Origin of the sequence: Bacillus sp. MYb209 (assembly GCF_002975175.1) — a bacterium.
In the GTDB taxonomy this organism is placed as follows: Bacteria; Bacillota; Bacilli; order Bacillales; family Bacillaceae_G; genus Bacillus_A.
This window is the reverse complement of record NZ_PCNZ01000009.1, coordinates 1-57671: the sequence shown is the minus strand read 5'-3', so window position 1 is coordinate 57671 and position 57671 is coordinate 1. Positions and strand designations below refer to the sequence as shown.

52 protein-coding genes and 3 pseudogenes (1 of these 55 running past the window's edge) are annotated in these 57671 nt (G+C 35.9%); 39 read left to right on the top strand and 16 right to left on the bottom strand.

The window, feature by feature from the left end; genetic code table 11:
* Both CQZ94_RS15870 and CQZ94_RS15865 read left to right on the top strand, forming a co-directional pair.
* A protein-coding gene (locus CQZ94_RS15870; protein ID WP_105586134.1) for a FecCD family ABC transporter permease crosses the window boundary here: on the top strand, positions 1-50 show its final stretch. Its footprint begins 1009 nt before the window's first position; 50 of the gene's 1059 nt are visible here — the last part of the coding sequence; its start codon lies off the left edge, out of view; the stop codon is at positions 48-50.
* 12 nt (positions 51-62) lie between these two features.
* Positions 63-884, top strand: coding sequence for an ABC transporter ATP-binding protein (locus CQZ94_RS15865; protein WP_105586133.1), 822 nt, complete (start codon positions 63-65; stop codon positions 882-884).
* Between the two features lie 32 nt (positions 885-916).
* Here the strand turns inward: CQZ94_RS15865 and CQZ94_RS15860 are convergent, their stop codons facing one another.
* Positions 917-1648 carry a class I SAM-dependent methyltransferase gene (locus CQZ94_RS15860; RefSeq protein ID WP_105586132.1) on the bottom strand — a complete coding sequence of 244 codons (732 nt, stop codon included), beginning with the start codon at positions 1646-1648 and terminating at the stop codon, positions 917-919.
* A gap of 214 nt (positions 1649-1862) precedes the next feature.
* Between CQZ94_RS15860 and CQZ94_RS15855 the strand changes: the two genes are divergently transcribed.
* The 4 genes from CQZ94_RS15855 to CQZ94_RS15840 all read left to right on the top strand — a co-directional run bounded on the left by CQZ94_RS15855 (position 1863) and on the right by CQZ94_RS15840 (position 5127).
* Positions 1863-3053: a glycine C-acetyltransferase gene (locus CQZ94_RS15855; RefSeq protein ID WP_078180279.1), complete on the top strand. Its 1191-nt coding sequence runs from the start codon at positions 1863-1865 to the stop codon at positions 3051-3053.
* Positions 3054-3097: 44 nt separating this feature from the next.
* Positions 3098-4063, top strand: a complete 966-nt coding sequence (locus CQZ94_RS15850) for an L-threonine 3-dehydrogenase (protein ID WP_105586131.1) — start codon at positions 3098-3100, stop codon at positions 4061-4063.
* 112 nt (positions 4064-4175) lie between these two features.
* Positions 4176-4718: an orotate phosphoribosyltransferase gene (gene pyrE, locus CQZ94_RS15845; protein WP_142395848.1), complete on the top strand. Its 543-nt coding sequence runs from the start codon at positions 4176-4178 to the stop codon at positions 4716-4718.
* Positions 4705-5127 carry an NUDIX hydrolase gene (locus CQZ94_RS15840; protein WP_105586129.1) on the top strand — a complete coding sequence of 141 codons (423 nt, stop codon included), beginning with the start codon at positions 4705-4707 and terminating at the stop codon, positions 5125-5127. Before pyrE ends, CQZ94_RS15840 begins: the two co-directional genes overlap by 14 nt.
* Before the next feature lie 40 nt (positions 5128-5167).
* Here the strand turns inward: CQZ94_RS15840 and CQZ94_RS15835 are convergent, their stop codons facing one another.
* From CQZ94_RS15835 to CQZ94_RS15825, 3 genes are all read right to left on the bottom strand, one after another.
* The gene (locus CQZ94_RS15835; protein WP_105586128.1) at positions 5168-7051 is read right to left on the bottom strand and encodes a vWA domain-containing protein; all 1884 of its coding nucleotides are present in this window, start codon (positions 7049-7051) and stop codon (positions 5168-5170) included.
* A gap of 3 nt (positions 7052-7054) precedes the next feature.
* The gene (locus CQZ94_RS15830) at positions 7055-7948 is read right to left on the bottom strand and encodes an ATP-binding protein (protein ID WP_105586127.1); all 894 of its coding nucleotides are present in this window, start codon (positions 7946-7948) and stop codon (positions 7055-7057) included.
* 127 nt (positions 7949-8075) lie between these two features.
* A complete protein-coding gene (locus CQZ94_RS15825) occupies positions 8076-9605 on the bottom strand; it encodes a cardiolipin synthase (protein WP_105586126.1) in 1530 nt (509 codons plus the stop codon).
* 183 nt (positions 9606-9788) lie between these two features.
* Between CQZ94_RS15825 and CQZ94_RS15820 the strand changes: the two genes are divergently transcribed.
* From CQZ94_RS15820 to CQZ94_RS15810, 3 genes and pseudogenes are all read left to right on the top strand, one after another.
* Positions 9789-10019 (top strand): hypothetical protein, encoded by a 231-nt coding sequence (locus CQZ94_RS15820; RefSeq protein ID WP_105586125.1) that lies wholly within the window; start codon positions 9789-9791, stop codon positions 10017-10019.
* Between the two features lie 39 nt (positions 10020-10058).
* Positions 10059-10382 (top strand): hypothetical protein, encoded by a 324-nt coding sequence (locus CQZ94_RS15815; protein WP_105586124.1) that lies wholly within the window; start codon positions 10059-10061, stop codon positions 10380-10382.
* A gap of 499 nt (positions 10383-10881) precedes the next feature.
* Positions 10882-12584, top strand: a pseudogene (locus CQZ94_RS15810) (putative bifunctional diguanylate cyclase/phosphodiesterase).
* 35 nt (positions 12585-12619) lie between these two features.
* Here the strand turns inward: CQZ94_RS15810 and CQZ94_RS15805 are convergent.
* Positions 12620-14014, bottom strand: coding sequence for an amino acid permease (locus CQZ94_RS15805; RefSeq protein WP_105586123.1), 1395 nt, complete (start codon positions 14012-14014; stop codon positions 12620-12622).
* A gap of 438 nt (positions 14015-14452) precedes the next feature.
* Here CQZ94_RS15805 and treR point away from each other — a divergent pair, with 438 nt between their 5' ends.
* From treR to treC, 3 genes and pseudogenes are all read left to right on the top strand, one after another.
* Positions 14453-15163, top strand: a complete 711-nt coding sequence (gene treR, locus CQZ94_RS15800) for a trehalose operon repressor (protein WP_105586122.1) — start codon at positions 14453-14455, stop codon at positions 15161-15163.
* A 141-nt stretch (positions 15164-15304) separates the two neighbouring features.
* Positions 15305-16726 carry a PTS system trehalose-specific EIIBC component gene (gene treP / locus CQZ94_RS15795; protein WP_105586121.1) on the top strand — a complete coding sequence of 474 codons (1422 nt, stop codon included), beginning with the start codon at positions 15305-15307 and terminating at the stop codon, positions 16724-16726.
* A gap of 19 nt (positions 16727-16745) precedes the next feature.
* Positions 16746-18401, top strand: a pseudogene (gene treC / locus CQZ94_RS15790) (alpha,alpha-phosphotrehalase); the annotation flags it as partial.
* Positions 18402-18500: 99 nt separating this feature from the next.
* On the opposite strand, the pseudogene CQZ94_RS15785 reads toward treC, so the two are convergent.
* Positions 18501-18935, bottom strand: a pseudogene (locus tag CQZ94_RS15785) (spore germination protein); the annotation flags it as partial.
* Positions 18936-19086: 151 nt separating this feature from the next.
* Between CQZ94_RS15785 and CQZ94_RS15780 the strand changes: the two are divergent.
* The 10 genes from CQZ94_RS15780 (at position 19087) to CQZ94_RS15730 (ending at position 28006) form a co-directional block, all read left to right on the top strand.
* On the top strand, positions 19087-19773 hold the full coding sequence (locus CQZ94_RS15780; protein WP_105586197.1) for a CPBP family intramembrane glutamic endopeptidase: 687 nt from the start codon (positions 19087-19089) through the stop codon (positions 19771-19773).
* 23 nt (positions 19774-19796) lie between these two features.
* Positions 19797-20768 (top strand): phosphotransferase enzyme family protein, encoded by a 972-nt coding sequence (locus tag CQZ94_RS15775; RefSeq protein WP_105586120.1) that lies wholly within the window; start codon positions 19797-19799, stop codon positions 20766-20768.
* 159 nt (positions 20769-20927) lie between these two features.
* The gene (locus tag CQZ94_RS15770) at positions 20928-22388 is read left to right on the top strand and encodes an alanine/glycine:cation symporter family protein (RefSeq protein WP_105586119.1); all 1461 of its coding nucleotides are present in this window, start codon (positions 20928-20930) and stop codon (positions 22386-22388) included.
* Between the two features lie 60 nt (positions 22389-22448).
* Complete coding sequence (locus tag CQZ94_RS15760) at positions 22449-23252, top strand: amino acid ABC transporter ATP-binding protein (RefSeq protein WP_105586118.1); 804 nt, start codon at positions 22449-22451, stop codon at positions 23250-23252.
* 12 nt (positions 23253-23264) lie between these two features.
* Positions 23265-24095: a glutamine ABC transporter substrate-binding protein GlnH gene (gene glnH, locus CQZ94_RS15755; protein ID WP_105586117.1), complete on the top strand. Its 831-nt coding sequence runs from the start codon at positions 23265-23267 to the stop codon at positions 24093-24095.
* A gap of 129 nt (positions 24096-24224) precedes the next feature.
* Positions 24225-24881: an amino acid ABC transporter permease gene (locus tag CQZ94_RS15750; RefSeq protein WP_105586116.1), complete on the top strand. Its 657-nt coding sequence runs from the start codon at positions 24225-24227 to the stop codon at positions 24879-24881.
* A complete protein-coding gene (locus CQZ94_RS15745; protein ID WP_105586115.1) occupies positions 24882-25526 on the top strand; it encodes an amino acid ABC transporter permease in 645 nt (214 codons plus the stop codon).
* 203 nt (positions 25527-25729) lie between these two features.
* Entirely contained in the window at positions 25730-27148 is a 1419-nt protein-coding gene (locus tag CQZ94_RS15740; protein WP_105586114.1) for an amino acid permease, read from the top strand.
* A complete protein-coding gene (locus CQZ94_RS15735; RefSeq protein ID WP_105586113.1) occupies positions 27132-27509 on the top strand; it encodes an OsmC family protein in 378 nt (125 codons plus the stop codon). The genes CQZ94_RS15740 and CQZ94_RS15735 overlap by 17 nt, the downstream gene beginning before the upstream one ends.
* A gap of 62 nt (positions 27510-27571) precedes the next feature.
* On the top strand, positions 27572-28006 hold the full coding sequence (locus CQZ94_RS15730) for an HIT family protein (protein ID WP_105586112.1): 435 nt from the start codon (positions 27572-27574) through the stop codon (positions 28004-28006).
* A 21-nt stretch (positions 28007-28027) separates the two neighbouring features.
* Here the strand turns inward: CQZ94_RS15730 and CQZ94_RS15725 are convergent, their stop codons facing one another.
* Complete coding sequence (locus tag CQZ94_RS15725) at positions 28028-28969, bottom strand: helix-turn-helix transcriptional regulator (protein WP_105586111.1); 942 nt, start codon at positions 28967-28969, stop codon at positions 28028-28030.
* A 108-nt stretch (positions 28970-29077) separates the two neighbouring features.
* On the opposite strand from CQZ94_RS15725, the gene CQZ94_RS15720 reads away from it, so the two are divergent.
* Positions 29078-29602, top strand: a complete 525-nt coding sequence (locus CQZ94_RS15720) for a dihydrofolate reductase family protein (protein ID WP_105586110.1) — start codon at positions 29078-29080, stop codon at positions 29600-29602.
* Between the two features lie 39 nt (positions 29603-29641).
* On the opposite strand, the gene CQZ94_RS15715 is transcribed toward CQZ94_RS15720, so the two are convergent.
* Complete coding sequence (locus CQZ94_RS15715) at positions 29642-31012, bottom strand: sensor histidine kinase (RefSeq protein WP_105586109.1); 1371 nt, start codon at positions 31010-31012, stop codon at positions 29642-29644.
* An 11-nt stretch (positions 31013-31023) separates the two neighbouring features.
* Complete coding sequence (locus CQZ94_RS15710) at positions 31024-31752, bottom strand: response regulator transcription factor (RefSeq protein ID WP_105586196.1); 729 nt, start codon at positions 31750-31752, stop codon at positions 31024-31026.
* 124 nt (positions 31753-31876) lie between these two features.
* Between CQZ94_RS15710 and CQZ94_RS15705 the strand changes: the two genes are divergently transcribed.
* The 4 genes from CQZ94_RS15705 (at position 31877) to CQZ94_RS15690 (ending at position 35551) form a co-directional block, all read left to right on the top strand.
* The gene (locus CQZ94_RS15705) at positions 31877-33124 is read left to right on the top strand and encodes a cell wall-binding repeat-containing protein (RefSeq protein ID WP_105586108.1); all 1248 of its coding nucleotides are present in this window, start codon (positions 31877-31879) and stop codon (positions 33122-33124) included.
* A 152-nt stretch (positions 33125-33276) separates the two neighbouring features.
* Positions 33277-34728: a SulP family inorganic anion transporter gene (locus tag CQZ94_RS15700; protein WP_105586107.1), complete on the top strand. Its 1452-nt coding sequence runs from the start codon at positions 33277-33279 to the stop codon at positions 34726-34728.
* Between the two features lie 65 nt (positions 34729-34793).
* Positions 34794-35216, top strand: a complete 423-nt coding sequence (locus CQZ94_RS15695) for a universal stress protein (protein ID WP_002159291.1) — start codon at positions 34794-34796, stop codon at positions 35214-35216.
* A 218-nt stretch (positions 35217-35434) separates the two neighbouring features.
* Positions 35435-35551 carry a DUF4027 family protein gene (locus tag CQZ94_RS15690; RefSeq protein ID WP_002125236.1) on the top strand — a complete coding sequence of 39 codons (117 nt, stop codon included), beginning with the start codon at positions 35435-35437 and terminating at the stop codon, positions 35549-35551.
* A 104-nt stretch (positions 35552-35655) separates the two neighbouring features.
* Here CQZ94_RS15690 and opp4A read toward each other — a convergent pair whose 3' ends face one another.
* From opp4A to glpT, 6 genes are all read right to left on the bottom strand, one after another.
* Complete coding sequence (opp4A, locus tag CQZ94_RS15685; RefSeq protein ID WP_105586106.1) at positions 35656-37437, bottom strand: oligopeptide ABC transporter substrate-binding protein; 1782 nt, start codon at positions 37435-37437, stop codon at positions 35656-35658.
* Positions 37438-37451: 14 nt separating this feature from the next.
* Positions 37452-38357, bottom strand: a complete 906-nt coding sequence (locus CQZ94_RS15680; protein ID WP_105586105.1) for an ABC transporter permease — start codon at positions 38355-38357, stop codon at positions 37452-37454.
* 18 nt (positions 38358-38375) lie between these two features.
* Positions 38376-39344, bottom strand: a complete 969-nt coding sequence (gene opp4B / locus CQZ94_RS15675) for an oligopeptide ABC transporter permease (protein WP_105586104.1) — start codon at positions 39342-39344, stop codon at positions 38376-38378.
* A gap of 14 nt (positions 39345-39358) precedes the next feature.
* On the bottom strand, positions 39359-40285 hold the full coding sequence (locus tag CQZ94_RS15670; RefSeq protein ID WP_105586103.1) for an ABC transporter ATP-binding protein: 927 nt from the start codon (positions 40283-40285) through the stop codon (positions 39359-39361).
* The gene (locus CQZ94_RS15665; RefSeq protein ID WP_105586195.1) at positions 40272-41291 is read right to left on the bottom strand and encodes an ABC transporter ATP-binding protein; all 1020 of its coding nucleotides are present in this window, start codon (positions 41289-41291) and stop codon (positions 40272-40274) included. The genes CQZ94_RS15670 and CQZ94_RS15665 overlap by 14 nt, the downstream gene beginning before the upstream one ends.
* Positions 41292-41565: 274 nt before the next feature.
* Positions 41566-42915, bottom strand: coding sequence for a glycerol-3-phosphate transporter (glpT, locus tag CQZ94_RS15660; RefSeq protein ID WP_105586102.1), 1350 nt, complete (start codon positions 42913-42915; stop codon positions 41566-41568).
* A gap of 271 nt (positions 42916-43186) precedes the next feature.
* Between glpT and CQZ94_RS15655 the strand changes: the two genes are divergently transcribed.
* From CQZ94_RS15655 to inhA2, 10 genes are all read left to right on the top strand, one after another.
* The gene (locus CQZ94_RS15655; RefSeq protein WP_105586101.1) at positions 43187-43645 is read left to right on the top strand and encodes a MarR family winged helix-turn-helix transcriptional regulator; all 459 of its coding nucleotides are present in this window, start codon (positions 43187-43189) and stop codon (positions 43643-43645) included.
* 19 nt (positions 43646-43664) lie between these two features.
* Entirely contained in the window at positions 43665-45278 is a 1614-nt protein-coding gene (locus CQZ94_RS15650) for an MDR family MFS transporter (RefSeq protein WP_105586100.1), read from the top strand.
* Between the two features lie 138 nt (positions 45279-45416).
* The gene (gene rbsR, locus CQZ94_RS15645; protein WP_098498085.1) at positions 45417-46388 is read left to right on the top strand and encodes a ribose operon transcriptional repressor RbsR; all 972 of its coding nucleotides are present in this window, start codon (positions 45417-45419) and stop codon (positions 46386-46388) included.
* A 13-nt stretch (positions 46389-46401) separates the two neighbouring features.
* The gene (gene rbsK / locus CQZ94_RS15640; RefSeq protein ID WP_105586099.1) at positions 46402-47298 is read left to right on the top strand and encodes a ribokinase; all 897 of its coding nucleotides are present in this window, start codon (positions 46402-46404) and stop codon (positions 47296-47298) included.
* Positions 47295-47690 carry a D-ribose pyranase gene (gene rbsD, locus CQZ94_RS15635; protein ID WP_098779609.1) on the top strand — a complete coding sequence of 132 codons (396 nt, stop codon included), beginning with the start codon at positions 47295-47297 and terminating at the stop codon, positions 47688-47690. Before rbsK ends, rbsD begins: the two co-directional genes overlap by 4 nt.
* Positions 47691-47708: 18 nt before the next feature.
* On the top strand, positions 47709-49193 hold the full coding sequence (gene rbsA / locus CQZ94_RS15630) for a ribose ABC transporter ATP-binding protein RbsA (protein ID WP_105586098.1): 1485 nt from the start codon (positions 47709-47711) through the stop codon (positions 49191-49193).
* 3 nt (positions 49194-49196) lie between these two features.
* Positions 49197-50132, top strand: coding sequence for an ABC transporter permease subunit (locus CQZ94_RS15625; RefSeq protein WP_105586097.1), 936 nt, complete (start codon positions 49197-49199; stop codon positions 50130-50132).
* A gap of 14 nt (positions 50133-50146) precedes the next feature.
* A complete protein-coding gene (rbsB, locus tag CQZ94_RS15620) occupies positions 50147-51070 on the top strand; it encodes a ribose ABC transporter substrate-binding protein RbsB (protein WP_105586096.1) in 924 nt (307 codons plus the stop codon).
* 34 nt (positions 51071-51104) lie between these two features.
* The gene (fsa, locus tag CQZ94_RS15615; RefSeq protein WP_105586095.1) at positions 51105-51752 is read left to right on the top strand and encodes a fructose-6-phosphate aldolase; all 648 of its coding nucleotides are present in this window, start codon (positions 51105-51107) and stop codon (positions 51750-51752) included.
* A gap of 300 nt (positions 51753-52052) precedes the next feature.
* Entirely contained in the window at positions 52053-54446 is a 2394-nt protein-coding gene (inhA2, locus tag CQZ94_RS15610) for a M6 family metalloprotease immune inhibitor InhA2 (RefSeq protein ID WP_105586094.1), read from the top strand.
* A 263-nt stretch (positions 54447-54709) separates the two neighbouring features.
* Here the strand turns inward: inhA2 and CQZ94_RS15605 are convergent, their stop codons facing one another.
* A complete protein-coding gene (locus CQZ94_RS15605) occupies positions 54710-55864 on the bottom strand; it encodes an MFS transporter (RefSeq protein WP_105586093.1) in 1155 nt (384 codons plus the stop codon).
* A gap of 225 nt (positions 55865-56089) precedes the next feature.
* On the opposite strand from CQZ94_RS15605, the gene bdhA reads away from it, so the two are divergent.
* Together bdhA and CQZ94_RS15595 are read left to right on the top strand one after the other, a co-directional pair.
* Positions 56090-57142 carry a (R,R)-butanediol dehydrogenase gene (gene bdhA, locus CQZ94_RS15600; RefSeq protein ID WP_105586092.1) on the top strand — a complete coding sequence of 351 codons (1053 nt, stop codon included), beginning with the start codon at positions 56090-56092 and terminating at the stop codon, positions 57140-57142.
* A gap of 119 nt (positions 57143-57261) precedes the next feature.
* Complete coding sequence (locus CQZ94_RS15595; RefSeq protein ID WP_002114144.1) at positions 57262-57606, top strand: potassium channel family protein; 345 nt, start codon at positions 57262-57264, stop codon at positions 57604-57606.
* Positions 57607-57671 lie beyond the last annotated feature (65 nt).

The window sequence follows — 57671 nt, the reverse complement described above, 5'->3', positions numbered from 1 at the left end:
TTGGTGCACCTTATTTTATTTATTTACTTTATAAAAGTCGGAATTCATAAAGGGAGATGAATATGCAAAAAGCATTGGAGACGAAACGCTTGACGCTGTCGTATGGTGAAACAATTATTATTGATGAGTTGAATTTAGAAATTCCAAAAGGGGAAATTACAATCTTTATCGGTTCTAACGGTTGTGGGAAATCAACTTTATTACGTTCACTAGCTAGATTATTAAAGCCAACAACTGGTGACATTTTATTAGATAATCAAGCGATTCAAAGTATGCAAACGAAGCAAATTGCTCGTCAAATGGCAATCTTACCGCAAGGGCCACAAGCGCCAGAAGGACTTACAGTATTGCAACTTGTGAAGCAAGGGCGTTATCCATATCAAACATGGCTCAAGCAATGGTCAGAAAAAGATGAGGAAATGGTACAAAGAGCGCTTGCGGCAACGGGTATGACTGAATTTGCTGAGCGTGATGTTCATGCTCTTTCAGGTGGACAACGTCAACGTGCTTGGATTGCAATGACTCTTGCACAAGATACCGATATTATTTTACTGGATGAGCCAACTACATATTTAGATATGACTCACCAAATTGAAGTGTTAGATTTATTATTCGAATTAAATGAAACAGAGAAAAGAACGATTGTTATGGTATTGCACGATTTGAATTTGGCATGTCGTTATGCAGACAACATTGTAGCTATTCAAGATAAACAAATATATGCGCAAGGTAAACCAGAAGAAGTTGTTGATCAGAAGTTAGTTCGTGATGTATTCCGTATGGAGTGTCAAATAAGCGCTGATCCGTTATTTGGAACACCGCTCTGTATTCCACATGGAAGAGGAAGAAGTGTACGTAAAGAAGCTGTTCAGGCGATGAGATAACAAAAAAAACGATGAGTAATTCATCGTTTTTTTTATTTTTTGCAAGAAAATAGTAGGAAAAGGGGAATACGTAAGCGACGTTCGTATTCTTCTTCACTCTGAAAACAGTTTCTATTTGGTGAAGCTTCTTTTAAGTTTGTAATTGTAAATCCGGCTTGTTGCAATAATGTGAAATATTGTTCAGCTGTACGATGATATTTAATAACTTCTTTATTAAGCCACGGCTCAACTCGTTTCCCCGTTTTGAAATAATCATCGACGAGCCAACTAGTTCTTTTACCACTCGTTTGTAAGCTTTCAAATGAAGAGGTAATAACCGGATGTTGAACACTAAAGGTAAAGGTTCCATTTGTTTTTAAAGTTTGAAACACGTTTTGAAAAATAATATGAAGCTGTTCAATATAATGTAAGGCGAGTCTGGATGTTACTAAATCAAAAGTAGAAGGAGGGTATGTGTAGTCTTTGAGGTTTAAAAAATGAACGGTGCCATTTTTATTTTCTAGTTGTTTTACTGCTTTTTCATACATAAGATGTGAGCCTTCAATGCCAGTGTAAGAGTGGCAGTCATTTTCTAATACTTCCGCACCAAATTTAGCGTCACCACAACCTAAATCGAGAATTTGTTTTCCTTTTACATTACCAATGAGCTGAAAGAATGCTGGTTTTTCAAGTGATTCGTTTGGGCTATCTGTTCTATATCTCCGTTTTATATATTGATTAAAAAAAGGTTCGTTGTTGTACACATCAGATTCTGTAAACTCCATTTTTTTTCAACTCCTTAAATATTTTTTTAATTCTATCAAATATGAAAAGTAAATAATAGATTTCTTTTACTCAATAATATATAATCTAAAACTGTAAGCGTTTTCTTTAAACTATTTTTCTATAACAAATTTCGAAAACGTGTTAAGCTAGTAGAGGGATTATTGGAATTATTGAGATATTAATCCGCTTACATGAACGATGGGAGGCTTCACGATGTCTAGTAAAACACTTGCAAACTTTTTAGAAGAAAATTTAGAGGATTTAAAGTCAAAGGGGCTTTATAACGTAATTGATCCGCTGGAAAGTCCAAATGGACCGATTATTACAATTAGTGGAAAAGAATATATTAACTTATCTTCAAACAACTATCTTGGATTAGCGACTGATAATCGCTTACAAGAAGCAGCAATTGGTGCAATTCATAAGTACGGCGTTGGAGCAGGAGCTGTTCGTACAATTAACGGTACTTTAGATTTGCATATTAAATTAGAAGAAACAATTGCAAAGTTTAAACATACAGAAGCAGCAATTGCTTATCAATCAGGATTTAACTGTAATATGGCAGCGATTTCAGCTGTTATGGATAAAAATGATGCGATTCTTTCAGATGAATTAAACCACGCATCTATTATTGATGGTAGTCGTCTATCAAGAGCGAAAATCATCGTTTATAAGCATTCTGATATGGAAGATTTACGTAAAAAAGCAATCGAGGCAAAAGAATCAGGTCTTTATAATAAATTAATGGTTATTACAGACGGTGTTTTCTCAATGGATGGAGATATTGCAAAATTACCAGAGATTGTTGAAATTGCAGAAGAGCTGGATTTAATGACATATGTAGATGATGCACACGGTTCAGGGGTACTTGGCAAAGGTGCAGGTACTGTAAAACATTTCGGCCTTTCTGATAAAGTTGATTTCCAAATTGGTACATTATCAAAAGCAATTGGGGTAATTGGTGGATATGTAGCTGGGAAACAAAACTTAATCGATTGGTTAAAAGTACGTTCACGTCCATTCTTATTCTCAACAGCTTTAACACCAGCTGATGCAGCTGCTTGTATGAGATCAATTGAAATTCTAATGGAAAGCACAGAGTTACACGATCGTTTATGGGAAAATGGTCGCTATTTAAAACAAGGGTTAAAAGAACTTGGCTTTAACATTGGAGAAAGTGAAACACCAATTACACCTTGTATTATTGGTGATGAAGTATTAACACAAGAGTTTAGTAAACGTCTAAATGAAGAAGGCGTATACGCAAAATCTATCGTATTCCCAACCGTAGCAAAAGGAATGGGACGCGTTCGTAATATGCCTACAGCAGCTCATACGAAAGAAATGTTAGATGAAGCAATTCGTAAGTATGAAAAAGTAGGGAAAGAAATGGGTATCATTTAATTAACGACATCTTGTGAATAGCTTGCAAATGAGGAGTGGGAAAAATGAAAAAAATTCTAGTAACCGGTTCTTTAGGGCAAATTGGTTCTGAACTAGTAATGAAACTTCGTGATGTATACGGTGCATCAAACGTTATTGCCACAGATATTCGTGAAACAGATAGTGAAGTAGTAACGTCTGGTCCATTTGAAACGTTAGATGTAACGGATGGACAAAAATTACATGATATTGCAAAGCGTAATGAAGTAGATACAATTATTCATTTAGCGGCTTTACTTTCAGCAACTGCAGAAAAAAATCCGTTATTTGCTTGGAATTTAAACATGGGCGGACTTGTAAATGCATTAGAAGCAGCACGTGAATTAAACTGTAAGTTTTTCACGCCAAGTTCTATCGGTGCATTTGGTCCATCAACTCCAAAAGATAATACACCACAAGATACAATCCAGCGTCCTACTACGATGTATGGGGTAAACAAAGTAGCAGGAGAATTACTATGTGATTATTATCATCAAAAGTTTGGCGTTGATACGCGCGGCGTACGTTTCCCAGGCTTAATTTCTTACGTAGCTCCTCCAGGAGGCGGAACAACTGACTATGCAGTTGAAATTTATTATGAGGCGATTAAAAAAGGCGCATACACCTCATACATTGCAGAAGGAACATACATGGATATGATGTATATGCCTGATGCTTTACAAGCGATCATCTCATTAATGGAAGCTGATCCAAGTAAACTTGTGCATAGAAATGCGTTTAACATTACAGCAATGAGCTTTGAGCCAGAGCAAATTGCAGCGTCAATTCGTAAACACATTCCGAACTTTACAATGGATTACGCTGTAGATCCAGCTCGTCAAACAATCGCTGATAGCTGGCCAAACTCTATTGATGCAACAGCAGCAATGAAAGAGTGGGGCTTTAAAGCAGAATATGATTTAAACAAAATGACAACTGACATGCTTGCTAAGTTAAAAAAAAAGCTTGCAGCTGAGTTAGTGATGAATTAATAGGAAGAGCCGATTCTTAGGAATTGGCTCTTTTATTTGTATTTTTAAGAATATACAAATAATTACAAGCGTGATAAAATGAATTAATTTGTGCATAAAGGGGAGAGATACAATGGAGAAATGGGAATTAGCAAAGGAAATTTACAATACGTCGCGTTTAACGGGAACATTCAAGCTTCGCTCAGGACAAGTATCAAATCAATACTTGGATAAGTACTTATTCGAATCGAATCCAGTACTATTATTAGAAATCGCCAAACAATTGAAAGAGCTTATTCCTCCTGGAGCAGAAGTGCTAGCAGGTTTGGAGATGGGAGGAATTCCAGTAGCAACAGCATTATCTTTACAAACAGGGATTCCAGTTGTATTTGTAAGAAAAGAAGCGAAGAAATATGGAACATGTAAGTTAGCAGAGGGTGTTGATATTGCTGGGAAAAATGTTTGTGTCGTAGAAGATGTCATTACGACGGGCGGTCAAATATTATTAAGCGCGAAAGATTTAAGAGAATTAGGAGCGAATGTGAACCATGTTCTAGGTGTCATTGAGCGTACAAAAGAAGGCAGAGAAAACTTATTACAAGATGGATTACAATTACATTCTTTATTTACAATGGATGAGTTAATTGAAGGAGAAAAGCAACATGCAAAGAGTTGATGTTGTATATGCACTAATATACGATAGCGAAAAAGATAAAATATTAATGGTACATAATGTAGAGCAAAACGTTTGGTCGCTACCGGGCGGGGCTGTTGAAAAAGAAGAAACATTAGAGCAAGCACTAGTAAGAGAAGTGAAAGAAGAGACAGGATTGACTGCTGCACTCAGTGGACTTGTCGCAATAAATGAGAAGTTTTTTGAGAAGAAAGGACACCATGCACTACTTTTTACATTTCGAGCGAAAGTGTTAACGGGCGAGCTATATGCAGAAGATGAAGGCGAAATTTCCGCAATTGAATGGGTAGATAAAAAAATTGCAAATGAACGATTCCCATTCTACGATGGAGGATTTGAATCATTGTTAGAAGTAGCCATTCCATACAAGTTTCAACCAGAAACAAAGTAAGTTAACGAAGAAAAACAGGAGCCTCGTGGCTCCTGTTTTTCTATTCAATCGTCTTCAGTAATAGTTTCTTCAGCAATGGTTTAATCTTCAGGCGTAAATCTTCAGCATGATTTGCAACTAAGAAGTGATGGTTATAAATGTTTTTCATTAGTTGATAAGTCGCTTCTTTCGCTTCGCCTTCTTCGATAAAGATACCGATTACTTCCATACCACTTTTACGAGCAAGTTTCACAGCTTCGTGCGTATCTAAAATTCCGTCTTGTTGATAGTCTAGTGCAGAAGGTTCACCGTCTGTAAAGACAAGTAAGAATTTATGTTTTTCTGGTCTTTTCGCAAGCTTTTCAGAAACGATACGAATAATATACCCGTCGCGGTTATCTTCTTCTTCGCGAAGTTGCATAATTTCTGGACCGACGTTTGGTAACGTTGAGTTTTTATACGTCACAACTTCATGGATAACGTTCGGTTTATCTTCAGGTTTAGCACTAGAAGCATCTTCCCAAAATCCGCTAATAGCGTGCGGGATTTTTAAAGATTTTAAAGCTTCATGGAATAGGACCACACTCTTCTTCGTTTCTTCCATTTTGTTATACATAGAACCAGAGCAGTCCACTAATAGTTGGAATGCAACGTCTAATTCTTGTGATTCTTGTCCTTTTTTATAAAACATACGCGGCTGCTTTTCTGTATAAATACGAAGGAATTTCTTACGAAGTCTTCCGTAATATTTATCACTGTTTGCATTCGTTTTGTTTTCAATTGTTTTTTCGATAATTTTCTTTAATTCTTTTACATCTTTATTAACGACTGATTTGATAGCTTGGTAATCTTTTTTCTCATCAGGATTTGATTTGCGAGCTTCTTTAAATGTATGAGAAGCTCCCACATTATACTTGCCGTATGCACCGTCGTTTTGGCTAGAAGCATGAGACGCTCTTGCTTCCTCTGTATCAGTACCATCAAAGTTAGATTGTGTACTTTTTTGGGAAGTACCTTGTACAGAACCAAGTGCTTGGTCACCATCTTCTGATTCACGAGCAGTATCACCCATCATATTTGTTTTTGTTCCGCTTTCTAATTCAAAGCGTAAAAAGTTCTCGTTTTCATTGTTTTTATTTTCACGGTGCCATGTCGAGAAGCTTTCATCCATTTTGTTTTTGTTATCATCGTCATCTATGAGTTGCGTATCATCATTTGCTAATTTTTCAGCGCGACTGTCTTTCTCATCTGCAATAACAGATAAATAAAGCGGGGCATGTCCGAAATAATTATTAAGCATATCACTTTCAAGAAGTCCTTCTAAGCGATAGCGAATTTTCTCAACGATATACATAATATCTTCCGTATTACGAGCTTGGAATGTTTCATGCAAAATTGCTTCAATTTGCTCGAAATATTCATTATTAAACATTTCATATTTATCACTCGTTAATGAAAGATAGCATAGACAAAATAGACGGTCACCGTGATAGTTACGAACACGATTTATTTCATTTTGTGAGCCAAAGTAATTGCGGTACATTTCTTTTCGGCGTTTAAAAATATGTTTTGTGCCAGGTCGTAAATTTTTGACGATTTCCTCAACACGTAAATCTTCTAATAGAACAAATAATTGTGTTAAAAACTTTTTTAGAGGCGATTCTTGTAATTCAATCGCATAAGAACGAATTAAAGTCATGTCCGAGTAATGTTTATTACCAAGTGCCTTTAAGAACACTTCGCTTTTTAATCCGATTACTGTATCCTCTTCTTTTCGATCATCCCAAAAGTGACTAATGACAACCTTTTTTTCAATTTCGTCGTAGTATGCTTTATAGCCATACTCAAGATAGGCATCGTCTTCTTTTAGAAGAGCATACATTAAGTTTTCCATTTGTAGAAACAGCGACGCATCAATTTTTTTGTCACTAAAAATTTGTCTCATGAATTATCCCTCAAAGAAATAACTTTCTGCTAATTCACGGACAGTCATTTGTTCTGTTTCATCGTTTAATTTTGCGATAATGCTACGTTCAATTGCACGCATAACAGGAATATATACGCCTAAATCACATGCATCGATAATGCCACGAATACTAGCCGCTTCTTCACTTACGCGTCCATCACGAGCTAAAGGCATAAGATCGCTTGCGAATGCAACGAACTTTTCAATTGTTGCAACATCATTTAATTTTGATTCAGATAGTAATAGCTCTTTTAATGTATCACCTTGAATGTAAGGAACTTCAATAATAACAAAGCGGTTTTTTAATGCTTCGTTTAGTTCACTTGTCCCAACATAACCTTCGTTAATCGCAGCAATTACTCGATATTCCTCATCACCGTATACAACTTCTTGTGTAAATGGGTTTGTAATCATTTTACGATAATCTAAAGCACCATGAAGAAGTGGTAATGTTTCAGGTTTTGCCATATTGATTTCATCAATATATAAGAAGTGACCGTTCTTCATTGCCTTCATAAGAGGACCGTTAACGAATGTAACTTCAGATGCACCATCTTTTGTTTGTAATGTGTTGTATCCTAAAATACCTTCTACATCTAAGTCGACAGAACAGTTAATGCTATGCATTGGTTTTTGGAATAAAGAAGAAAGAGTTTCCGCTAGTACTGTTTTACCACTACCAGTTGGCCCTTTTAATAGAATATTTTTACCAAGTAAAAGTGCTGTAATGGCATCTTCAATAATGCTATTATCAGATGCTTTATATATTTTCTTTCCAATCAAATGTGCATTTTCGCCAGCTTCTTGTTTATTCTTTTCGTGAATGGCTGAGAGCTGTTGCTTTAAATCAGCATGTATATGAAATTGTTCTAACATGTATTTCCCACCTAACATTATTTTCATAAAGTAATACATCTTATGATAACTTGTTTTAATATGGTATGCAAAGAAAAGGAGAGAGGGGAAATGTAAAAGAAAAAGCAATCAATATTATATTGATTGCTTATAGCAAAGGAGAAATGAGTCGCATGAAAGACTCTAATATTCGTTTTTTGATACTTCTTTTTTGGAACGAGTTCCATTTAATTTCAGTGGAATGCTTAAAGTCTTCTTCAAAATCATGTTTAATATCATGAACGGTTTCTGATTCATAAAGTACACTAATAATTTCATAATTTAATTCAAAGCTACGTACATCCATATTTGCTGTTCCAATTGTTGCGATCTTATCATCAACGAGTACAATTTTCGCATGCATAAAACCATCTTTATAACTGTAAATGGAAGCACCAGCTTTTAAAAGTGGAGTAAAATAGGATTGAGATGCTTGATCACTAATAATACTATCACTTTTACCTGGATATAAAATACGTACATCTATGCCAGATATTGCACTTAAGCGTAATAATGTTAAAGTTTCTTGATCTGGAATAAAGTATGGTGTAGCGATCCAAATAGATTTTTTGGCAGAGCCCATAACAGCTAGTAACGTATTACGAATACTTTTATCATCTGAGCTTGGTCCACTTGCTACAATTTGAACAGCACCTTCTGCATTTGAGACCTCTTTACCAGGGAAGTATTGTACATTCATAAATTGATCCCAAGAGTAGTTACTTAAACCACTAGAGGCATAGAGCCAATCTTCTAGAAAGATTGCTTGTAATTTATATAATGCTTTTCCTTCTATTTTTAAATGACTATCACGCCAAACGGGAAATTTCTTTGAACGGCCGAGATATTCGTCACCGACGTTGAGTCCTCCAGTAAACCCAATTTCTCCATCTACAATAACAATTTTACGATGGTTACGATAATTGACTGTTTCAAGTAACCAAGCTGAAAAAATAGGATCAAATTCCACAATTTCAATTCCAGCTTCTTTCATAGGCTGTAAAAATCGTCTTCTTAACGTGTTACTTCCGAGTCCATCATAAAGGAAGCGTACAATAACCCCCGAGTTTGCCTTTTTTATTAAAGCATCTCGAACTTTTGTACCAATCTCATCGGCTTTATAAATATAGTATTGAATATGTATATGGTGTTTTGCATGCTCAATAGCTTGCAGAATTTCTGAAAATGTTTGATCTCCGTTTGTTAAAAGTTTTGTAGTCGTTCTATCTGCGGCAGGACCGCCTCCAAATTTTTGTACTACTTCTGTTAAATGTATAGAACGCTCATGTAATGGAACTGTAAGTAATAATTCTAGTCGTCTTCCTTCTAATATTTCACGGAATAATTTTCTTTGTTCTTCTGAGCGATGAAGATGTTTTTTTCTTCTCCAACGGCTACGCCCGAAAATAGAGTATAAAAGCACACCTACAACAGGAAGAAGTGCTAATACTAAAAACCACGCTAAGGTACTTTGGGGAGATCTATTTTCGATAAAAATAACGAATGAAATTCCTACGATTGTGATGGACCATAGAGCACCAACAAACGTATATAACGAAATAACCGATGTATTTAATAGGAAAAGAACGATAGATACGATTGTAAATATTAATAATAATTGAACGATAGGTTTCTTCATTTCTATAAAATTCCTCTAATCTTTCTGAAATATAGACTTCTTATATAAAAGGTGTAATCTGACATTCTTATTATAAAGTGTTTTGTTTTTTTTACAAAATATAGACATTTTCCCCATGCTTTCCGCATTTGTCCTACATACAGTATATTATTACATTTTTATATAGAAAAGGGGATGAATAAAATGTACGGTCGTCCAATTAGAGGATTTGGTCATGGCGGTGGTTTTGGTCATGGAGGTTTCCAGGGTGGTTTTGGACAGTCGCCGTTTTTTGGTGGAGGTTTCTTTCCAGGATTTGTAGCAGGTGCTTTACTCAGTCCAGCATTTGGTTATGGTGGATACGGTTATCCTTATTATTCAGATTATCCATACTATGCGGATTATCAACAGAATCCTTATTATTCCACATATTAAAGAGAGGCAGAACTATATGCTAAAAGGAGAGGAAGAAAAATGAACTATACTGGAAATTACGGAGGATATTATCGGAATCATCACGGTGGACACAATCATCATGGTGGACACAATCATCATGGCGGACATAATCATTATGATCACCACCACCATCATGGTGGCGGGTGGGGTGGAGGCTCATGGGGCGGAGGATTTTTCCCAGGGAGTTTTGCCGGGGGCGTAGTAGGAGGACTTACAGCTGGGGCATTAACAGGTGCAGCTAGTGGTGGGGGATATTATCCAGCACCATACCCGGTAACTTATCCAGCGCCGTACCCAGTACCATACCCAGCTTATCAACAAACATCGTACCCGTATTATTAACCTAAAAAAGAGGATACCCTCTTTTTTAGGTTAATAATGTATTTATTTATAAAATATTTCCAAAATAAATGTGAAAATATGTTAATATTTAGTTATTGTAATTCAAAATATTAAATAACAATTTTAATTTCTATTCCGTTAGTTGTCGGTATCTAGATTTACACTTTAATATTTCATGAAAGCAAAGAGATTAGGTGTGAGGTCGCATTAGTAGGGAACAGGGGCTAGTATTGATTAAATTGTAGCTTTATAAATTAAAAAATGTAAGAGAATACGGTATAATAAGATCAGATAATCAGAGAAGTGAAAAGTCTCTACTATAATTAAAACAGCACCATATTGCATTTTTTTATAAATAATATTATGTTATTTTAATCGGCCTACTTAGAAAAAATTTGTGATTTATGCAAAGGCATATTGTTAGAAAATGAGATATCTCTATTTCTATGAAGAGAAACGAGTTGTGTTTTAGTCAGATAGGAAGCAAGGAGAGGTGCGCATGCTAGAACAAAGAGGTCATGCATTATATGACTCTTCATTGCAAGATTTAAAATTAGCATTAGATGAGTCTTCAATTGTTGCTATTACAGACCGAAATGGTCTTATTACATATGTGAATGATAAATTTTGTGAAATCTCAAAATATAAAAGAGAAGAGTTAATAGGAAAAGATCACCGTATTTTAAATTCCAGATATCATCCGAAAGCATTTTTCAAATTCTATGGAAGCGTATTTTGAGTGGAAAAGTCTGGACGGGGGAAATTCGAAATCAAGCAAAAGATGGTACGTATTATTGGGTTAAAACAACAATTGTTCCATTTTTAAATGAAAAGGGAGAACCCTATCAATTTATTGCAATTCGAAATGATATAAGTAGTAGGAAAGAAGCAGAACAAAGCTTACGATTAAGCGAAAGTCGTTATAGGGAACTTGCTTATCATGATGCGTTAACAAGTTTACCAAACCGTTTGCAGTTAATTACGACTGTAAATAAGATGATTGCAGAGAAAATAGAGTTTGGCATGATTTACTTTGATTTAGATCGTTTTAAATTAGTGAATGATACGTTAGGTCATATGATAGGAGATTTACTTTTAAGTGAAGTCGCTTCACGATTGCATTACGTACTAGGAGATAAAGATGTTCTGGCTAGGCTTGGTGGAGATGAATTTGTGCTATTAACAAAAAAACATACACAAGATGGGATGAGGCAATTAGCGACATCTGTGTTGTCATGCTTTCAAGCACCATTTATGCTTGAAGGTCATGAAGTATACATTTCAGCCAGTCTAGGACTTTGTTCCTATCCGCAAGATGGAAAAGACGTTGAAAGGTTATTGAAAAATTCAGATTTAGCCATGTATAGTGCGAAAGAGCACGGAAGAAATGCGGCATGCTTCCTTACAGATGAATTACGTGCGAAAATAAACCGTAGAATGAAAATAGAGTTTGCTTTGCAAAAAGCAATTCGTGACGAAGAATTAAATGTGGCATTACAACCCATTATTGATTTGAAAACAAAGAAATGTACTGGTATTGAGGCTTTAGTACGCTGTAAGACAGAAGAAGGTCCTATTTCACCAAGTGAATTTATCCCTGTAGCTGAAGAGTGTGGACTTATTATAAAACTAGGAGACTGGGTACTAGAAAAGTCATGTCGACTGTTTAAAACTTTGCCAGAGTATCAAGAGGGACTAAGATTATCTGTTAATTTATCAATACAACAATTGATGCAAAAGCGATTTATTTTATCTGTTCGTAGTATATTGAAGCGGACAGGGTTTCCACCAAATCGTTTAATATTAGAAATAACAGAAAGTATAGCTGTACGTCATTTTGATTATATTATTGCTACATTACAAGAATTAAGAAGTATGGGAATTTTAATCGCTTTAGACGATTTCGGAACAGGGTATTCCTCATTATATTATTTAAAACAACTACCACTTGATATTGTGAAAATTGATCGTAATTTTATTCGTGAGTTTCATTATGATCACGCACAGCCAGAGCGAACGATTGTAAAATCGGTTATTGGAATTGCCCATAGTTTAAATTTATTAGTGGTTGCTGAAGGGGTAGAAACAGTAGAACAAGAAAGTTTATTAAAATCAATGGGTTGCGATTTTGTACAAGGTTTTTATTATGCGAAACCGTTAGATGTAGGTGAACTAAAAGAAAAGTTATTAACTGACTTTTAATAAAAAAAAGAGAAGCGGAAAGCTTCTCTTTTTTATTATTTTTTTTGTGAATCTTTCATTAAAATTGGATAAAGAATAAGGCCTAATACAAACAACCCAATTCCTAAGAAGAACGTTTTTAAATCAGCAGTTCCTGTTTTAATAACCCAAATGGAATATAAAAATGCTAGTGCAGTAATGATCCCATCTTTTATTCGAGATCCAGGCATTATATCATACGTTTCCCCCGTAATAACTAATTTTAACTGGTACAAGGTAGAAACAAGGTACGGGATTAAATATGCTAATGTCGCTACAACAATAGCGAAATTATATGCTTCTGAAACAGTACCAGAAATCGTTGAAAATAAGAAAATTTGTGTCATCACATTTGTAATAAATAATGATTTTGAAGGACTTCCTTTTTTATTTGTTTTTCCGAAAAACTTAGGGAAAATCCCATTTTTTGCTGCTTGGTAAGGTACTTCTGAGCTAACAACGATCCATCCTACAGTAGAGCCGAATAAAGATACGAGTGCAAGTAAGGCCATTATATAAGCACCCTTAGTACCAATTGCTAAATTTAGTGCATCCACTAATGGTTTTTGAGACTCTTTTAAAACGTCTTGTGGAAGAGCGCCCATTGTTAGTAGAGTAATTGCCATGTAAATAAGAAGAGCGATGATTAATCCGAAAATCGTAGCTTTCTTAACATCGTGCTGAGATTTTGCGCGGTTAGAGAGCATAACTGCTGACTCAATACCGATAAACGCCCAAAGTGTTGCAATAGCAGCTGAATTTATTTGTCCACCCAACGAAATAGGTTGTCCAGCTTCATTCATAAATGTTTGACCGTCCCCGAAATTAGAGGCATTGAAAATGAATAATGTGATTACAATAAACATTGTAAATCCGATGATTTTTGCTATTGTTGCAAGAAGGTTCATATTTCCTGCTCTATCAATATTTTGAGAAAGAATATATTGAATTCCCCATAGCATCATACTACATACTATGAAGGTTAAAGCTTTTCCAAGTTCTAATGAAAATCCGTTTGTTGAAAAGAGAATTTGCTTACTTTGTAAAACTGGGAAGAATGTTGATAAATATCCTGCAAAGGAAATAATTACAGATGCTGTAGCAGCCCAGTTAGCAGCCCAGTATCCCCAAGCCATACTATATCCTGCAACTTTACCTGCCTTTTGGGAAGTAAACATCGCTTGGGCGTAACTTTGTGGTCCTGCTTTTAATTCTGGTTTACGAATTGCTAAATTTCCAAATACGAGTGCAATCATAAATACACCAAGTCCTGTAATACTCCATGCAAGTGTAGATCCCATTGGACCTGATACGTGTGCTAAATTTGCTGGGAGCATAAATACGCCACCGCCAACCATATTCCCGATAACAAAAGCTGTTAAAATCCATAATCCCCATTTTTTCGTTTCCATTTTTGTTGACTCCTTTGTAGTAAGTTTTGCTTAAACATCATTTTTTACTAGCATTTTTGGCAATAAAAAAAGAGCCATGTAGATAAAAAATACCTACATGGCTCTTTGCCAAAGCGTAGGTACAACGGGAATAACCCTTGTACCTACGCGTAATTTTTCCGCTAGGTTTCAAGGGTTACGTATGATGATGATGTTTTTGTGCAAATGTAACTACAGTTGTATAAGTAAGCATAGTTCTTTGCTCCCTTTCTCCTCTGATTTTGAAGTTAGTATACTACATGTTTTTTTGAATGAAAAGAAAAATTTATAAAAATACGTTTTAGAGACTAAATATTTACCTATAGTTTTCTTGTACTGGAAAATAAGTGAGAGATTGGCAGAAGAGTATAGCGTGGTATAATACATATAGAACTAGAAGGTGACAAGGGGCTATTGTAGATGATGAGTAAGTATGAACAAATTTATACAGAAATCAGCAAATCTATTGATAATAAACAATTACAAGAAGGATGCAAAATTCCATCAGAAACGGAATTAATGAAGCAGTACGAGGCAAGCAGGGGTACTGTAAGAAAAGCTGTAGATTTATTGCAAGAGCGTGGATATGTTCAAAAAATACACGGAAAAGGTGTTTTTGTATTAAAGCGCAAAAACATTGAATTTAACTTTGGTGGTATTGTAAGTTTTCAAGAAGAAAATGAACGTTTAGGACGTTACTGTATTACAGAAGTCGTGGAAATAGAGAAAATGAAAGCGACGAAAGATGTAGCAAAGTTATTAAACGTGAAAGAAAAAACGGAAATAGATCATATTAAACGTGTACGAAATATTGATGGAGAAAAAGTAATTTTAGATATAAACCATTTTGTATCGGAATATATTCCAGGATTAACGAGAGAAATTGCAACTGCATCGATTTATAAATACATTGAGAAAGAATTAGGGCTACATATTAGCTATTCACAGCGGGTAATTGAAGTACAACCATGTACAGATGATGACCGAAAGTATTTAGATTTAAATGGAACAGACTATGTTGTCGTTGTAAAAAACTTTACTCATTTATACGATGGGAGTCAGTTCGAATATACGGAATCACGCCACCGTTTAGATATTTTTCACTTTTCGGATGTGGCGCGAAGAAAATAAAGAGATGGAGCGAAATAATCGTTCCATCTCTTTATTTATAAAAAAATCACCAACTTATATATACGAGTGTTGACTAACTTATATATACGAGTTAATATATAAGTGTAAACGGTATCAAAAAAAGAAAAGAGGGACGGGAATATGGGGAAAGACTATCGTAAAACAGCAGAAGAAGTGTTGCAGTATATTGGTGGGAAAGACAATATTGAACAAGCTGCGCACTGTGTAACGAGGCTCCGTATCGCTTTAAAAGATGAAAGTAAAATAGATAATGATAAATTGCAGTCTGTTTCATTAGTAAAGGGAGCGTTTCATAACGCTGGGGTATTTCAAATTGTAATTGGTCCAGGTGATGTCGATCGAGTATACGCTGAATTGATAACGCTTGCAGGTATGGAAGAATCGACAGTAGCTGACGTAAAAGATTCTGGAAACCAAAAGTTAAATCCAGCTCAAAAGTTTGTAAAAGTATTTTCAGATGTATTTATGCCGATATTACCAGCGATTGTAACAGCTGGTTTACTGATGGGGATTAACAATTTATTAGGGGCAAAGGACTTATTTTTTGATGGTAAAAATTTATTAGATGTTTATCCGAACTTAGGCGGGCTTTGGGATTTAATTAATATGATGGCCAATACAGCATTCGTATTCTTACCGGCACTTGTTGGTTGGTCAGCAACGAAGCGATTTGGCGGTAGCCCAATACTAGGTATTGTTATGGGATTAATGCTTGTGCATCCGGCCTTATTAAACGCGTGGGATTATGGAAAGGCAGCGACTGGTTTAGAGGGACAAAAGATTGAGTACTTCGATATTTTAGGACTATTCCAAATTGAAAAGGTAGGGTATCAAGGCCAAATTTTACCCATTTTAGTAGCAGCATTCGTATTAAGTAAAGTTGAAATCTTCTTAAAGAAACATGTACCAAATGCAATTCAATTATTAGTTGTACCAATTACAACAATCGTTGTAACAGGTGTATTAGCATTAGGAATTATCGGTCCAGTTACACGTCATATTGGAGATTTATTAACAGCTGGATTAGTAGGAGTATATGAAACGGTACCAGTACTCGGGGCAATATTATTTGGAGCATTATATGCACCGCTTGTAATTACAGGTATGCATCATATGTTTATTGCGATTGACTTACAATTAATTGCACAGCACGGCGGTACATTTATTTGGCCGATGATTGCTCTTTCTAACATTGCACAAGGTAGTGCGGCACTAGCGATGTTCTGGATTTCTAAAAATCAAAATGATAAAAGTATGGCATCGACATCAGCAATCTCAGCGTACTTCGGTATCACAGAGCCAGCAATGTTCGGTGTGAATTTACGAAATAAATTCCCGTTCTATGCAGCGATTATTGGATCTGCTATTGCCGCGATATTCATTACTTTAAATGGTGTATTAGCACCTGCTATTGGAATTGGTGGATTGCCAGCATTTATTTCTATCATTCCGAAATTGATTCCGATGTTTATTGTCGGGATGATTATCGCAGTCGTAATTCCATTTACGTTAACATGGTTATTTGCGAAACGAGTAAAATAGAAGTAGGAGGAAGTTAAGCATGAAGGATTGGCATAAAAGTGTAGTCTATCAAATTTATCCGAAGAGCTTTAATAGTTACTACAATAAAGAAACCGGTGATATAAAAGGAGTTACAGAGAAGTTAGATTATTTAAAGGAACTCGGAGTGGATTATATTTGGTTAACACCGATATACGAATCACCACAAAATGATAATGGTTATGATGTCAGTGATTATTATCGTATAGACCCATCTTACGGAACGATGGAAGAGTTTGAAGAGCTTTTAGAAGAAGCGAAAGCACGTGATATTGAGATTATGCTCGATATTGTTGTAAACCATAGTTCTACGGAGCATAAATGGTTTAAAGAGGCGAGCAAAGACAAAAATAGTCCGTATCGTGAGTATTATATTTGGCGTGATGAAAAAAATAACTGGCAGTCTAAGTTTGGTGGATCTGCTTGGAAATATGATGAAAAGACAGATCAATATTTTTTACATCTATTTGACGAGACACAAGCTGATTTAAATTGGGAAAATGAAAAGCTTCGTGAAGAAGTGTATGATATGATGCGCTTTTGGCTTGATAAAGGGGTAACTGGATTCCGCCTTGATGTTATTAACTTAATTTCAAAAGACCAACGTTTCTTAAGCGATGACGGAAGTACTGCGACAAATGATGGACGTAAATATTATACAGACGGTCCACGCGTCCATGAATATTTACAAGAGATGAATCGAAATGTGTTTGAAGGGAAAGAGGTAATTACAGTTGGAGAAATGTCATCTACGACAATTGATAATTGTATTAAATATTCGAACCCTGAGCGCAATGAACTAAGTATGACGTTTAGTTTCCATCATTTGAAGGTAGATTATCCGAATGGTGATAAGTGGACGAAAGCAGATTTTGATTTTATTAAATTAAAAGAAATTATGTCTAATTGGCAAATCGAAATGCAAAAGGGCGGAGGGTGGAATGCTTTATTTTGGTGTAATCATGACCAGCCTCGTATTGTTTCACGGTTTGGTGATGATGAGAAGTACCGAAATGAATCTGCTAAAATGTTAGCGACAGCTATGCATATGTTGCAAGGGACGCCTTATATTTACCAAGGGGAAGAAATTGGTATGACGAATCCTAACTTCCATTCTATCGAGCAATATCGTGATGTAGAATCGTTAAATATATACGATATAAAAAAAGAAGAAGGCTTATCAAAAGAAGAAATTATAGAGATTTTAAAACAAAAATCTCGTGATAATTCACGTACTCCGATGCAGTGGAATGAAGAGGTGAATAGTGGTTTTACAACAAGTACACCTTGGATTGCAGTGGCTGAAAACTTTAAAGAAATAAACGTGGAAAAAGCATTAGAAAATGATGGATCTGTATTTTATCATTATAAAAAGTTAATTGAACTTAGAAAAACGTATGATGTAATTACAAAAGGGAAATATGCTGTTTTAGATGGAAATGACCCTAAGATTTGGGCATATACACGTACTGTAGACAATGAAGTATTACTTGTTGTAAATAACTTCTATGGAGAAGAGATTGCTTACTCTGTACCAGAAGATGTTCAATTAGATGAGATGAAGCAAGAAGTTTTATTATCAAATTATAAAGATTCGAGTACGGATATAAACAATCTTATATTAAGACCGTATGAGTCGATTGTATATCGATATACAACCTTTTACTTTAAGACACCGCTATACAAAATATCCACTTCTACTTCAGGTTTAAACTTCACTTTTGCATAATCTTTATTCCAATTAATAAATTTCCTAGAAACCAGTATGTGGTCCGCGTACAATCCCTTCATTATCAGGCTCTGTTATAGCTCTCTTTAAAGATAATGCTGTTTCAAAAATACAAAAGCTTTCGACATGCTCATGAAAATATAACGATTTACTTTGTAATAAAAGTTGCACACCATAATTTAAATTCGTTTCTTTTTTCATATTCAATGTAGAAAAAGCTTTATCTAAAGCCAAATCTAATCGAGTTAATAAAGGCTCAAGGGCCAACTGATGAATTAAATTTGGGTCTGCTAAAGATTCGATATATAAGATCGTTCCTTTTCCGTTTTGAAAAGGGAGATCTAATTTTTTTTTATCATCAGAATGGCAGAGCTTGTTATCAATGTAATTTATGTTTTCGGGAAGTGATGGAAACATATGCTTCTTGTTATTGTTTTTTTGTGTATCTTCTTTCTCTGTCATAATTTCCACCTCTTTTAGAATAAAGTTACTTCTGTTAATTTTTGTTTTTTGTGAGAAAATTATGCTTGGGTTCTTTGGAAAAAAGGGGCTTGAAAGTTACGTTACGTCATCTTTTATACTTAAGGAAATAAGGAGTAGAGGGATGGTGTATATGACTTTGAAATATATGTGGGGATGGAAAGAAATTTTATATTTATTTGTTTTCGTATTTCTGATTGTACCAGTAATGATTGAATCTCTTTTTTATGATTATGCTTTAAAAATAATAGGGAACTCATTATATGCTGGAGTATTAATGGGGCTTATAATGGCAGTGATATTTACGTTTGTAGTTTATCTTTTTTGCATAAAAAGATATAAACTGTCGTGGAAAGATATTGGAATTCGGAAGCTTTCATGGAAAGATTTCTTGTGGACATTTGTAGCGGTTATTTCTTTGATTGTAGTTAGTATTGGTGTATTAATGATAATGGAGAAAATGGGTATTTCCTTTGAAAATAGTAAAACGGATACGGTCCAAAATGATAAATCAATATATTCATTTTGTATCGCGGTAATTGGAGCGGCGGTTATATCACCAATATATGAAGAGATTTTATATCGAGGTGTTTTTTATACGTTTTTTCGAGATAGATATGGCATATGGGGCGGTGTGCTTATAAGTTCAATAATATTTACAGTTGTTCATATTCCCACATATAACACATTACCGGTGAATTTTTTAAGTGGAGTAGCATTCGCATGGTTATATGAGAAAACAAATTCTATTTTATCAGCTATGGTTGCCCACGCATTATTCAATTTCATAGCAGTACTTCTCACATTTATGTCGAATTAAGAAGATATATAGGAGGGATACATATGGAAATAGCTGTAGAACGAGTTTTTACGAAAGAGATTTTAACAAGAGCAGCAAGTTTGTTTCATGTAACAGTGGAAGAAAAGCCACTTGGTGATTTTGAAAATTATATTTTTAAGGCGAAGGATAAAAATGATGAAGATTACGTATTACGTTTAACGCATTCTTCTCATCGTTCTAAAAAAGAGGTAGAGACTGAACTAGATTTTTTACGATATGTTGCGGAGCATGGGGCGAAAGTAGCAGGACCTCGTAATTCAATATCTCAAAATCTTGTAGAAGAAATTGGAGCGGAAGATGGCACTTTCTTTTTTGCGTCTTTATTTACATATGCAAAAGGTGAGCAAGTAAAAGGAGAAGAATCGCCTTATTGGGGAGATGCTTACTTTGAAGCGTGGGGAAAAGCGATTGGACAACTGCATCGCCTTACAATGAATTACCCTAAAACAGACTACCGTGATACGTGGGAAGAAGACGAGAGTGCAATTGTTAATGAATTAGAAGATGAGAAAGTGAAAGAAATTGCTAGTATATTAATGAGTCAGATAAAGGTGCTACCGGTAGAGAGAGGGACATTTGGTCTTATGCATGGTGATATTCATCCAGGTAACTTTCATTATGATGGTAAGGAATTAACGATTTTTGATTTTGATGATGCGACTTATAATTACTTTATACATGATTTAGCAATGGTTCTTTATTACTCTGTTCTTTTTACAACGTGGACTGTAGAGGGAAAAACAGTATTTGCTCTTAAACAGCTACAAGTATTACGAAAAGGCTATGAATCTGAGCATAAATTAGTAGAGAGCTGGTACGAATCATTACCATTATTTTTACGACTTCGTGATATCGGTTTGTATGGTACTCTTCAAAAGAAATTTAAGGGGAAAGATATGCCAGAGGATTTTCAAAAGTTATCAGATGAATTGTATGAAAGAATTATAAAGCAAGAGGCAATAGTGAATATATAATACAGGTATAAGAGAACAAAGTATATAAAATATATATATACTTTGTTTTTTTATACAAAAATATGTTTGTTTTATTAAAATAATATTGTCATAGATTCGGTATACACTTATAATTTTTATATATTCTGAAAATTCTTTACAAAAGGAGGTAGAGGAGTATTGGAAGCTATCGTAAGTTGGATAAATAATATTGTTTGGAGTCCCGCACTTGTCTATTTATGTTTAGGAGTAGGTCTATATTTTTCCATTCGAACGAGGTTTTTACAAGTAAGACATGTAGGAGAAATGGTGAAGCTTACATTTAAGGGGGAGAAATCTGATGCTGGTGTTTCTTCGTTCCAGGCGTTAGCACTTTCTTTATCAGGACGTGTTGGGACAGGGAATATAGCTGGGGTAGCCACAGCGGTTGCATTCGGTGGGCCAGGAGCTGTATTTTGGATGTGGGCAGTAGCCTTTTTAGGAGCAGGATCGGCTTATGTAGAATCTACATTAGCACAAATATATAAGACGAAACATCAAGGACAGTTTCGCGGTGGACCTGCTTATTACATTGAAAAAGGACTAGGTGTTAAATGGTACGCATTAGTGTTCGTCGCAGCAACGATTCTTGCGACGGGGATGCTGCTTCCAGGTGTTCAGGCAAATAGTATTGCTGTAAGTTTAGAAACAGCTTTTGGCATTAATACTTCTGTATCAGGAGCGGTATTAGTAGCGGCATTAGCACTTATTATTTTTGGAGGAGTTAAGCGAATTGTTAACGTAGCGCAAGTTGTAGTACCGTTTATGGCGCTTGGTTATATTTTAGTAGCTTGTGTAATTGTAGGTATGAATATTGAAAAATTACCAGATGCTTTTATGTTAATTTTAAAAAGTGCATTTGCATTAGAAGCTGCTTTTGGCGGGATTATCGGTTTAGCAATTTCTTGGGGTGTAAAACGTGGTATTTATTCAAATGAAGCAGGGCAAGGAACTGGGGCCCATGCAGCAGCAGCTGCTGAAGTATCGCATCCAGCTAAACAAGGGTTAGTACAAGCCTTTTCCGTTTACATTGATACATTATTTGTTTGTTCAGCAACAGCATTTATGATGATTATTACAGGGATGTATAACGTATTTGATGCAAGCGGAAAAAACTTTATCGTCAATAAATTAAATGGTGCACAGCCAGGTCCTGGTTATACACAGGCAGCAGTAGAGTCTGTTTTCCCTGGATTTGGAAACGGTTTCGTGGCAATCTCTCTACTATTCTTCGCATTCACAACAATTATGGCGTATTACTACATTGCAGAAACGAATATAGCTTACTTAAACCGTGATAAAGACCGCCCTTGGATGTCTATCGTACTAAAGTTTGTATTCTTAGGAGTTGTATTCTACGGTTGTGTAAAAACAGCAGCAACAGCATGGGCTTTAGGAGATATTGGTGTAGGAATTATGGCATGGGTTAACATTATTGCGATTTTATTATTACAAAAACCGGCATTGATCGCATTAAAGGATTACGAAAAGCAGAAAAAAGAAGGAAAAGATCCAGTATTCGATCCGCAGTCGTTAGGAATTAAAAATGCAGATTTCTGGGAGCATGAATACGGGAAAGATAAAAAAGAAGAAGTATCTTAATAGAATAGGAATGAGAGAGCAAAGGGAAATCCCTTTGTTTTTTTTATGGACAAAATGTAGATGAAAGTTATTTTTTCGCCTATTTTTGAATATAAAAAGAATGTACATGCTTTGTTAGGGGAAGGAGGGAGTATGTTGATTGAGTTTCGTAAAGTTAATAAATATTACGGTAACTTTCAAGTTTTGAAAAATATTAATGTACAAGTGAAAAAAGGTGAAGTGGTAGTAGTTGTTGGCCCTTCGGGATCAGGAAAAAGCACGTTGCTTCGGTGTATAAATCAATTGGAGGCAATTACCGATGGAGAATTAATTGTACAAAATACGGAAGTACACAATGCGAAAACAAATATGAATGAATTGCGCCGAAATATTGGGATGGTCTTTCAACACTTTTATTTATACCCGCATAAAACAGTGCTTCAAAATATTACACTAGCACCGATTAAAGTAAATAAAGTTTCCAAAGAAAAAGCGGAGCAAACAGCGATGTTTTATTTAGAGAAAGTGGGAATCCCGGAGAAAGCAGGTGTATATCCGCATCAACTATCTGGTGGACAACAGCAAAGGGTAGCGATTGCTAGAGGGCTCGCGATGCAACCGGAAATTATGCTATTTGATGAGCCGACGTCTGCTCTTGATCCAGAGTTGATTGGGGAAGTGCTTGATGTTATGAAAGCGCTGGCTAAAGAAGGCATGACGATGGTTGTCGTCACACACGAGATGGGATTTGCACGTGAGGTAGCAGATAGGATTTTATTTATGGATGATGGTCAAATTATTGAAGATACAACACCAGTACAATTTTTTGCAAATCCTGAACAAGAAAGAGCTCGTCTATTTTTAAGCCGAGTGTTAAATCATTAAAGGAGGAATTTCATGCTTAAAATGAAAAAGCTGTTTACTTTAATTGTATTTTCATGCTTATTCGTGCTTGTTGTCGCTGGATGTGGAAGTAAAAAAGACGAGGCGAAAGAAACAAATACGAAACAAGGCGGAGTTGTTGAACAAATTAAGAAGCGCGGGAAATTAGTAGTCGGGGTGAAAAATGATACGAATTTATTTGGATTAAAAAATCCTTCAACAGGGCAGGTAGAAGGATTCGATATTGATATCGCGAAGGCGCTTGCGAAGAAAATTCTTGGTGATGAAAAGAAACTAGAGCTGAAAGAAGTAACGTCTAAAACACGTATTCCAATGCTGAAAAATGGTGATATTGATGCCATTATTGCGACAATGACAATTACGGAAGAGCGTAAAAAAGAAGTGGATTTTTCAGATGTATATTTTAAAGCGGGTCAATCGTTACTTGTGAAAAAAGGAAGTAATATTAAAAATATTGATGATGTGAAACAAGGCGTTAAAGTATTGGCTGTAAAAGGCTCAACGTCTACAAATAACATCCGTCAAAAATCACCAGAAGCAACAGTATTAGAGTTTGAGAATTATAGTGAGGCATTTACAGCGTTGAAAGCTGGTAAAGGTGATGTTTTAACGACAGATAATGCGATTCTTTATGGAATGGCAAAACAAGATTCTAATTATGAAGTTGTAGGGAAAATTTTCACGGATGAACCGTATGGAATTGCAGTGCAAAAAGGTGCAGAAGATTTAACGAAAGAGATTAATAGTTTATTAAAAGATATGAAAGCGAATGGGGAATACGATAAATTGTATGGAAAATGGATCGGTCAAAAGCAAGAAAAATAAGGTGAAACTTTAATCAGTGGGGAAGGGTTATCTCTAATGATAATTAGCCTATACCAATTGGAATAAATAGTAAGAGTGAGAGGGTGAGGGATGCTCATCCTCTTCTTATAAAGAAAGAGGGGAGAATATGTGCCTGACTTTTCTATTTTGACGAATAATATTGATATGTATTTAGAAGGATTTAAATATACGGTAATGTCTAGTGTAGTTGCGCTAATAGGAAGTTTTGTTTTAGGAATTATTATGGCAGTGATGCGAATTTCACCTATTCGTATTTTGAATTGGATTGGCTCTGCCTATGTAGAGTTTGTTAGAAATATTCCACTCGTATTAATTGCATTCATTCTCTATTTTGCTTTGCCTGTAATAGGAATTACTTTCAACGGTTTTGTAGCAGGGACAGTTGCGCTTACAGTTTATACGGCGGCTTTTATTGCGGAAGTAATTCGTGCTGGTATTTTATCAGTCGCGAAAGGTCAAATGGAAGCAGCGCGTTCTTCAGGATTAACTTATACGCAAGCGATGTATCATGTCGTTTTACCTCAAGCAATGAAAATCGTCATTCCTCCTCTAGGAAATCAATTTCTCAATTTAGTAAAAAACTCTTCAATACTCGGAATTATTGCTGGAGCGGATTTAATGTATCAAGGAGACTTAATTTCAACGAAGACATTCGTTACGTTTGATGTATATATATTTGTCGGGATGTTTTATTTAGTATTAACAATTCCGCTAAGTATGCTAGTGCGTTATTTGGAAAGACGCTTGGCAAAGGAGGGGGTGTAAATGGATTTTCAAGGTGCTATTACAGGAGATCATATACTCTTTTTATTAAAAGGATTGCTTATCACGCTAGAAGTCGCTCTTGTAGCGATTGTACTTAGTTTTATTATCGGTAGTGTAATAGGAACTTTGCGCTATACAAAAATACCCGTCATCTCACCAATACTAGGCTTTATCGTTGAAGTTATTCGAAATTTACCACTTCTTTTAATTATATTTTTTACGTATTTTGCACTTCCAGAGGCAGGTTTGAAGTTAGAAATTATAACAGCCGCAATTGTTGCTTTAACGATATTTGAAGCAGCGATGATATCTGAAATTGTTAGAAGTGGCTTATTATCTATCGAAAGAGGACAAATTGAAGCGGCGCGCTCTTCAGGATTAACATATGTCCAAACGCTTTGGCACATTATTTTACCGCAAGCACTTAGAAGAATGGTTCCTCCGCTTGTTAGTCAATTTATTTCATTGTTAAAGGATACGTCATTAGCGGTTGTTATATCATTGCCAGAGCTTATGCATAATGCTCAAATTATTAGCGGGCAGAATGTAAATTATATGATTCCGACATTTATACTAGTAGCTTGTATGTATTTCGTTGTAAACTACGGTTTATCAATTTTATCTAGAAGATTAGAAACACGTTAACTCTTACAATAAATGTAAGAGTTTTTCCCTTATAAATCCTTTTTTACCTCAAATTAGTATTGCAAGCTCTTAATAATTGGATTTTTATATTATTTTATCAGAAAAGTTTTAATTTTATATAGAAATTGTAACCGCTTTCGTGTATATTTTTATTATCAGAAAATTTTAACAAGATATAGGGGTACTTGTAGGGGAGGATTAAGATGCAGCAAACAACGAATGAGAAATTACATCGTACGATGAAGAGTAGACATTTATTTATGATCGCACTAGGTGGGGTAATCGGAACTGGTTTTTTTCTAGGTTCAGGTTACACCATTAATCAGGCTGGACCAGGGGGAGCCATCCTTTCATATTTAGTGGGCGGATTTATTATGTATTTAACAATGCTTTGTCTTGGAGAGCTAACGGTAGCAATGCCAGTCTCAGGATCTTTCCAAAAGTATGCGACGAAGTTTATTGGACCAGGAACTGGATTTATGATCGGCTGGCTATACTGGATTGGATGGGCAGTAACAGTAGGATTAGAATTAACATCGATCGGTTTAATGATGAAAAGATGGTTTCCGAATGTGGATGTTTGGGTATGGTGTTTCGTATTCGGGGTTATTTTATATGCTTCAAATGCAATATCAGCGAAGAGTTATGCTGAATTAGAGTTTTGGTTCTCTAGTATTAAAGTAGTTACAATTATTGCATTCATTCTACTTGGTGGTAGCGCATTACTAGGATTTTTACCATACGACGGAAAAGAAGCAGCGCCTCTTTTCTCTAACTTTGTAAGTGATGGTGGGCTATTCCCAAATGGACTAGCTGCAGTGCTTCTTACGATGATTACAGTTAACTTTTCCTTCCAAGGAACAGAGTTAATCGGGATTGCAGCAGGAGAGAGTCAGAATCCTGAAAAAACAATTCCACGCGCAATTCGTAATACAGTATGGCGCATTATGTTATTCTTCATTTTAACAATGACAATTTTAGTAGGGTTAATTTCTTGGAAAGAAGCAGGGATAATTGAAAGTCCATTCGTAGTTGTATTTGATAAAATCGGTATTCCATATGCAGCTGATATTATGAACTTCGTTATTATTACAGCTCTTCTATCTGTAGCGAACTCAGGGTTATATGCAGCAACGCGTATACTATGGTCACTTGCAAATGAAGGAATGGCACCAACTTCTTTCAAGAAGGTAAATAAACGTGGTATTCCAATTACAGCGCTAGTCGTAACGATTGCTGTTGCGGCGTTATCCTTATTAACAAGCTTCCTTGCAGAAGATACAGTATATATGTACTTATTATCTATAGCTGGTTTATCTGCTGTTTCAAGTTGGATCATTATTGCTTTATCACAACTTCGCTTTAGAAGTCAGTATTTAAAAGGCGGAGGAAAATTAGAGGACTTAAAGTATAGAACACCACTATACCCGCTTGTTCCAATTTTAGCTTTAATTACAAATAGCATCGTTGTTATTAGTTTAGCGTTTATTCCAGAACAACGAATGGCGTTATATTGTGGTATTCCATTTATCATTTTCTGCTACATATATTATTATATGAGTAAGAAACGGAAGAAACCGATGAAAGTGGAGATGGAAGCGAAGTATGAAAATAAAAATTAAGCATGACAATATTCAAGCAGATTTATCGTACGACAAGTTGATAATCGGGAAAGAAAATGGATATTCACCGTTAGAATTACTCGTTTCTTCTATTGCAGGATGTAGTGCAATTGTTTTTCGAACGATTTTAGAAAAGAAACGTATTACATACGATACGTTTACAATTGAAGCTGAAATTGGTAGAAGTGAAGCTTTATCAAAACCAGTTGAAAGTGTTCATTTGCACTATAAAATAAAAGCACAAGGTATTACTGAGGAACAGTTAGACAAAGCACTGCAACTTGCGGTGAAAAATTGCACAATTGTTCAATCTGTAAAGGATAGTATAAAAGTTACAGAAACAATTGAATTAGTAAAGTGAAACATAAAAACGTGATAATAGGGCGCTCACGTTTTTATGTTTTTGGCAGAGGGGGAAGCCTGATGGGATGTTTAGGTTGTAAATTAGCAAATGAAGAAGAAATTATATATAAAGTGTATGAAGATGATTATGTAACTTGTTTTTTAGATCATGCACCTTTCTATGCAGGACATACTTTAATCGTTCCAAAGCAGCATGTTGTAGAAGTGGACGAATTAGATGATTGTGTAGCAAAAGCAATTATGGATGCTTCTAAAATTGTTTCAAAGGCTATTAAATTACTGTATAAACCAGATGGAATTACAATTTGTCAAAATGGTGGAATCTTTAATGAATTAACGCATTATCACATGCATGTTGTACCGAGATATAAAGAGCGTTCGTTTGCTGAGTTTTATACGGTACAACCGGGAGAGAAGCAGAGTCATAACTTTGAAGAAACAAAGATATTGTTAAAAGAAGCGATAGAGAAAATACTGCATACTGAAAAGGCGTAAGAAGGATTTTCTTACGCCTTTTTAGTCTCCATACATATTTAAAATGTCTTTCGCACGTGCACGTAAACCATCTATTAATTCTTTCGGTTCTAAAACTTGTGCATCTTTTCCAAGTCTATAAAATAAAGGGATAATAAAATTGATTTCTCCTTTATCAATTGTTGAATTTATACATCCTGTCCCATCTTCGTGTACTACAACGAACTCTTCAAGGTAAGGAACGCTTTTACATTGGCGCACGCCTTCTGCCGTTAGTAAAACATGTAACTGAGTAGGAATGTTTACTACGTTAGAGTTAGAGGCAAACCATTCTTCTAAATTTATGAATGTATCTTCATTTTCTTCCGTTGATAATATAGAAAGAATACGATCGACGCGATACAGTAATACCTTTTTTCTACTAAAGTCATAGGATGGCAAATACCATAAACCATCGTGGGCATATACACCGATAGGATGAACATGTTTTGTTTTTATTCCAAATTTAGATTCGTATTGAAAGTGTAAAATTTTATTTTCAATAGCCGCGGTTAACACTTCTTTTAAAAGTGGTGTATCAATTGCTCTCTTCGGATTCCAAAAAGCGATATAAGAACGTATTTTATCAACTTTAGCTTTCGCATCATTTTGTAGAGAGCCATATAGTTTATGAGTAACAGAATTGATTTCTGTATTAAAAGGCAAGTTACGATAGTAGCTTAAAGATTGGAAAGCAAAAAAGATGGAGACCGCTTCTTCTTCGGTAAATAAAATAGGAGGAATCACTTTATTTGTTAATACTTTATATCCTCCGTTTCGTCCTTGTTCAGCATAAATGGGTAAACCCATATCGCTTAAATCTAAAATATATCTATGGACCGTACGAACGGATATATTGAATTCATCTGATATTTCCTGGGCTGTAAATGTTTTTTTCGCAGAAACAAATATAAGAATATCTAATAAACGTTTTGCTTTTGACAAGGATATCACCTTTTTCTTTTTTTAACATGACATGAATTGTCATGTTTTACGGTTAGTATAGTGCGTATAAGATGATTTTATCAATAGAAGCTGTAAGGAGGAAAAGATATGTCACGTGAAATTGTTTTATTTATTGCAGCGAGCTTAGATGGATTTATTGCGAAAGAAGACGATGATTTAGAGTGGTTAATCGAAACAGAAGGAGAAGGCGACAACGGTTATACAGAGATGTACGAATCGATTGATACGATAATCATGGGAAAGAGAACGTATGATTATGTGATAGAGCATATGGAACCATTCCCGTACCTAGATAAGAAATGTTATGTTTTTTCTAATTCTGAAAAAGGTTCAAACGAACATGTAGAGTTTGTAAATGGGGATGTAGTGGAGTTTACAAAAAAGTTAAAAGAGCAGGAAGGATCTAAAATATGGATGGTCGGTGGAGGGAGTCTACTGAGAGGATTTTTTAGGAATAATCTAATTGATGAATATGTTGTTACGATTACACCTCACATATTAGGTTCTGGTATTCCGCTATTTAAAGAAAAGAATCCGGAAATTAATTTAACTTTGACGGATACAAAACGTTTTGGTCAGTTTGTAAATCTATATTATAAAGTAAAGTCCTAAAGGATAAGAAAACACGACTATTGATGTATAGTCGTGTTTTTATATAGACGGCAATGAAATTGTAAAGCAAGATCCATGATCAATTTCACTTGTGACAGTAATATTTCCGCCGTGTAGTTCTACAATTTCTTTTACGATGGAGAGCCCTAAACCAGTGCCTCCTGTAGCTCTGGAGCGCGCTTTATCAATACGGTAAAAGCGGTCGAAAATGTGAGGGAGGTCTTCAAGGGGAATACCTTCTCCTTCGTCCTCAACTTTGATGGAAATACGTTTATGTTCTTCTGTAACAGAAATATTAATATGAGAATGTTCTTTTGAATGTCTATAAGCGTTATTTAAAATGTTCACTACAACTTGTTCGAATCGCTGTTCATCCAAGTTTACTAACAGTGAAGGAGGACAAGTGAAAGAAACTTTAATGTGTCTTTCCTTATACATCGCGTTTACTTTTTCGGTCATGCGAGTAAGGAAGGTGTGTAAATGCACTTCCTTTACTTGAATGAAAAAGTTATGCTTTTCCATTTGAGCGAGTGAAAATAAATCTTGAACTAAGTTTGTAATATAATCAGACTCGTCTTTTATAATGGATAAGTATTGTAAACGTTGCTCAGGAGGTGTGCTTTCTTTTAATGCAATGTCAGCATAACCTCTTACGTACGTTAATGGTGTTCGTAATTCGTGAGCAACACTTGCTAGAAATTCACTTCGCTCTGTTTTCATATAATGTAAATCATTTGCGAGAGTTTGAATAGATGATGCTAGTTCACCAATTTCGTCATTTCGAGTAGTTGTTAATGAAACGGATAAATCGCCCTTACTCATTTTTTCAGTCGCTTGTTTCATGTGTAACAATGGTTTTGTTAACAAACGTGATAATAGAAAGATTGTGATAGCTGTTAATAGAAAAGTAATGACTCCGGCGATAATGAATTGTCTTGTTAGCCCGTTAACCATTTCTTCGATTGATTCCGTTCCGAGAAACATATATACATAGCCTTCCGTTTTTCCTGCCACTACAATTGGACTAACTGTACATATATAATTAGATGTTTTCCAATGATTCTCTATAATTGCTCCATCATGATCTGTTCGTGTTTGCATTCTTTCAATATGTTTTCTTATAGTAGTATTTATTTCATTGGATTTAGCTAGTACATCCTTATTTGCATTTGTAATAATAACAGTGGTTTCGGCTTCGGATTCCATTAGTGCAACATGGGAGATTGTTTGCTTATCAAAATACTTTTCAAGGACATCTCGGTGACTATTTCCGCGCTTTAATAAAGCTGTCATTTCTTCATTTACTCTATTGTTTACAAGGCTATAATAGAGCAAGACAAATAGAACACTTTCGATTAAAAGTGTAACAATTAGAAAATAAAATCCGAGTTGAATAGAAATTCGCTTCATCGTTTTGCTCCTTAATATAGGTTATCGATCCATCGATAACCTACTCCGTAAACAGTTTTTAAATGGTGATCAATAGGGAAATTTACTTTTCGTAATTTATCACGTAAATTACGAATATGTGAATCAACTGTTCTATCTTCTGTATTTGTATTTAAACCCCAAATTCTTTCAATGAGCTGATCACGGCTTAATACGTAGTTCACATGACGTAAAAATAATCCGAGTAAAGAGAATTCGATTGGAGTGAGAAGAAGTTCTTCATTATAGACAGAAACGAAATGCTTGGCCTCATCCCATAAAATGCCGTGATATTGGATTTGCGTACGTTGATTTGTTCGGCGTAAAACAGCTTCAATTCTTGCGAAGAGCTCCTCTTCGTGGAATGGTTTCGTCACGTAATCATCTGCTCCAAGTTTTAACCCTTGAACGACATCTACCGTTTGATCACGAGCAGTTACCATAATGATTGGAACGTTACTAAATGATCGAATTCTTTTGCACGTTTCCCACCCATCCATCTTTGGCATCATAATATCGAGTAAAACAAATTTGAAGTTTCGATTTTCTATATGTGAAATAGCTTCTTCTCCGGATACTGCACATACGCAGTTATATCCGATTGGAGTAAGATAAAGCGTTAATAATTCAAGCATTCTCGGTTCATCGTCTACGAGTAGTATATCGATCATAGAGTACCCTCCGTATTTGTAGTCGTTACTTAAAGTGTAATGCAAAATCATGAAGAAATGGTGCAGATTATAATGCATCTGCATAATTTCTTCAGAATTGCTTGTTATTGTAAAGTTGAAATTCCATTTTAGGTAATGATATTGGCTCGAAAATGAATAATACGGAGGCGATATAGTGAAAAAAACGACCCGGATTCTTGGGATAACAATAATTGCGGCGGCTGGTCTTGCGGCGTGTGGGCAAACGAACACAGATCATAAAAATCATGAATCTACAAAGGAGAAGAAAACAGAGCAAAAGGAAATGAAAATGAATACGGAGGTAACTGCGCCGAAAGAAATGAACGCCGGGGCATCAGATGATTTATTAACGACAAGTTTAAAAAATGTAACGAGATTAAATACAAATGATCCTTTGCAAATGGCAGTATTAACTTCGCAAACAATATGGCCGGCAACGCATAAAGTGAATCAGCCAGGTGCTGTTATTTTAGTGCCAGTGAACGAGTGGCAATTAGGTATTGCAAGTGCGGATCTTATTCATCATCCGAATAACGGACCGATTTTATTTATAGAAAAAGAAAAGGTACCCGAAATGACGTTAAAAGAAATCAAACGATTAAATCCGCTCGGAACGAAAGATGGAACGCAAATTATGGTGATGGGGGATGCAGGGGGATCTACGCTTGAGCAATTAAAAGAATATAAAGTAAAGCAAATAAAAGAAACGGATTCATCTAAATTTGCTAAAGATGTTGATAAAGAATATGCCGATATAACAGGGAATTATCCAAATAGCGTTATTATAGGTTCATCTGAAGAAGAAGGACGTTTATATACAACACCAGCTGTAAATTGGATTTCTCATATGCCAGAGCCACTTTTATATACAGAAAAAGATAAGGTGCCAGAAGCGACCATAGAGGCATTAAAAATGAGAAAAGATAAAGTAAATATATATGTATTAGGACCAGAAAAAATCATTTCAAAAGAAGTAGAAGAAGAGTTAAGTAAATACGGAAAAGTAACACGGATTAGTGGAGAGACTCCAACAGAAAATTCGATTGCGTTTGCGAAATTTAAAGATGAAAAAACGAAATTTGGCTGGGGATTCACAAAACCTGGTCACGGTTTGTCGTTTGTTTCGAGTAAAACACCAGACTTAGCAATTGCGGGAGCACCGTTTTCACATATGGGTAAACATGCCCCTGTTGTCTTGTTAGAGGAAGGAAAAGCTACACAACCAGTTTATGACGTCCTTGCTACTATTCAGCCGAAGTTTAAAGATGATCCAACAATCGGTCCATACAATCATGGATTCTTATTAGGGAATACTGAAAATATTTCATTTGAAACGCAAGGTGTATTGGATGAGAGGTTAGAGATTGTTCAAGAAAATGGTGAGGGGCATGGTGGACATTAAATGGGTAAAGACGCTGCTGCTGGTAGCGTCTTTTTTTAGGAAACTTTTACATAGCACAAAATCTTCTACTCGTTATATAATAGCCTTCGTGCAATCGGCCCTGATTTTCTTACGGAGAAAATCAAAGAATTAAAGAGTAGAGGAGTGTTATTTTGTTTCAAACTATAAAAAATGAATGGTTCTCAAATGTGAGAGGAGACGTGCTATCGGGGATTGTTGTTGCTTTAGCATTAATTCCTGAAGCGATAGCTTTTTCTGTTATTGCAGGTGTAGATCCGACGGTTGGATTGTATGCGGCCTTTTGTATTGCGGTTACAATTTCGTTTGTTGGTGGAAGACCAGGAATGATCTCCGCGGCAACTGGTGCGATGGCTTTATTAATGGTCACTCTTGTGAAAGATCACGGTTTACAATATTTATTTGCTGCGGCAATAGTAACAGGTATTGTTCAAATTATTTTTGGAGTGTTCAAACTGAGCTCATTTATGAAGTTTGTTCCTAAATCTGTTATGAGTGGTTTTTTAAACGCACTTGGAATTTTAGTTTTCACAGCGCAATTAACGCATTTTAAAAATGCAAATTGGCAAATGTATGCACTTGTCGCATTAGGACTTGCAATTATATATTTATTTCCACGTATTACGACGGCTGTACCGTCTACACTTATTTCAATTATTATTGTGACAAGTATTGCACTTATGAGCGGATTACAGTTGAAAACAGTAGGAGATATGGGAAGCTTACCGAAAGAATTACCGTTCTTTAGTATTCCTGATGTACCGTTTACACTTGAGACATTAGGTATTATTTTACCGTACTCAGTTATGCTTGCAATTATTGGTTTACTAGAGTCATTATTAACAGCTTCGGTTTTAGACGATATGACACATACGGAAAGTAATAAACATAAGGAAGCACGTGGCCAAGGGATTGCAAACATTGTCGCTGGTTTCTTCGGAGGAATGGCAGGATGTGCAATGATTGGGCAATCTGTTATTAACATTAAATCAGGTGGGCGCGGGAGATTATCGACGTTTGTAGCCGGTGGTTTTTTAATCGTATTGCTATTTGTTTTAGGTGATTACGTTGTTCATATTCCGATGGCTGCTTTAGTTGCTGTTATGATTATGGTTTCGATTGGGACGTTTGATTGGAACTCTGTAGCAACAATTCATAAAGTACCAAAAGGAAACGCATTTGTTATGATCGTAACAGTTGTGATTGTCCTAATTACACATAATTTAGGATTAGGTGTAATTATCGGAACGATAATTAGTGCAGTTTTATTTGCATTCAATATGGCAAAGATTCACGTGAAACATTTGTATATTGAAAATAAGAAAATATATGAGATTCACGGCCAACTATTCTTCGCATCTACGGCAGATTTTATAAATGCTTTTTCATATAATGAAGATGCGAAAGAAATTGAGCTGAACTTTACTCACGCACACGTATGGGATGATTCAGCAGTAGCAGCAATTGATAAAGTTATAATGAAGTATGAACAAAGTGATGTGAATGTAAGTATAACGGGATTAAATGAACGAAGCTCGAAGATTGTTTCAAATTTAGCTACCTATAATAAGAGAATTGCTAGTTAGAAGCCTCCTTTTTAGGGGGCTTTATTATATAATACGAGTAGGATAACGAAAAGGGGATTCAGCATATGTACAAACAAATTTTATTAGCATGTGATGGTTCTGAACATGCACTTCGAGCAGCCGAGCATGCAACATATATTGCGAAATTTAACGAAGAAACACATGTTGAAGTTGTGTACGTAGTAGATAATAGAACGGCAAAATCAGATATTATACAAGGACAAACGGATTTAGAAACAATATCAGCTAGTCGAAAAGATAAATTAAAAGAGATTGAGGGTTTATTAAAGAAAGAGAACATTTCCTACAAAATTACGATTCTACATGGCGATCCAGGAGATACGATTGTTCAATATGTAAATACAGGAGATATAGATCTTGTTATTGCTGGGAGTAGAGGTTTAAATACACTGCAAGAGATGGTGCTTGGTAGTGTAAGTCATAAAATAGCAAAGCGTGTGAAATGCCCGGTTATGATTATAAAATAAATTGAGTGAGATAGTCTGTAGTGTAAGCAGGACCTTGATATAATTCGAGGTCTTTTTTGATGTATAGAGGGAGAGATTATGGCCATACTAGATATAAGTTTAGAGGGAGATTGTTAACTTACAAATTTGTAAGTTAGTTGTCAGTTAAATCGATGTTATGAAATTTTTCCCATTGATAAAATAAGAATATCAAAGGGGATATAGGGAGGATGGAAGGTATGAAATCATTTCAAAATTTGTCTTATAGCCAAGGGGTAAGTTTAATTTGTTTAGGTGGATTTGCTGGATCTGTTATGTTAGCTGTTTTAATAAAGATGTTTCAGCAAATGTTTTAATCGTATGAATAGAAGGGAATTGATTAATATAAATAGCAAGAGAAGAACGATAAATAAAAAATAGCTCTTAGCATGTAAGTAAATGCTGAGAGCTATTTTTATGTTTATTTTTCTACTTCTGGTTTTTCACTTGTTACAGTAACGTCTTTCCATTGTGAAGTTATTTGGTTCACTTGAGTGTTGACATTATAATTTTTTACTCGCTTATTAACGCCTGTTAAATCAAATGTGTAATGAATTGGAATCATCGGTGCTTCATCATGAATTAATTTTTGCCATTTATCGTATACTTCTTTACGATATTTTTCATCAGTAGCTTTTTCTGATAATCCTTCGTTTAATAACTTAGTATTTTCATCATTTACCCAGCGCTGATAGTTAAATCCAGCATCTTTGCCCCATAGGCCAGAAAGGTCAGGATCAGAACCAGTGTTCCAAGCACCAGAGAAAATATCAACCTTCGGATCATCTTTTTTAATCATGTCACGCATGGCATTAAATTCGTGTAAACGCCCATCAACCAGCTCTACTTTTAAGCCGATATCTTTCCAAGATTGAATATAGAATTTTGCCAGCGGTTCACTTGTTTCACTACCGCTACTAGCTAAGAAGTTAATTTTGAGTTCATTACCTTTTGGGTCCTCACGGAATCCATCACCATTTTTATCTTTATAGCCAGCTTCATCTAATAGTTTTTTCGCTTTATCTACATCTAAGTTATATGCACCAACATCGTTATTATGATACTTTGGCATAGATGGTGGAATTGGAGAGTTAGCTGGAACGCGAAGTCCGTGATATACTTTCTCCGCTAATTTTTCTCTATCAATGGCATGTGCCATCGCTTGACGTAAACGAACGTCTTTGAACTTATCGTTATCCATTACAGCTTCGTTCTTTGCTTTGTCCATATGTCCAAATTTAAATCCGATATAAGTATAAGCAAGGTCAGTTTTACCAATTAGTTGTGTATTTTTTAATTTACTTACGTTCGGATATTGATCAGCAGTAATTGATGCAATATCAATATCACCTTTTTTCAGAGATGCACTAACAATAGATGGATTTACAACTTTTAATATTACATTTTTTAGTTTAGGTTTGCCCCCCCAGTAATCATCGAAGCGTTCATATTCAACTGATTCACCAGGAACGATTTTCTTCACTTTAAATGGGCCGAATCCAATTGGGTTTTGACGGATTTTATCAGATTCTGCTAGTTTTTCAATTGGTACATCGCCTAAATATTTTTTAGGTGTAGGGTATGTCCAAATACCAGTTTTAAGTGAAGGGTTTACTTCTTTATAAGTAATTGAAATTGTTTTTGGATCGACTACTTTAATACCAGAAATTTTGTCAGATTTTCCAGCGTGATAGTCTTCCATACCTTCAATCATTTGCATTTGTGTATCGTAACGAATACCTGTATATTTACTATTACCAATAACTAAGTAAGAATATTCTAAATCTTCGGCCGTTACAGGGTTACCATCGTGCCATTTTACATTATCTTTAATCTTAATTGTAATTGTTTTTTTATCTTCAGAAATTGTATACGTTGCAGCGCCGTCATTTGTAATTTCCCAGTTTTTATCTGTAGCTAATAATTGTTCATCAAAGAAATCCATAATTTCTGAATCTGGAGCAACTTCATACAATACTCTACTTAAAACACCAGCGAAAGGTGAATTTGAAACGAGTCCATATGTTAATGATCCGTCTTTAATTTCTTTACCATCATTTTTTACAGCAGAACTAAATTTATTTGTTTCTACTTTTTTCGTATTTGCTTTTTTGCTACCGCTATCGGCACCCCCACATGCAGATAGTAATAATGTTGAAGCAGCAATTGTACTTAATACTTTGTACAGTTTTGGTTTGTTCATAACTTTTCCACCCCTTATCCTTTTCTTTGTCTCGCATCAGCTGCACGCTTTAACGCTTGACCAATAAAATTTATGCACAGCATCAACACTAAAATCATGATTGATGCGGGTAACCAAATCCACCATTTTTCTTGCAATACATCTGGGTTTGTTGCGTAACTTACAAGTGTACCAAGACTTGGTGTGCTTTCTGGTAGACCGAAGCCTAAGTAAGTTAAACTAGATTCAATCCCGATGTTACCAGCAAGATTTAATGTAATATTTACGATGATAATAGAACTTAAATTAGGTAATATTTGCTGGAAGATTATCTTCCAATTTGGTGTTCCTAACGTTTTTGATGCAGATACATAATCAAGTTCCTTCTCAGTCAGTACTTTAGATCTTATAAGTCTTGCTTTTCCGACCCATAAGAAGGTGGTCATTATGAGAATAAATGTTGTAATATTGAAATTTGGAACGAGTGAGATAAACACGATAACAATCATTAAGAATGGTAAAATCATCATGAAATCGATGAAACGCATAATGATGTTATCTACAACTCCTCCAAAATAGCCAGCAATTAGTCCCATCGTAAGACCAATAAGGGTTGCTAAAAGAGTGATGGCTAAGCCAACTGTAAAGGAGTTACGTGTACCAATAATTAATTGTCCGAAAATATCACGGCCTCCATAATCAGTTCCTAACCAATGTTCAGCAGAAGGAGGATCGTAAATGGCAAACAGATCGACTCGGACGATATCTTCTTGCTTCATAATAAATGAAGTTGCATAAACGGCTATTAATATTAAAGCTAAAAAGAATAGGGAAAACATTGCTAGTTTATCTTTACGAAATTCTCGCCACATAATGGAGAAACCAGAAGGGCTCTTTTCGTAATGAACGACTTCAGTTTGTTTTTCAGGATTTGCTAACATAACGTTTCTTCACCTCCATTAATCAATACGAATACGTGGATCAACGATGCTTAGAATAATATCGGAAAGAAGAGTCCCGAGTAGCGTTGCGAATCCAGTAAATAATACAAGAGCAGTTACGACACTGAAATCACGTTGAGTGATAGATTGGAAAAATAGTTGTCCAATTCCTGGGTAGCCGAAAATATTTTCTAGAATAATAGAGCCCCCAACTAAACCTGTAATTTCATATCCTAAAAATGCTGCAATTGGTAAAAATGAATTTCGTAAAATATGTCTTGAATATACTTTAGATTCTGGTACACCTTTTGCTTTTACTGTGCGTACAAAATCTTTATGTTTCGTATCAATAATTTCACTTCGTAAATATTGTACAGTTCCTACTGTTCCAATTAATGCCCCAGATAAAGCGGGTAAAATCATATGATTGAATTTACTTACATAGTAATCAAAGGATCCAGCTGCAACTTGTGGATCAACGCTACCACTTGTAGGGAAAATTGGATATAAAAAGCCGAATAAGAATAACATTACTAATCCAAAAATAAAGAGTGGTGTACCAAATCCTAAAAAGTTATAGAGTGTAATGAGTCGATCAGCCCAAGTATCATTCCAACGTCCACTTATAACCCCAAGTGGAATAGCAATTAAGTAAGTAAGAATAAGAATAAGAAGAGCTAGCAGTACTGTATTGCCAAGACGTTCCCCAATAATATCCGTTACTTGTATTTTATGTGCGTAAGAAATTCCGAAATCCCCTTGCATAGCATTTGAAATCCACCTTACATATTGAGTGGGAATAGGATCATTTAAACCTAGTTTCTCACGTTGTTCTTCAATCACTTTTGGATCCGCCTTTGGGTTTGCTAGTTCAGCGCCACTTAATGCATCACCTGGCATTGCTTTAGCAAGTGTAAAGACGAGTACACTTAATATGAATAATTGCGGAATCATCACTAAGAATCTCCGTAGTATAAACTTCCACATGTTTTATCACTCCCTTAAGGTAATGCCACCCGGTGTGTTGGCGAGATTGGTTTTAAATCGTAAGCACGACCGTTTTCATTGAAATAATTTTCGTATGATTTCTCGTACTCAGAACTTACTTGCTGACGTAATTTACGTTGCTGTTCTCGGTTTTCAGGACGAATATCAGGAATTGCTGATATTAATCGCTTCGTATAAATATGTTGTGGATTATTATAAATCTCTGCACTAGTTGCTTCTTCCACAATGCGCCCGCGGTACATAACACCGATACGGTCACACATATGACGAATTACGCCCAAATCATGACTAATAAATAAATAGGTTAATCCTAGTTCAGCTTGTAAATCTTGCAAGAAGTTTAATACTTGAGCTTGTACAGAAACGTCAAGTGCAGATACTGGCTCATCCGCGATAATAAGCTTTGGTTTTAATGTAAGAGCGCGTGCAATACCAATTCGCTGTCTTTGTCCACCGGAAAACTCATGTGGATATTTATAAATAGACTCTGGGTTTAATCCAACTATACTAAGATACCCTTGAACGGTTCTACGTTCTTCATCAGGTGAGAGCTTCTCAAAATTCCGAAGAGGCTCGGCAATAATATCGAGAACACGTTTCTTCGGATTTAGCGATGAATATGGATCTTGGAAAATCATTTGAATATCTTTTCGTTGTTCTCTTAACTCAGAGCGACTTAATCTTGTTAAATCTCTATTATTAAAATGAATGCTACCGCCTGTCGCTTTCGTTAAGTGCATAATTGCTTTACCCGTTGTTGATTTGCCGCTACCTGATTCACCAACGATTCCATATGTTTCACCAGGTTGTAATTCAAAGCTTACGCCATCAACAGCTCGTACATAATCTAATGTACGTCCGAAGAAACCGCCTTTAATTGGAAAGTGTACTTTTAAATCTTCTACTTTAAGCAGTGCCATGAGTTACGTCATCTCCTTTCTTATGTTGGAAGTTGAAGTGTTTATAGCAAGTACAACGTACCCAATGGTTTGGTTTTACTTCATGTAAAACTGGATTTTCCTCATGTTGGTCTGGTCTAACCCACGGGATTCGGGCCTGGAATCGGCATCCAGTGCGAGGCATCTTCGCTAACGAAGGAACCACTCCTTGAATTACATGTAATTTTTCTTTTTCAGCATATGCAGATGGAATAGAATTTAATAAAGAGCGTGTATATGGATGAAGAGGGTTATTAAATATCTCTTCAACAGTTCCTGTTTCTACAATTTGTCCTGCATACATAACGACAATGCGATCAGCTGTTTCAGCGACAACACTTAAATCATGGGTAATTAAAATGATGCCCATTTTCGTTTGTTCTTGAATAGATTTCAGTAAGTCTAAAATTTGTGCTTGGATGGTTACGTCAAGAGCCGTTGTTGGCTCATCAGCAATAATGAGTGCTGGGTTACAAGCAATTGCAATTGCGATAACAATTCTTTGTCTCATTCCGCCAGATAATTCGTGTGGGTATTGTTTATATGTAAGTTCTGGTTTTGGAATACCAACTTGATGGAGTAGTTCTAAGGTGCGTTCTTTCTTTTCTGCTTTTGAAAGGCTTGTGTGGTAGTCTAAGTTTTCCTCGATTTGTTTTCCAACTGTCATAAGAGGATCAAGTGCTGTAAGGGGTTCTTGGAAAATCATTCCGATATTTGAACCACGTACTTTATTTATTTCAGCGGTTGACATGCTCAGTAAATCCTTATCTCTATAATAAAGCTGCCCTTGTAATTTTGTATTTGCCTCATTATGCAGTCGCATAATGGAAAGGGCAAGTGCACTTTTTCCGCATCCTGACTCACCAACGATCGCGACAATTTCATTTTCATGGACAGTTAAGGACACATCATCAACTGCTGCATGATACTGATCTTGTATACGAAAGGAAGTCTGTAAGTTTTCAATACGAAGAAGTGGATTCTTCATGGCTATCCCTCCATCTTTTCTGAAAAGACTAAATGTTTTGTATGTTGTTGTTATTTTAATATAAAATGACATTGTTTGACAAGAGTAAATATTCTAAAATCTTTTTATATAGAGATGAAATGCAGTAACATAGGCATAAAACCCTTTTGAGAACGCTAATAATAATAAAGTGGATTGATGAATTATTTGTAAGAAAAAAGTATTATATGTAGAAAAAAGAGAGGCGTTCTGGAAAGAACTGTCTCTCTTTTTTTTGTAAGTATAATATTAGTACTTAAGCTTGTTTTGATTTTGCAGATCCTGTATTTAAAGTAAGGGCAAGGAAGAACATTGCAAGCACACAAGAAGCAAGGAGCAAAATGAATCCGCCGTCCCATCCGAATCCATCTACAATAAAGCCCATAGCTGCGCTAGCAAAAGTAGCTCCGCCTAGGTAACCGAAAAACCCAGTTAAACCAGCGGCAGTTCCAGCAGCTTTTTTAGGTGCTAAGTCTAGCGCGTGTAGACCGATTAACATAACAGGTCCGTAAATTAAAAATCCAATGGAAACAAGTGCGATACTATCAATGATTGGGTGACCAGCGGGATTTAGCCAGTAAACGAGAACAGCAATAAATACACCGACCATAAATAAAATACCAGCGGGTGCGCGGCGCCCTTTAAATAGTTTATCACTCATCCATCCGCAAAGAAGTGTACCTGGAATACCAGCCCATTCATATAGAGCATAAGCTGTACGTGAGCTACTATGAGTAAAGCTTTTTTCCTCTACTAAATAAGTAGGAGCCCAGTCTACAACACCGTAACGAACGAAATAAACAAAAACGTTAGCGATAGCGATGTACCATAAAAATTTATTGTTTAATACGTATGTAAATAAAATTTCCTTTACCGAAAGCTCGCGTTTACGGTCCGCTACTTTTTCATCTGATGGATATTCCCCAGTATGTTCTTCAATAGAAGGTAATCCGCAAGATTGAGGTGTATCTCTCATCGTAATTAATACATAAATCCCAACTAAAATCGAAAGAATACCTGGGAAGTAAAATATACTTTTCCAGTCATTTGCAAAGAAATATAAGCCTAATGTAACGAGAGAAGGCATAAGGGCGCCGCCGACATTATGAGCGACGTTCCAAATAGACATTTTTGTACCACGTTCACTAACGGAGAACCAGTGAACCATCGTACGGCCACAAGGAGGCCATCCCATACCTTGTACCCATCCATTTAAAAACTGAAGTACAAACATAAGTATAATGCTCGTTGTAATGAAAGAAAATGAGCCGAAAATAATATTAATGATACCTGATAAAAATAGCCCAGCTGCTAAAAAGTAGCGAGGATTACAACGATCGGATACGATACCCATGAGAAATTTACTTAATCCGTAAGCGATAGATACTGCTGAAAGGATAACCCCAAGTTCTCCTTTACTAAAGCCTTGTTCGATTAAGTATGGCATTGCGAGTGAAAAGTTTTTTCGAACAAAGTAGTAACCTGCATAACCGATAAAGATACCTAAGAATACTTGTAAACGCAATTTACGGTATTCGCTATCAGTACGATCAGTAGGTAAGCGTTCTGCGTGGGGCGCAGGTTTAAATAATTGTGTGAAAAACATAAAATGAAAATCCTCCCCTAATTAATTCGAAGCGTTTTAAGACAGAGAGAATACAAAAAGGCTATGAAATATAAAAAAGTTCCCTTTTTTATGATTCATAGCCTTATACTCCGATTCTCCGTGACTGTCAATATTAAATTCGACGAAAATTATACAACTTTGTGACAGAAATGTAAACGTTTTTATAAAGAAAGTTGTTGACGTAGTTTGTTTGTGGGATTAATATTTAAATACGTTAAATATTTTATTGCTTAAATAAGAGGTGGATAACATGCCAAATGATATGACTCATATTGATAAGATTCAAGCTCTTACATTCGCTATAGGAAAGAAAATGCAAACAGAGCTATTAGAACAAATGCAAGCATCAGGACTTACACCACCGCAGTTTTATATTTTAAAGATTTTAGATCATTACGGAGCTTCAAGAGCGACACAATTGGCGGAGAAAATGTACGTGAAACCGAGCGCGATTACAGTAATGATTGATCGTTTAATTGATCATGGGTTAGTAGAGCGCTATCACGACGATAATGACCGCCGCGTTGTTGTCATTGAGCTAACTAAAAAGGGGAAAGCTACAGTAGAAGAGGCGATGGCGGCTCGTAATGAGCATATTGCAAAATACTTCTCACACTTAGAATTACAAGAGAGGGAAGATTTGTTACGCCTCTTTGAAAAGCTAGAAACAATTATTTGCGGGACACCAGAGAAAAAAGAGAAAAACTAAGAGGAATTGAGGAGATTACATGGAGCAACAAGAAAATCAGAATAGAAAGTTGTTGTTAATCGGTTTAGTAATCGCAATGCTATTTGCTGCATTGGACGGAACAATCGTTGGTACAGCAATGCCGCGTATCGTCGGTGAACTAGGTGGATTAAGTTTAATGACATGGTTAACAACAGCTTACATGTTAACATCAACAACGGTTGTACCGATTGCAGGTAAATTAGCGGATTTACTTGGGCGTCGTAACGTATATATAGCAGGATTAATTATCTTTATGGTTGGTTCAGCGTTATGTGGTATGGCAAACGGTATGACAGAATTAATTATTTTCCGTGGTATTCAAGGTCTTGGTGGCGGTATTATGATGCCAATGGCTATGATTATTATCGGAGATATGTTCACGGGAAAAGAACGTGCTAAATGGCAAGGTATTTTTGGAGCTCTATATGGTCTTGCCTCTGTAATTGGGCCACAAGTTGGTGGTTGGATTGTAGACGCAGTGAACTGGAGATGGGTATTCTATATTAACTTACCAGTTGGTATTTTAGCGACAATCTTTATTGCAATGGGATTAAAAGCACATAAACAAACAGGACCAATTAAAATTGATATCGCTGGAATCTTCACGATGATTCTCGGTGTTGTAAGTTTATTACTTGCGTTAACGTTTGGTGGAAAAGATTATGCATGGGGTTCTTGGCAAATTATCGGGTTATTTGCACTAGCTGCCATTGGTATTGTTAGCTTTGTTATCGTTGAAACGAAGGCTGAAGAACCAATTTTACCGATGCACTTCTTTAAAAACCGCACATTTACACTACTGAATGCGATCGGTTTCTTTATGAGTATTGGAATGTTTGGAGCAATTATGTTCGTACCATTCTTTATGCAAGGAATTGTAGGCGTAAGTGCTGCTGAATCAGGAACGATTATGACACCGATGATGATCACAATGATCGTTATGAGTATTATCGGCGGTCAGCTTGTATTAAAAATTGGTGTGAAACCACAAATTATTACAGGGATGCTTATTATGGCTAGTGGTTTCTGGTTATTAACAACGATGGATATGCACACAACTAAGCTTACCGCTACTTCTTATATGATGGTTATCGGTTTAGGAATGGGTCTTGTTATGCCGATATTAACATTAGCATTACAAGAAAGCTTCCCGAAAAAAGATCTTGGCGTTGTAACATCATCAAGCCAATTCTTCCGTCAAATCGGTGGAACATTCGGTATTACAATTTTAGGATCAATTATGAATAATACTTCAGGTACAACGTTAACAAATAAATTAGTACCTGTATTAGATACATTCCCAAAAGAAGCGGGACAAATGGTAACAAAATTGAAAGATATGATTCATACAGATCCACAAAGTTTATATTCTATGCTCTTTAGTCCAGAGGCATTAAAACAAATGCCAGAAGCATTTTCTAACAGCATCGTACCAATTTTGAAAAGTTCTTTAGTGGATTCGCTTCATACTGTATTTTTAACAGGATTAGTATTTATCGTAGTAGGTGCAATCTTTACGATTTTCTTACAGAAGATTAAACTATCTGATCGTAAAAAAGCTGCAGAAGAGCCTGCTGTAGAAGAGAAAGAACAAACTGTATCATATTCATAGTGAAAAAGCATCGCCTTATGGCGGTGCTTTTTTTGAGTATAGCCTTAAAAGCTTTTTAGTGAGAAATGATTGACGTATTTTTATAAATGCGTTATATTATTTCCTGTAAACGGTTACATGAAATGAGGAGAAAAGAGAATGAGTACGATTAAAGACGTTGCAAAATTAGCAGGGGTATCTGTTGCGACCGTTTCCAGAGTGTTAAATAAAAATGGATATGTTCATGAGGATACATTAAAAAAAGTAGAGCGAGCAATTGAAATGCTAGATTATAAGCCTAGTACAGTAGCACGATCTTTATACAATAAAAAATCTCGTTTAATTGGCTTAGTTGTTCCAAATATCGTGAATCCATTCTTTCCAGAAGTTGCACGTGCCGTAGAAGATGTAGCACATAAGCAAGGTTACACAGTTGTCCTTTGTAACTCTGATGAAAATTTAGAAAAAGAGAAACAATACATTGATGTGCTTAGACAAAATAATGTGGACGGGTTTATTGTGGCAACGAATCCACAAAATAGTGTTAATTACATGAATTTGTCTATTCCAGTTGTTGCGATTGACCGTATGTTTAATGAGCGCATTCCTACTGTATATGCAGATAACTATGCAGGGAGTCAGGCGGCGACAAAGTTATTAATAGACAAAGGGTGTAAACATATTGCACATATTCGTGGACCGCGTGATGTGAGCACAGCTAATGAACGTTTTGAAGGTTTTGTAGACGTTATTACGCAAAATAATCTTTCTTATATGATTGCAGAGAGTACATTCGATCCAGCTAATAGTGAACAGGTCGCGGTGGGATTATTGGAAGAATATCCGCATATTGATGGAATTGTTGCTGGGAATGATTTAATTGCAATCGGCGTTGTAAAGGCTGCACTTCAAAAGGGGATTTCTATTCCAGACGATTTACAAATTATCGGATTCGATGGAATTTCTTTAACAGAAATGATGTATCCATCTATTACAACTGTTGCACAGCCAATTTATGAAATGGGGAAAGTTGCAACAGAATTGTTGTTAGAGCAGATGGAAGGAAATCCATTAGAGGAGAAACACTATCGTTTACCGATTGAAATTATAGAACGAAATACAACGAAGTAAGGAGATGAGACAGATGCCAAATATTGCAGTAGTGGGTAGTATTTCAATGGACTTAGTGGCTGTTTCAAAAATACGGCCGAAAGCAGGAGAAACGGTAATTGGTGAAGCGTTTCATACGATCCCAGGAGGAAAAGGGGCCAACCAGGCAGTCGCTGCAGCTAGATTAGGAGCAAATGTAGCGATGGTTGGTGCAGTAGGAAATGATGATTACGGAACAGTAGTTAGAAAAAATTTAGAGAACGAACGCGTTTTTATCGACTATGTGGTACCGGTTACAGATAGAACGACAGGAATCGCTCATATCGTTTTAGCAGAAGAGGATAATAGTATTGTTGTCGTACAAGGAGCAAATGCTCTTGTAAGTGAGTCGATTGTAGATCGTTCAAAAGACCTTCTTGTAAAAGCTGATATGGTTGTTCTTCAACTAGAGATTCCGCTTGAAACAGTAAAATACGTTCTGGCTATTTGTGAGGAGCATAAAATTCCAGTTATGTTGAATCCGGCTCCAGCACAATTTTTATCAGAAGATATTTTAGAAAAAGCGACTTATATTACGCCGAATGAACATGAATGTCGCATTGTATTAGATGATTTTACATCACCAATTGAAGAGTTACTGGCTAAGTATCCAAACAAACTACTGATGACAGAAGGGTCTAATGGTGTTCGTTTCCATAACGGAACGGAAGTTGTTCAAGTTCCAAGTATTGCTGTAGATGTAGTAGATACGACTGGAGCTGGTGATACATTTAACGGCGCGCTAGCAGTTGCGCTTTCTGAAGGAGAAACACTTCAAAAGGCTATTCGTTTTGCGAATATTGCTGGTGGTCTTTCTGTAACAAAGCTTGGGGCACAGGGCGGTATGCCAACGAGAGATAGAGTACGTGAAGTGCAGGTGATTGCTGGATGAAAAAGCACGGTGTATTAAATAGCGAAATCGCGGCAGTCCTTGCTTCACTTGGACATACAGATACGATTGTAATTGCTGATTGCGGGTTACCTATTCCTGATGGAGTAAAACGAATTGATTTAGCAGTTGAAATCGGAAAACCTAGTTTTTTAGACGTATTACAAGTTGTTGCTGATGATATGGCAATTGAAAAAGTGACGTTAGCAGAAGAAGTTATTATGAATAATGCAGAGGTAAATAAAGAAGTTGAGATGCGATTAATAGAGCCAGCATTTGAATATGTGTCTCATAAGGAATTTAAAGAGCATACAAAGAGAGCGAAGGCGATTATTCGTACAGGAGAAGCAACGCCTTATGCGAATGTTATTTTACATGCAGGCGTAATTTTTTAATAAAGGGATGTGATGAGAATGCATATTGAAATGAAGAACATTTCAAAAGCGTTCAGTGGTAATCCTGTTCTAAAAAACGCACAGTTTATGATTGAAACAGGAGAAGTCCATGCATTGATGGGGGAAAATGGAGCGGGGAAATCGACGCTCATGAAGATTTTAACAGGTGTATATAAAAAAGACAGTGGAACAGTCACAATTGATGGACAAGAACGAACTTTTAAAAATGCGAAAGAAGCGGAAGAGTACGGTATTGCATTTATCCATCAAGAGTTGAACATATTACCAAATTTAACGGTAGCTGAAAATATGTTTCTTGGAAAAGAGTTAATGTATGGGAAAACGGGCATTTTACGTACGCGTCAAATGAATGCGATTGCCCAGCAGCAATTAGCAGATCTTGGTCTACATGTGAGAGGCGCTATGCTAGCAGGTGAATTATCAGTTGGACAACAGCAAATTATTGAAATTGCTAAAGCATTAATGACAAAGGCGAGCGTTATTATTATGGATGAACCTACAGCAGCATTAACAGATCGCGAAATTGAAACGCTGTTTATTGTTATTAATAAATTGCGTAAAGAGGGCGTTTCATTTGTTTATATTTCACACCGGATGGAAGAAATTTTTTCAATATGTGATGCTATTACGATTTTGCGTGATGGAGAATATGTAGGGAAGAGATTAATTCCAGAAACGTCATTTGATGAAGTAGTTAGCATGATGGTGGGCCGCAGTATTGGTGAACGTTATCCAGAACGAAGTAGTCAAATTGGCGAAGTGATTTTTGAAATGCGTAACGGAACGAAAAAAGGAAAATTTGAAAATGTTTCGTTTCAAGTTAGAAAAGGTGAGATCCTTGGTGTTGCGGGCTTGATGGGAGCTGGTCGCACGGATATTATGAAAGCGATATTTGGATATGAACCGCTTGATTCAGGACAAATTTTTATGAATGGACAAGAAGTAAAAATTGATAGTCCAATTGATGCGATTAGACAACGAATTGCCTTTATTACAGAGGATAGAAAATCTGAAGGGCTTGTGTTAGATTTTTCGATTCGTGAAAATTTAGCTTTACCAAATTTAGAAAGTCTTTCAAAGGGAAGCGTTGTTAATAAAGGTTTAGAACAGCAATTTACAGAGGATATGATGAAGCTTCTTAATGTGAAAGCAGCAAACGGAGAGCAAGTTGTAAAATCTCTTTCTGGTGGAAATCAGCAAAAGATTGTAATTGCAAAATGGTTAGGTATTCATCCGCAGTTACTCATTTTAGATGAGCCAACAAGAGGTGTAGATGTTGGGGCTAAAAAAGAAATTTACTCTATTATGAATAAGCTTACCGAGCAAGGAGATGCCGTTATTATGGTATCGTCGGAGCTTCCAGAAGTTTTAGGAATGAGTGATCGTGTTCTCGTCATTCATGAAGGAAAAATCGGTGGTATTTTAGAGAAAGATCAGGCATCGCAAGAGTCTATTATGGCACTAGCTACAGGGGGAGAGTAAGATATGGCTAAGAAGGGGAATGTATTACAACAACTCGGTTCTTTAATCGGTTTAGTGTTAATTATCGTAGTGATTACAGCTTTAAATCCAGCATTTATTGAAATTCCAAATTTATTTAATATACTGCGCCAAGTATCGATTAATGCACTCATTGCATTTGGAATGACCTTCGTTATTTTAACAGGGGGTATTGACTTATCGGTAGGTTCTATTTTAGCATTATCAAGTGCACTTGTTGCCGGAATGATGGCAAGTGGCATGGATCCGTTCCTTGCGATGGCAGTTGGATTATTAGCAGGTCTTGTAATGGGGATTGTAAACGGTATCATTATTACGAAGGGAAAAGTAGCTCCGTTTATTGCGACTTTAGCAACGATGACTATTTTTCGCGGGTTGACGCTTGTTTATATGGACGGACGTCCGATCACTGGTCTTGGTGATCATTTAATGTTCCAAATGTTTGGCCGTGGTTATTTCCTTGGCATTCCTGTGCCAGCCGTTACAATGATGATTGCTTTTGCAGTACTGTACTTTATTTTAAAGAAAACAACGTTTGGTCGCCGTACGTTTGCGATTGGTGGAAATGAAGAAGCGGCAGCTTTATCAGGTATTAATGTTACGAGAATTAAGGTAATGATTTACGGTCTTTCCGGAATTTTGGCAGCGCTTGCAGGTATTGTATTAACATCACGATTAGATTCTGCACAGCCGACTGCTGGTACTTCTTATGAATTAGATGCAATTGCTGCAGTTGTGTTAGGAGGAACGAGTCTTTCAGGTGGAAGAGGATGGATTGTTGGTACACTCATCGGTGTACTTATCATTGGTGTGCTAAATAACGGTTTAAATTTATTAGGTGTATCTTCTTTCTTCCAACAAGTTGTAAAAGGACTTGTAATCTTACTAGCTGTACTAATTGATCGTCGAAAAGAAGCGTAATGGAGGGGCAATTCATGAAAAAATGGTTACTGATACTCGTTGCATGCATCATGGTAGTTACTGCTGGTTGTTCAATGGAACCACCAGATTGGGCAAAGGATTCTAGCGATAAAGGTCGAAATAAAACTATTAAAGTTGGATTTTCTGTTTCAACTTTAAATAATCCATTTTTCGTCACGTTGAAAAAAGGTGCAGAAAAGAAAGCAAAAGATAGCGGCATTGAATTAATTGCTGTTGATGCACAAAATGATGCAGCGAAGCAAACAAACGATGTTGAAGATTTAATTCAAAAAGGTGTCGATGTAGTTGTTATTAATCCAACCGACTCAGATGCTGTTGCTTCAGCGGTAAGTGCAGCCAATGCAGCCAATGTTCCTGTTATTACAGTAGACAGAGTTGCAAATTCAGGTAAAGTTGTTTCTCACATAGCTTCCAACAATGTAGAAGGTGGTCAAATGGCTAGTGATTACATTCGGGAAGTAGTTGGTGAAGGAACAAATGTCGCTGAGTTAGAAGGAATCCCTGGATCGTCTGCTGCTCGTGAGCGTGGGAAAGGATTCCATAACGTAGCTGATAAGTCTTTAAAAGTAGTAGCAAAACAAGCAGCTGATTTCGATCGTGCAAAAGGATTATCCGTTATGGAAAATATTTTGCAAGCGAATAGCGATATAAAAGCAGTGTTCGCTCATAACGATGAAATGGCATTAGGCGCAATTGAGGCATTGAAATCTGCTGGTAAAACGGATGTAGTCGTTGTTGGATTTGATGCAACGGACGATGCTGTAAAAGCGGTTAAAGATGGACGCATGGCAGCAACAGTCGCTCAAAAACCGGAATTAATTGGAGAGAAGGCGATGGAAACAGCAAAAGAGATAACACAAGGTAAAAAAGTGGACAAATTTATTCCGATTGAATTAGAGCTTATTAAGAAAAAATAAATATAAAATGAAAATTAGGAAGGAAGAATAACAAATGAAATTTTTTATTGATACAGCAAACGTTAACGAAATTAAAGAGGCAAATGCATTAGGTGTAGTAGCTGGAGTAACGACAAATCCATCACTTGTAGCAAAAGAAGGCGTAGATTTCCATGAGCGTATTCGTGAAATTTGCAGCTTTATTGAAGGACCTGTAAGTGCAGAAGTAATTAGCTTAGAAGCTGATAAAATGATTGAAGAAGGAAAAGAGTTAGCAAAAATCGCTCCAAACGTTGTTGTAAAAGTTCCAATGACAACAGAAGGCTTAAAAGCAGTAAAAGCATTCTCTGATTTAGGAATTCGTACAAACGTTACATTAGTATTCTCAGCAGTGCAAGCATTACTTGCAGCTCGCGCTGGTGCGACATACGTTTCACCGTTCTTAGGTCGCCTAGATGATATCGGTCATAACGGTATGGACTTAATCCGCCAAATCGCAGAAATCTTTGCAATTCACGGCATTGAAACAGAAATCATTGCAGCATCTGTACGTCACAGTGTTCACGTAACAGAAGCAGCGTTAAACGGTGCACATATTGCAACAATCCCAGCAAACGTAATCGCTTCATTAGTGAAGCACCCATTAACAGATCAAGGAATTGAGAAATTCTTAGCTGATTGGGAAAAAACACAAGAGAAATAATACGAAATGGAGAACCCAAGTTTAATTAACTTGGGTTCTTTTTTTTGTTTGAAAGAATTTTCATGCAATTTTGCATATTGTCTTTTAAATTTTTAATATAAGCTATTTAATATATAACAAATCACTCTTTATTTTTCACATTTCGACATAAAAAGATAGAGGGTCTGACCAGAAAACTGGAGGGCATGATTCTATAACAGAAAGCTTATTGCTTATAGAATCATGTTTTTTATTATACAAGGGAGGATAGATTACTTATTTTTATCTGAAGTTTAAGATTGATACAAGGGGATGATTAAAATGAGAAAAAAAGCGCCATTTAAGGTGTTGTCATCATTAACGATCGCAACACTCATCGGATGCTCAGCTGTAATGAGTGCTCCGTTAGCATATGCAGAAACGCCAGCAAAAGAAAGCATGTCTACAACGCCAATTGATCATAATTTAATTCAAGAAGATCGTTTAGCGGAAGCGTTGAAAGAAAGAGGAACAATTAATCCAGCATCGTCTAAAGAAGAGACAAAAAAGGCTGTAGAGCAATATATTGAAAAGAAACAAGGGGATCAGGTAAATAAAGAAATTCTTCCAGAGGATGCTGCTCAAGAAGCATCTGATTTCGTAAAAAAGGTAAAAGAGAAGAAGATGGAAGAAAAGGAAAAAGTAAAGAAAGCTGAAAAAAATGTTAGCCCTGAGCAAAAGCCAGAGCCAAATAAAAAGCAATTAGATGGGAAAGTTCCAACGTCTAAGGCGAAACAAGCTCCATATAGTGGACCTGTCCGCAATGATAAAGTGTTAGTGTTACTCGTTGAATTTAGTGATTATAAACATAACAATATTGAGCAAACACCAGGTTATATGTATTCGAAAGATTTTAGTAGAGAACATTATCAAAAAATGCTATTTGGTAATGAACCTTACACATTATTTGATGGTTCGAAAGTAAAAACATTTAAACAATATTATGAAGAGCAGTCTGGTGGTAGTTATACGACAGACGGATATGTAACGGAGTGGCTAACTGTGCCAGGAAAAGCTGCTGATTACGGAGCTGATGGTAGCAGTGGTCATGATAATAAAGGTCCAAAAGGCGCACGTGATTTAGTGAAGGAAGCTTTAAGTGCGGCAGCTGAAAAAGGATTAGATTTATCTCAATTTGATCAATTCGATAGATATGATACAAATGGTGACGGTAATCAAAATGAATCTGACGGTGTAATTGATCATTTAATGGTAATCCATGCTGGTGTTGGTCAAGAAGCTGGTGGCGGTAAATTAGGTGATGATGCGATTTGGTCACATCGTTCAAAATTAGCAAGAGATCCAGTAGCGATTGAAGGTACAAAATCAAAGGTAGATTACTTTGGTGGAAAAGTAGCAGCGCATGATTACACAATTGAACCAGAAGACGGTGCAGTAGGTGTGTTTGCACATGAATTTGGACATGACCTTGGTTTACCGGATGAATATGACACGAAGTATACTGGAACTGGATCACCTGTCGAAGCTTGGTCATTAATGAGTGGAGGTAGTTGGACAGGAAAAATCGCAGGAACGGAGCCAACTAGTTTTTCGCCACAAAATAAAGACTTCTTACAAAAGAATATGGGCGGCAACTGGGCAAAAATTTTAGAAGTAGATTACGATAAAATTAAGAGTGGTGTAGGAGTTCCTACATATATTGATCAAAGTGTTACGAAATCAAATCGTCCAGGTGTCGTACGTGTCAACTTACCAGGTAAGAGTATTGAAACAATTAAGCCTGGATTTGGAAAGCGTGCATACTATAGTACAAGAGGCGATGATATTCATACGACATTAGAAACACCATTCTTCGATTTAACAAAAGGAACAAATGCAAAATTTGATTATAAAGCGAATTATGAACTAGAAGCAGAGTGTGATTTCATCGAAGTACATGCTGTAACTGAAGATGGAACAAAAACATTGATTGATAGATTAGGAGAAAAGATAGTACAAGATGATAAAGATACAACAGATGGGAAATGGATTGATAAATCATACGATTTAAGCCAGTTCAAAGGGAAGAAAGTTAAACTACAATTCGACTATATTACAGATCCAGCTTTAACATATAAAGGTTTCGCAATGGATAATGTAAATGTAACAGTTGATGGACAAGTAGTATTTTCGGATGACGCAGAAGGACAGTCTAAAATGAAGTTAAATGGATTCGTTGTTTCTGATGGGACAGAACAGAAGCCCCATTATTATTATCTAGAGTGGAGAAACTATGCTGGATCAGATAATGGATTAAAAGCGGGAAGAGGTCCGGTGTATGATACAGGTCTTGTCGTTTGGTATGCAGATGATAGCTTCAAAGATAACTGGGTTGGGGTGCATCCAGGTGAAGGCTTCCTTGGTGTTGTAGATTCTCATCCAGAAGCGATTGTTGGAAATTTAGGTGGGAAACCAGCATACGGTAATACTGGAATTCAAATTGCAGATGCTGCATTTTCGTTTGATCAAACACCTTCATGGAGTATGAATTCATTTACACGAGGACAGTTTAATTATACTGGATTACAAGGTGTTACAACGTTTGATGATTCAAAAGTATACAGTAATAAACAAATTGCTGATGCGGGACGAAAAGTTCCAAACCTTGGACTTAAATTCCAAGTTGTTGGACAAGCAGATGATAAGTCTGCAGGTGCTGTTTGGATTAGACGTTAATAAAATAAAAGCACATTCTTCATAAGAAGAGTGTGTTTTTTTATTTGTAAAGTAAGTTATTATTTTAGTTCATGTATAGTGTATCAAATTATGTGGGGAAAGGAAATATTTCCGAGGAAATTGTCGAAGTATCGTCAGTATTTATTCAGTTTCTTTTTTTAAGGAAGAAAGTATTATTGCTTTTATACATAAGTTTATTTACAGTATTACTTGGTTATATGCAAAAGTAATATATATTAGGCGAAAAAAAGACAATGATGGAATTAACCCATCATTGTCTTTTTCGCTTTGCTTCTTACATAAATCATTCCAGCAAATGTTAATAAGAATGCAGTTCCGATAACGAAGCTAGCGCTAGGTGATGCTCCGATTGCTCCGACTGTAAAGGAGCCAGCAACAACTCCTAACGAGAAGAATGCATAAAACAATCCGAATGCTTTCCCTCGGTTACCATCTGTCGTATTTTCAACAAGTAAAGCATTAATTGCTGGGAAGAGGATAGCGAATCCAATTCCATAGATCATCATAACGATAAAGAGCATGCCTTTTGTTGTAAATAATCCGAGTAAAGATAACGCTAGTGCCATTACTGCAATCCCGATTAGCATTAGTTTTGAACGATTAAATCGATCGTAAATACGATTTGTTGGCAGTAAGAAGAAGAGGATAGCGGTAATTCCGAATACACTTAACATCATGCCTGTTGTAGATGCTTTAAGTGCTAACGCCTCAACTTTTACTGGTAACATATAAGTGACAATCCCTTGTGAAAACATTAGTGTGAAAGCACCAATATATGCTTGTAATAACGGTTCTGATCTCAATAGTTCAATCATATCTTCTTTGTTCATCATTTGTGTTCTTGATGTATCTTTCCTTGATACGTTATTTGGTAAGAAGAATAGAGATACGATTGTACCAAGGGCCATTAAAATAGAAATGGTAATGAACACCCACTCTATACCAGCTGTTGCTTTCATAATACCACTGAAAGTAGGTCCTACGATTGCCGCTGTTCCAACAGCAGCACCAGATAGAGCCATTGCCTTACCTTGCCTTGCTGAATTTGTTTGTTTTGATAAAAACGTAAAGGCAGCAGGAATTAAAAATCCGTCACTAAAACCGTGCATAAAGCGCACAACTAATAGTTGTTCACCACTTTGAACAACGGTGTATAACAAGACTATGAAACTCGTAATTCCCATGCTTATATAAAGGATTTTTTTTGCACCAAATTTATCGACAGCGGCTCCAGCAATAATATTACCGATCATATTAGCGAATGAGTACATACCGACAACTAGCCCGATAACAAGAGGGGTTCCTCCAAGGCTTTGAGCGAAAGTACTCATAATAGGTAATTGTGAAAATGTATCTAAAAACGCTACGATAACAATAAAGTAAATAAAATATTTCAAGCGATATTCACCTCTCCTATGCTATTATGGCATAATGCTAATTTCAACTGCAATGAAATTGAATTAACAGATGTGGAAAAAAGTACAAAGTGACAAAATATTGAACATTATTTGTTAAAAATTAGTGAAAATGAGATTGTTTTTTTGAAATATATGGATAAAAGTATTATAATAGATTTGTAAACTTAACCAGGTTAAGTATATACATAGAGAGGGATGTATAAAATGAAAGCATTACTTTGGCATAATCAACATGATGTACGAGTAGAAGAAGTACCAGAACCAACTGTAAGACCAGGAGCAGTGAAAATTAAAGTTAAATGGTGTGGTATCTGCGGGACAGACTTGCATGAATATTTAGCAGGACCTATTTTTATTCCAACAGAAGAACATCCATTAACACACGTAAAAGCACCGGTTATTTTAGGTCATGAGTTTAGTGGTGAGGTAGTAGAAATTGGTGAAGGAGTTACATCTCATAAAGTGGGAGACCGCGTTGTTGTAGAACCAATTTATTCTTGTGGTAAATGTGAAGCTTGTAAACATGGACATTACAATGTTTGTGAACAACTTGTTTTCCACGGTCTTGGTGGAGACGGCGGTGGTTTATCTGAATATACAGTAGTACCAGAAGATATGGTTCATCATATTCCAGATGAAATGACGTATGAACAAGGTGCGCTTGTAGAACCAGCAGCAGTAGCAGTTCATGCAGTACGTCAAAGTAAATTAAAAGAGGGAGAAGCTGTAGCGGTATTTGGTTGTGGTCCGATTGGGCTTCTTGTAATCCAAGCAGCAAAAGCAGCAGGAGCAACTCCTGTTATTGCAGTTGAACTTTCTAAAGAACGTCAAGAGCTAGCTAAATTAGCAGGTGCTGATTACGTATTAAATCCAGCAACTCAAGATGTACTAGCAGAAATTCGCAACTTAACAAATGGTTTAGGTGTAAATGTTAGCTTTGAAGTAACAGGTGTTGAAGTTGTACTACGTCAAGCAATTGAAAGTACAAGTTTTGAAGGCCAAACTGTAATTGTTAGTGTGTGGGAAAAAGATGCGACAATTACTCCGAACAACCTTGTATTAAAAGAAAAAGAAGTTATCGGTATTCTTGGATATCGTCATATATTCCCAGCTGTTATTAAATTAATTAGCTCTGGCCAAATTCAAGCAGAGAAATTAATTACGAAAAAAATCACAGTGGATCAAGTTGTTGAAGAAGGCTTTGAAGCACTTGTAAAAGATAAAAAACAAGTGAAAATTCTTGTTTCACCTAAATAATATATAATAGAAGAAAGTAGCCCTTTTCTAGAAATAGAAAAGGGCTACTTTTTTTCTATACTGAAAGGTGATAGACTTTCCTTTAACTATAGGTATTTTTGTTTGGAAGGGGAAGTCCAATGCTTTCATTTATGTTGACATTGAAACGGATGTTAAGAGCCTGTTTACGAGCCTGGAAAGATAAAGAGTTTCAAGTGTTATTCGTATTAACAATTTTGACATTAACATCGGGGACGATTTTTTATAGTACAGTTGAAGGATTACGTCCTCTTGACGCTTTATATTTTAGTGTGGTCACGTTGACGACTGTCGGTGATGGGAATTTTAGTCCGCAAACTGATTTTGGAAAGGTATTTACGATCTTATACATATTTATCGGGATTGGATTAGTGTTTGGATTTATTCATAAATTGGCAGTTAATGTGCAACTGCCAAGTATATTATCGAAAAGAAAAAAAGAGTAAAGCGGTTAATTAAAATGTACCCTATAGAATAGACACTTAAAAAAAGTCTATTCTATAGGGTATTT

Coding starts and splice junctions, on each gene's coding strand:
- CQZ94_RS15815 (WP_105586124.1), top strand. CDS start 10,059: ATGAACTATACTGGAAATTACGGAGGATATTATCGGAATCATCACGGT.
- opp4B (WP_105586104.1), bottom strand. CDS start 39,344: ATGTGGAAGTTTATACTACGGAGATTCTTAGTGATGATTCCGCAATTA.
- CQZ94_RS15735 (WP_105586113.1), top strand. CDS start 27,132: ATGAAAATAAAAATTAAGCATGACAATATTCAAGCAGATTTATCGTAC.
- bdhA (WP_105586092.1), top strand. CDS start 56,090: ATGAAAGCATTACTTTGGCATAATCAACATGATGTACGAGTAGAAGAA.
- opp4A (WP_105586106.1), bottom strand. CDS start 37,437: ATGAACAAACCAAAACTGTACAAAGTATTAAGTACAATTGCTGCTTCA.
- rbsK (WP_105586099.1), top strand. CDS start 46,402: ATGCCAAATATTGCAGTAGTGGGTAGTATTTCAATGGACTTAGTGGCT.
- CQZ94_RS15830 (WP_105586127.1), bottom strand. CDS start 7,948: ATGTTAGAACAATTTCATATACATGCTGATTTAAAGCAACAGCTCTCA.
- rbsD (WP_098779609.1), top strand. CDS start 47,295: ATGAAAAAGCACGGTGTATTAAATAGCGAAATCGCGGCAGTCCTTGCT.
- rbsA (WP_105586098.1), top strand. CDS start 47,709: ATGCATATTGAAATGAAGAACATTTCAAAAGCGTTCAGTGGTAATCCT.
- rbsB (WP_105586096.1), top strand. CDS start 50,147: ATGAAAAAATGGTTACTGATACTCGTTGCATGCATCATGGTAGTTACT.
- fsa (WP_105586095.1), top strand. CDS start 51,105: ATGAAATTTTTTATTGATACAGCAAACGTTAACGAAATTAAAGAGGCA.
- pyrE (WP_142395848.1), top strand. CDS start 4,176: ATGGAGAAATGGGAATTAGCAAAGGAAATTTACAATACGTCGCGTTTA.
- CQZ94_RS15680 (WP_105586105.1), bottom strand. CDS start 38,357: ATGTTAGCAAATCCTGAAAAACAAACTGAAGTCGTTCATTACGAAAAG.
- CQZ94_RS15715 (WP_105586109.1), bottom strand. CDS start 31,012: ATGAAGCGAATTTCTATTCAACTCGGATTTTATTTTCTAATTGTTACA.
- CQZ94_RS15745 (WP_105586115.1), top strand. CDS start 24,882: ATGGATTTTCAAGGTGCTATTACAGGAGATCATATACTCTTTTTATTA.
- CQZ94_RS15780 (WP_105586197.1), top strand. CDS start 19,087: ATGACTTTGAAATATATGTGGGGATGGAAAGAAATTTTATATTTATTT.
- CQZ94_RS15695 (WP_002159291.1), top strand. CDS start 34,794: ATGTACAAACAAATTTTATTAGCATGTGATGGTTCTGAACATGCACTT.
- CQZ94_RS15625 (WP_105586097.1), top strand. CDS start 49,197: ATGGCTAAGAAGGGGAATGTATTACAACAACTCGGTTCTTTAATCGGT.
- CQZ94_RS15720 (WP_105586110.1), top strand. CDS start 29,078: ATGTCACGTGAAATTGTTTTATTTATTGCAGCGAGCTTAGATGGATTT.
- CQZ94_RS15835 (WP_105586128.1), bottom strand. CDS start 7,051: ATGAGACAAATTTTTAGTGACAAAAAAATTGATGCGTCGCTGTTTCTA.
- CQZ94_RS15670 (WP_105586103.1), bottom strand. CDS start 40,285: ATGGCACTGCTTAAAGTAGAAGATTTAAAAGTACACTTTCCAATTAAA.
- CQZ94_RS15730 (WP_105586112.1), top strand. CDS start 27,572: ATGGGATGTTTAGGTTGTAAATTAGCAAATGAAGAAGAAATTATATAT.
- rbsR (WP_098498085.1), top strand. CDS start 45,417: ATGAGTACGATTAAAGACGTTGCAAAATTAGCAGGGGTATCTGTTGCG.
- CQZ94_RS15740 (WP_105586114.1), top strand. CDS start 25,730: ATGCAGCAAACAACGAATGAGAAATTACATCGTACGATGAAGAGTAGA.
- CQZ94_RS15690 (WP_002125236.1), top strand. CDS start 35,435: ATGAAATCATTTCAAAATTTGTCTTATAGCCAAGGGGTAAGTTTAATT.
- CQZ94_RS15855 (WP_078180279.1), top strand. CDS start 1,863: ATGTCTAGTAAAACACTTGCAAACTTTTTAGAAGAAAATTTAGAGGAT.
- CQZ94_RS15860 (WP_105586132.1), bottom strand. CDS start 1,648: ATGGAGTTTACAGAATCTGATGTGTACAACAACGAACCTTTTTTTAAT.
- CQZ94_RS15650 (WP_105586100.1), top strand. CDS start 43,665: ATGGAGCAACAAGAAAATCAGAATAGAAAGTTGTTGTTAATCGGTTTA.
- CQZ94_RS15710 (WP_105586196.1), bottom strand. CDS start 31,752: ATGATTTTGCATTACACTTTAAGTAACGACTACAAATACGGAGGGTAC.
- CQZ94_RS15805 (WP_105586123.1), bottom strand. CDS start 14,014: ATGGAAACGAAAAAATGGGGATTATGGATTTTAACAGCTTTTGTTATC.
- CQZ94_RS15820 (WP_105586125.1), top strand. CDS start 9,789: ATGTACGGTCGTCCAATTAGAGGATTTGGTCATGGCGGTGGTTTTGGT.
- CQZ94_RS15760 (WP_105586118.1), top strand. CDS start 22,449: ATGAAAGTTATTTTTTCGCCTATTTTTGAATATAAAAAGAATGTACAT.
- CQZ94_RS15775 (WP_105586120.1), top strand. CDS start 19,797: ATGGAAATAGCTGTAGAACGAGTTTTTACGAAAGAGATTTTAACAAGA.
- CQZ94_RS15595 (WP_002114144.1), top strand. CDS start 57,262: ATGCTTTCATTTATGTTGACATTGAAACGGATGTTAAGAGCCTGTTTA.
- CQZ94_RS15825 (WP_105586126.1), bottom strand. CDS start 9,605: ATGAAGAAACCTATCGTTCAATTATTATTAATATTTACAATCGTATCT.
- treP (WP_105586121.1), top strand. CDS start 15,305: ATGGGGAAAGACTATCGTAAAACAGCAGAAGAAGTGTTGCAGTATATT.
- treR (WP_105586122.1), top strand. CDS start 14,453: ATGATGAGTAAGTATGAACAAATTTATACAGAAATCAGCAAATCTATT.
- CQZ94_RS15865 (WP_105586133.1), top strand. CDS start 63: ATGCAAAAAGCATTGGAGACGAAACGCTTGACGCTGTCGTATGGTGAA.
- CQZ94_RS15665 (WP_105586195.1), bottom strand. CDS start 41,291: ATGAAGAATCCACTTCTTCGTATTGAAAACTTACAGACTTCCTTTCGT.
- CQZ94_RS15840 (WP_105586129.1), top strand. CDS start 4,705: ATGCAAAGAGTTGATGTTGTATATGCACTAATATACGATAGCGAAAAA.
- inhA2 (WP_105586094.1), top strand. CDS start 52,053: ATGAGAAAAAAAGCGCCATTTAAGGTGTTGTCATCATTAACGATCGCA.
- glnH (WP_105586117.1), top strand. CDS start 23,265: ATGCTTAAAATGAAAAAGCTGTTTACTTTAATTGTATTTTCATGCTTA.
- CQZ94_RS15655 (WP_105586101.1), top strand. CDS start 43,187: ATGCCAAATGATATGACTCATATTGATAAGATTCAAGCTCTTACATTC.
- glpT (WP_105586102.1), bottom strand. CDS start 42,915: ATGTTTTTCACACAATTATTTAAACCTGCGCCCCACGCAGAACGCTTA.
- CQZ94_RS15850 (WP_105586131.1), top strand. CDS start 3,098: ATGAAAAAAATTCTAGTAACCGGTTCTTTAGGGCAAATTGGTTCTGAA.